Here is a 44,442-nt window from a genome sequence, read left to right on the forward strand (position 1 = left end):
ACTAACTCAAATTGATCACCTAGTATGGCTCGGTACTTTACTGACCAAAATAAAGCAAAAAAGCAGTGTGCCGTCAGTAGAAAGCCAATCCAAAAATTAACTAAATTAGCCCACTTACGTTTGTGCAAACCGAACCACGCAAGATTTCCAAATAATACCGTGAGTACTAAAATAACAGTGGGAATAATGTAGTGCTTACCAATAATAAAGGTCTGCAACACGGCCACAGCTCCTACACAGGATAGAAGCGCCATTAGCCAGTCAAAGGAGTTATGTAAGGCGAGTTTTTTCTGCATTGTTGTAATTTTCTCTATTTGGTTAGGCTAAGTCCTTAGCCTAACTCATTCTGGAAAGCCAACACAATGCTTTGCCAATAAAGCTGCATCGTACCAAGCAGCTCTTTCGGCCCAAAAGATATTATGGCTTGGCGTTATCGTGGGTTGGTCATCCAAAACGCCTGCAGGCACGATGAGTGCGTTGCCACTTTTATTCACAAAGGGCAAACCACAGCCGCATTGTGCACAAAACACCTTGCTAAAGCTGCGTTTGGGATCATCATAACGTGTGATATTTTCTTCGCCGCTAAACCATTGAATGTTATCAGGCTGAGTGAATAAGTGTGCGACATGAGCTGAGCCAGTTATTTTTTGACATTGTCGGCAGTGACATAAATAAAAACACTTAAACTCGTTCTTTAAACTGAATGTAACTGTGCCGCATAAACAGCTTCCAGCAAGAGTATTACTCATATAAACGCACCAACTTCCCCAAAGTGAACATGTGAGGCTAGCGCAATAGGAATCGGATGTCGATGCGGATTGTACCAAAGGGCTTTTAAACCTGCCGACAAGGCAGGATAAATATCATTTTCTAATGAGTCGCCAATCATGGTGACGTCAGATGCGGTTACATCGAGGTGCCTAAGAATTGCATGAAAATAATGAGTGTCGTTTTTGCCACAGCCTAAATTTTCATAGCAAAACACCTGATCAATATACGCATTTAAACCGGCTTTTTGTAGGGCTTGCCGAATTTGGTTTAGCCCGGAATCACGAGCGTTAGTCGCTAAGTGGCATCGACCTTGTTGAGACAGCCTCTCTACATAAGTTTTAGCACCGGCGATAACATCTAGGCGAGGCCAGTCACACATTGGCCCTGAATAATTGGGGTTATCCACCATAAGGGTATTACCCCAATCAAACAGATAGTGCTTTGTTGTCATGTTGCGTCGATGTATTAAGCGCGTACTTCACCTTCGCCCATTACAATAAACTTCTCTGTAGTAAGTGATTCCGCTCCCATTGGCCCATAAGCATGCAGCTTGCTGGTGGATATCCCAATTTCTGCGCCTAAACCTAATTGCCCACCATCAGAAAAACGAGAAGAGGCGTTCGTCATCACCACTGCTGAGTTAATACGTCGAATAAAAGTTTGAGCTTTGGAGTAGTCTTGCGTTGCGATAACTTCAGTATGGCCTGAACCATAATCCTCAATGTGCTCTATGGCTTGCTCAAAATCGTCTACTACCCGAATAGCAATTTCCATGGCCAAATATTCTGCATGCCAATCGTCTTCAGTGGCTGCGCTGGCACCTTCAAAATAGCCGAGGCTGCGTTCACAAGCATGCACTTTTACCCCATGTTGTGCCATTAAATTCGCGGCTTTAGGTAAGTAGCTCGCAGCAATGTCTTTGTGTACTAATAAGGTTTCTAATGAATTACACGCGCTGGTGCGCTGAGTTTTACCATTTTCCAATAAACTAAGCGCTTTGCTCTCATCTGCCGCATCGTCAACATACAAGTGGCATACGCCTTTAAAATGCTGAATAACAGGAATTCGACTGTTTTCACTGACAAATCGAATCAAGCCTTCACCACCTCGGGGGATTATTAAATCAACATATTGATTGAGGGTCATGAGTTCGTTCATCACTTTACGATCGGTATCAGGCACAACCACTACCGCAGCTGGATCTAAACCGTGTTTTTCTAGTGCTAGTTTAATAGACTCTGCGAGGGCTAAATTAGAATGTAATGCTTCTTTACCGCCTCGTAAAATTACCGCATTACCCGCTTTTAAACACAGCGCCGCGGCATCAATGGTTACATTAGGGCGTGATTCATAGATCATCGCAATGACGCCCAAAGGAATACGCATTTTACCCACTTGGATACCGCTGGGCATGCGTTGAATGTTCGAGATTGCCCCTACAGGATCGGCTTGTGCTGCGATTTCTAAAACGGCATTAGCAATGTCTTTAATACGCTCAGGAGACAGGCTTAGGCGGTCTAACATAGCACTGTCTAAACCGTTGGTTTTACCATCACGTAAATCAATGTCATTGGCGGCTAATATTTGAGACGTTTGTTCAATGAGTGAGTGAGCGATATCGGTCAATAAAGCATTTTTTTGGACTGCTGATAAATTAGCAACCTGACGAGCCGCTTTTTTTGCTAAAGCAGCTGAATGAGAAATAGAAAATGACATATTGTTTCCTTATTTATCGATCTTTTGTCCAACAAGATCATTATTTGAGGTGAGCAGCTGGTGGATTTCACCTTATATCAACACAAGGTCATCTCTATGAACGGCTGCTTCACCGACTGAGTACCCAAGCGTTGTTTCAATTAAACTGCTCTTGAGGCCTTTAATACTGGCCAGATCTGCGGCGTTATATAACACCAGACCTTTTGCTACTACCACTTGATTGCACTCGATATTGACGGCTTCACCCGCCACAAAATTGCCTGCAACGCCAATGATACCTGAAGGCAATAATGATGCTCCTTTGTTTATCAAAGCCTGCTTAGCGCCTTCATCAATGATGATACTACCCTTGGTCTTAAGGCTATGCTTGAGCCAGGCATCGCGAGCTCGCTCTCGACTTTGATTAGGTACAAATAAAGTACCTGGCAATTTGTTAGCGGCTAATTCGTCAAAAACAGCTGCGTTTCGGCCATTTACAATTAGGGTTTGAATACCACTTTTAACGCATTTTTCAGCAGCTTGAATCTTAGTACGCATCCCCCCCGTACCAACACTACTGCCTGCGCCACCAGCGATTTGATAAATTTCAGGCGTAATATCACGCACTTCTTTTATCAGTTTTGCTTGTGGATTACTTCGCGGATCAGCATCGTATAAACCATCAATATCTGAGCAAATAATCAAGGTATCAGCTTCAGCAACTAAAGCTGTATAAGCTGCTAGGTTATCATTATCGCCGACTTTTAGCTCGGCTGTTGCAACAGTATCGTTTTCATTAACTATGGGCAAAGCCTGATTTTTCAACAATTCGCGCAAAGTATTCTTAATATTCACATAACGAGTTCGATTGTGTAAATCGTCAGCAGTCAGCAAAATTTGTGCACAATCAAAGTCAAACATCGAGGCCCAATTGGCCATCATCTGCATTTGGCCGATAGCCGCCATCGCTTGTTTTTCAGCGATAGACGGCCGGTGTTTATGGGCGATTTTACCTCTTCCAGCTGCCACACTGCCTGAGGACACCAAAATCACTTCTTTACCCTTTTTCCGACTCTCGCTAATGAAACGCGCTATGGCGGCTAAATAAAGCGTGCTGCACTGATTATCTGGGGCAATGAGGCTACTACCAACTTTTATTACTGCACGTTTCCACTCAAAGGGGGGCATGATTGTCTCCAATAAAATTTATGCGCTGAGATTACGATAAACCGCCCATTAAACAAGGCCTAGTTGTTATAAGCTATGGTGGAAAATACTGACTCATTTAAACAAATTAAGACATATATCAGGAATAGAGATGCAATCAGTCTTAAAAATAGGGCTTTCGACCGAAAAACCATGCCACTGACAGCTATTTAAATTTATAGTAAGGTGATCGCTATCAGATTATGGCCGCGCCTCGTCTGAACAAAAATTATAACGACTTATCAGGGAACAACATGTTCAATAAATTCTTAAGAGTAACAGTGCTGTCGGTAATAACCGTTTCAGCCTTGGGTTCTTTTGCATCGCAAGCCGCTATCCAACAGACCAAGGGTGATTTTGAAGACAAATTTCGTCAGCTAGATGAAGTACTTCCCACGCCAAACGTCTATCGGAATGCAGCGGGTGAACCTGGCCATAAATACTGGCAACAACGTGTAGACTACAACATTAAAGTCACGTTAGACGAAGAAAAGCGCCGACTTGATGGGGTAGAAACCATTACTTACCACAACAATTCACCCGATACCTTGAAGTATTTGTGGTTGCAACTTGATCAAAATGTTTACCGTCCCGATTCTATGGCGTCAAAAACCAATACCTTTGGCGGTATCGGTAACCGAGGTCCTGCAACGCAATCAGCAAGTAACGATAAACCCGCTCAATTAAGCTTAGGGGCTATTCGACGTCAACATTTTATTGATGACCATGAATTGGGTTACAACATTAAATCAGTAAAAGACAAATCAGGAAAAAGTCTGCACTACGTGATTGTTGGCACTAACATGCGTGTTGATTTGCCCCAACCGTTAAGAACTGGCAAAGAGTTTGATTTTGTTATCGAATTTGGTTTTAACATCGTCGAAGAAGACGCGGTATCAGCTCGCGCGGGTTACGAGCATTTTCCTGATGACGAGCGAGAAGGCGGTAATGACATTTTTTTGTTAGCGCAATGGTATCCTCGTCTACACGCTTACACAGACTATGAAGCATGGACCAATAAAGAGTTTTTAGGGCGGGGCGAATTTACCTTAGAATTTGGTGATTTTGAGGTAGAGATGACCGTTCCAGCTGATCACATTGTCAGCTCAACAGGTACCTTAGAAAATGCTAGTAGCGTATTAACCTCAACACAACGTAAACGCTTAAAAGAAGCTGAAAAAGCAGATCGTATCGTTTTTGTGGTAACTGAAGAAGAAGCCTTAGAAAACGAGAAAGAAGGCACTGACAAGCAAAAAACGTGGAAGTTTAACGCGAAAAACGTTCGTGATTTTTCGTGGGCATCATCGCGTAAATTTATGTGGGATGCCAAAGGCTATGCGCAAGGAGGCTCTGATCAGCCTCTTGTAATGGCGATGTCTTTTTATCCAAAGGAAGGCGGCGATCTATGGAAAAAATATTCTACTGAATCCATCGTACATACCTTAGAGGTCTATTCACGCTTCTCTTTTGATTATCCTTATCCGGTTGCACAGTCAGTCAATGGCCCTGTGGGTGGTATGGAATATCCGATGATTACCTTTAATGGTCCACGTACTGAATTACAAAAAGATGGTTCACGTACGTATTCTCAGTCTGAAAAACGCTTTTTAATTGGCGTTGTTATTCATGAAGTTGGTCATATTTATTTTCCAATGACAGTTAACTCAGATGAACGCCAATGGACTTGGATGGATGAAGGAATTAACAGCTTTTTAGATGGTGTAGCGGGTCGCGAATGGGATCCTACCATTCCTTGGGGTGTTGAACCTCGCGATATCGTTGATTATATGAAAGGCAGTGTTCAAGTACCGATTATGACGCAATCAGACAGCGTATTAAGACTTGGCCCCAATGCCTACACCAAACCTGCCGCAGCGCTTAATATACTGCGTGAAACCATCCTAGGTCGTGAGTTGTTTGATTTTGCCTTTAAAGAATACGCTCAACGTTGGAAGTTTAAACGTCCAACGCCTTCAGATTTCTTCCGTACCATGGAAGAAGCCTCTGGTGTTGATTTAGATTGGTTTTGGCGTGGCTGGTTTTACACCACCGATCATGTTGATATTTCATTAGACAATGTTTACAAATTGCGTCTGGATACAAAAGATCCTGACATCGACTTTGCTCGTGAACGTCAACAAGAATTAGACAAACCTATGTCGTTAACCGACGAGCGCAATAAAGCTGAAGGTATTGAACTTTGGGTTGACCGTTTTGCCGATTTAAAAGATTTCTACGATGACAACGATCGGTTTACTGTGACTAACAAAGAGCGCAACAGCTATCAGAAATTTCTCAAGGACTTAAAACCATGGGAACGTGAAGCCTTTGAACGCGCAGTAAAAGAAGATAAAAATTACTACGTAATGGATTTTTCTAATCTTGGTGGTTTGGTTATGCCGATTATACTGGAGCTAACCTTTGCTGATGGAACAAAAGAAAATCAGTATATTCCAGCTGAAATTTGGCGTCGCTCGGCTAAATCAGTGAGCAAGTTAATTATTACGGATAAAGAAAAAGAATTGGTTAGTGTAACCGTTGACCCTCGCTGGGAAACCGCAGACGTGAACGTAAATAATAACCACTATCCTCGTCAAATTATACCTTCTCGTATCGAAGCGTATAAATCGAAGAAAAGCACCAGTAAAGTGGCTCGCGACATCATGCAAGACATTAAGACTGAGCTGAAAAAAGATGAGGAAAAAGACGAAGATCAATCTAAAGCAGAAGCAGTTGAGCAATAATAATTGTGAAAAATAAGTGCTTAGCGCTAATTTGGGGGACGCTGCTAGTTGCAGCGTCTTCTGTTTATGCGCATCAACAAAAAACCGCCATCAGTACAGTACTGTTTAATCCTAGAAGTAATAACATTGAAATCATGCATCGTTTTGACATTCATGATGCCGAACATGCAGTAAAAGAAATATTTGGCAAAGGTGCAGATATTCTTGACTCAAAAGAGACTCAGCAGCAGTTTAGCGACTATGTCAGTAAACGCTTCTATTTATTTAACAGTAAAAATACACCGCTCCCTTTAAAGTTGGTTGGCTTCGAAAAAGACGGAAAGTTTTTTTGGGTATACCAAGAAACCGAACAACCAACCCAACTCACTAACATGATTATTCGCAATGATGCGCTAAGAGATATCTGGCCACTGCAAGTTAACACCATTAATGTCGAAGGAAAGGGGGATATTCAAACCTTAACTTTTAGCGACTCGGTGGAACTTTTGAGTGTGGAATTTGGTGCTAAACAAGATCATTAAATGCGAATTTGATCTGAATCAAGATCGTAAAATGAGGAAACAATTACACTCTCCTTGAACTGTAAAAACTCATTTAAGGAGAGTTATCATGTTAGATCTTATTTTGCACGACCCCGTTGCTTGGGGCTCAATACTCGGTATTGGCATTGTTTGTTCTATGTGTTGTTACTATGCATATTTGTTTATTCACAACACTAAGTTAAATCGCTAGTCAGCTTTTGGTAGGACGTTATACGCTTGAGTCCCCCACAACGGAACCGTTGACAAGCTGTGTTTGAAACTGCCTGATGTTTCTTTGGTTGAATAAGACACATACATTAAAGTTTGTGATCTGGAATCAAAAACTCGACGAATTTTCATATTCTTAAAAAAGATACTCTTTGATTTTTTGAACACAATTTCGCCGCTGTCAGACAAGTCGATAGCTTTTATCATCTCAGCGGTAATTTCACCTGTTTGACGGCAAGAAATTGAACTATCTGAAGGGTCAGACAAGCTTAAATCAGCTTCAATACTAGCAATATGACAGGTAACGCCTGTTACAATTGGATCAACCATAATATCAAGCTTAATATCTTGGGTAGTAAATATACCTAAAGAGATATCACCTACCTCATTACTATCACACGCACTTAACAGACTCATAAAACCAAGCAGTATTAATTTTTTCATCATATATTCCCTCGATGTTCGCTTTGCATCGGCATAGGCTACCATACTAAAGCGATTTTATGTCCTTGCACACAATAAGATAAGGGTTTGGTAATTGATTAATATGGCTGCTCCATGGAGAAAGGCAATGTACCTAAGTATTGAACAGATTCAGGATTACCGATCATCTCATCATAGGGAGAGTCATGCCGCATTTCTGCCTTCACAACTGTGTAAGGTTCAAATACATCACGAATATGTTGTGAACTATGAAAACGCATAGGACTGGCGTTATCAAAAACCAAACCATTTTGCTCGGCAATCTGTAGTCTTACAAAATACAAATTCATCTCGTAAGACAGTACAGTTAATTTATCGATAACAGTAGTGTGTGGTACTAGTTCTGATAATTGAAATTTAGACTCTTGCATAGATAAACCAGACGTTTGATGGTAATTCATATACCTCATTTTACGCCAGAACGATCACTGCATTTGCGCTTCAGTTGACATCACATGTTGAGTACGCGTGTAAGTAAATTGCAGCCATGCCAACATAATCACACTGGTTAGCAAACTAAAAATGAGGCCCAACATTATCCAAAAGGGTAATACATATACAAAGAGCGCCGAAAGCAAAGACAAATGCTTAAGCCATTCCAACCAAGGTGCCCAAGCTCTATTTTCTAAAATCATTCCCACAGAAAAACTAGCAAACAACACCCAAAATACTATTCCAATCTGCTGATACGTGGCTAAGGAGTTGATATTCAATAGCAACAGTAATCCGATACACGTAGTTAAGCTATGTTGAACTAAACAATAGATCTTGCTTAACAGTGAAATACTAATATCAAATTTTTGAAATTGCTTTAAGTCAGTCTTAACAATAGGAAAGGCTTGGCTCACATCAGCAGGCCGCCAGCCAGTTCGACCAAACCATACTCGACACTTATCAGACAATTTTTTGGTGTGCCAACTGTCTCGACAAAGCTGTGCATAGACCTGCACATTAGCATACAAGGGATTCCAACTTTTTAACGAACCTCGGATACCAAAGATAACAGGATCCGTTGCCAACTCTTCTTGAAATGTACCAAATAGCCGATCCCACAGAATGAACACACCACCATAGTTTTTATCAATATACACAGCGTTTTGCGCGTGATGAACACGATGATTTGAAGGGCTAACAAATATCAACTCAAACCAACCTAGTTTCGGCACATGCCGCGTGTGAACCCAGAATTGATAAATAAGATTAAGTGCTCCGACAGAGATTAATAATAAGGGTTCGACTCCCAGAATGGCTAAAGGTAGATAAAAAACCCAACTCAAAAAACTGCTACTTGACTGCCTTAATGCCGTCGTCAGGTTATATTCTTCACTGGAGTGATGAACAACGTGGGCTGCCCATAACATGCTTATTTCGTGACCAAAACGATGGTTCCAGTAGTAACAAAAGTCGTATAGAACAAAAACCGAGAGCCAGATTATGAAGGTATCAGGGAGTGTCAGCAGTGCATAATTTTCATAAATTACTACATAAATTGTAAAGGGAACCATCGCTTTAACTATGTCCAACATGCGACTTAGTACACCGGCACTGAGGCTAACAATCGCATCGTTTATTCGGTAATAATGTGTTTGCCGTACTTTCTCTAATAGGAGCTCTACCCCTATCAGCAGAAAGAAAAACGGCACTGCATATAAAATATAATTCATTTCTACACCTAACTACGCTTATGACCAAATAGTCCATACTAGCAACTTAAGCAGTTTATGCTGACTAACAAAGAGCGTCCAGCGCAATGTTAACAATACGTTAACGATTATCGATGGTGTTTTTTAAAAGACTTGGAAATAATTGGAACCAAATCTAAGTGAACTTGCCATATCATTTTGTAGTGATTTTAAGTAGTCTAGATATTCAATTTTTCAACAATTGAACATGAAAGGAGACATCATGGAAACCGAAAATGGTAAATCATTAGTACCTCATTTTGCGATTGGGGCGATTGTAATAGTTGTCATTTTAGTTGTTATTTTTTGGCCTTCTGAGCCAGAGCCAGTGATTTCTGAAGTGACTCCTCCCGCCATGGTGCAAGCCGAGCCCGAACGTCAGATTGAAGAAACGCCTCAAATAGTGACAGTTGATGACGAACCAGTCGTGCAGGAAGATGAACCCGAGCCATTGCCCATCCCTGAGCCAAAACCATTGGATACAAGTGACGGCACGGTAAAAACAAAATTGCTGCAATTATCTGACTATGATTCATTGGCCCGCTTAATTGTTGACGACGCTTTATTAAAAAGATTTGTTGTTATGACCTATACCTTAGCGGATGAAACGATAGCGGCGAACAATCGGGTTTTAGTTCAACCAGACAAGCCATTCCGAACCTTTCAACAAGCTGATAAACAATGGATCGATCCCGCCAGTTACAAGCGCTACACCCCTTATGTTGACGCTCTCACTTCAATAGACAGTACTTCACTATTGGAGTTGTACGCTGAATACAAACCGGCATTAGATAGTATTTTTGCTGAGATTAGCGGTCCATCAGAGAATTTTAACGATAAATTGGCCGAGGCCATTAACGTGTTACTCGATACGCCTGAGGTGCCAGTACCTGTTGAAGTATACAATGACAGCGTGATGTTAAAATTTGCTGATCCTCAGTTAGAGGCCTTAACAGCACCGCAAAAACAATTGTTGCGTACCGGGCCAGAAAATATGCGCAGAATAAAAGCAAAATTGCGAGAAATTAAAGAGGCACTGTAAAAATGGCTGATTTTGACCTTGCAAAGTTGCAACATGAAATAGCCACTCAGGATGCCAAATTGCCACCTGTAGAAAAATGGGATCCTCCCTTTTGTGGTGATATTGACATGGAAGTTAAGCATGACGGAAGCTGGCATTACATGGGAACACCTATTTCTCGACCCGCCTTAGTCAAAATGTTTGCCAGTGTGATAAAACGAGAAAACGACAATTATTTTCTCGTTACACCGGTTGAAAAAGTAGGTATTAAAGTTATTGATAGCCCATTTTTGATCACTCAATGGCAACAACAAAGTGGCGACATCATTTTTACCACAAATCTTGAAGACAGCTTTGTACTCGGGTCAAGTCATCCAATAAAACTAATGTACGATAGAGTCAATAACGAGCTTTTACCTTATGCACTGGTGAGAAGAAATTTATGGGCCAGATTACATCAAAACGTCTTTTACCAACTTGCTCAGTTGGGTAAAGAAACCCTCATCGACAACGATGTCCATTTAGTCATTGAAAGCGGTGGACAATCCTTCAGTTTAGGGAAATGCACGTAGTCTGAACGCGAAGACATAAAAACAAAAACAGTTATTGATAATGATTCTCATTTGCGTTAGATTAAATTTAACCAAGGAGAACTATTATGACGACTCGCTTTTTATGCCCCAATCATCGCCACTGGCTGCAATCTAACCCGAAAGCTGCTATTGCACATTTGTCTGATACTCAAGATACTGGGCAGTGGTATCGAGAGCAGGGTTTGTGGTCACAAGCTCTACCTTACTTAGGCTGCGCTTTTGAAACCGCAGAAATAGTGCTAAATACATCAACTAAAAATCAAGCAACAGCAGTGATTACTTTTACTTCTTGCGCCGTTTTGTTAGGTGATACATGGCATAAATTAGGAGAACTTGGGCTGAGTCGGCAAGCTTTTCAGTCAGCCCAACAACGTTTAATTCCCGAGCTCAGCCTTTATCAGCAGCAGTCAGAGATACAGGCTTGTATTACAGATTGTATTCAGGCTTTAGCGAAAGGTATGGAAGTATCTTCATCGCGCTTTAATCTAAGTTATGAGGCTCGCATGCGCCACTAACGTGCATATGGGGGATTGATCATGTCTACGTTGAACAACGCTCAGCAACTTGAGCAAGATGATTTTCTAGATATTCAAATTAAGGTTGCAGTGTTAGCCAAATTGCTTCAACAGCAAAAGCTATGCGCCGAAGATTTGCATTGTCAGAATCATCAACACAAACACATTTTACTTAACCTACTGTTAGAAGCGGTGAAGGTTTAGATAAAAGGCCGCTTAGCGACCTTTTTGAATAACATAACGGTAAGGACTTTGCTTGATATCGGTGGCAATTAGCTGATGTTCCATAAAACGGCAAAAACTCGGAACATCGCGGGTAGTTGAGTGATCATCGGCAATCACTAACAGCGTTTGTCCGACTGACATTTCACGAATTTTTAAGCGAACCATCATTACCGGCTCTGGGCAACGCAAGCCGGTAGCATCAAGTTGAAAATCTGTATTAGAAAACCTAGTATTTACTTCAAGCATAAAACTTAAATACCGTAGGTTTGGCGGTACTGTTTAATGTTAATTAAATGCTCATCCAAATCGGGACGGTCGGCTAAATAGCTAATCAAATCATCCAAACTTATAATACTCACCACTTTGGTTGCAAAGTCGCGCTCCACCTCTTGAATAGCAGATAACTCGCCCTGACCTCGCTCCTGACGGTCAAGAGCAATCAATACACCGGCTAGTTGAGCATTGTTTGCAGCAATGAGTTGCATAGACTCCCTAATCGCCGTACCCGCAGTGATGACATCATCCACCAGCATGATTTTACCCACCAATGGACTCCCAACTAAATTGCCACCTTCACCGTGAGTTTTCGCCTCTTTTCGATTGAAGCAGTAAGGAACATCAACACCATGCTTATCCGCCAAGGCCACTGCCGTTGTGGTGGCAATCGGAATACCTTTATATGCAGGGCCAAATAGTACGTCATATTCAATCCCTGAGCGCTGTAGAGCCTGAGCATAAAACTGACCAAGCTTGGCTAAATCTCCACCGGTATTAAACAGGCCAGCATTAAAAAAATAGGGGCTGGTTCGCCCAGACTTCAAAATAAATTGACCAAATTTTAAGACACTTCGCGCTACGGCAAATTCAATAAAATCGCGCTGATAATCCTGCATACCAACTCCTACTTTTAGTTCTCGTTCACTCAGTTAAGTGCAGACTTTTGCTCATCAAATAATTCACGCAAGCCTTGTTTAGCCAGCTCCAACATTTCTTGAAGTTCATCAAAACTAAAAGGTTCTGCTTCAGCCGTACCTTGCACTTCAATGAGTTTACCTGTGTCTGTCATCACGATATTCATGTCGGTTTCAGCATCTGAATCTTCGATATACTCAAGATCAGCCACCGCGTTACCTTTGTAGATACCTACCGAAAGTGCTGCGATCATATGTTTAATTGGATTGGTTTTAATAATACCTTTGCTGCGCATCCAAGTTAGTGCATCAACTAACGCAACACACGCACCGGTGATTGAAGCCGTACGAGTTCCACCGTCAGCCTGAATAACATCACAATCAACCACGATGGTGTTTTCACCTAATAGCTTCAGATCTACTGCAGCACGCAAAGAACGAGCGATTAAACGTTGGATTTCAAGGGTACGGCCACCTTGTTTGCCGCGGGCCGCCTCGCGATCTGAGCGGGTATGTGTGGCTCTTGGTAACATACTATATTCTGCAGTGACCCATCCCTTTCCTTGGCCTTTCATAAAACGCGGTACCCCTTCGGTTACAGAGGCATTGCACAAAACTTTAGTATTGCCAAACTCAATTAAAACAGAGCCTTCAGCGTGACAGGTGTAATGACGAGTGATGGTTACGGGACGAATTTGACTTGCTGTTCTGCCACTTGGACGCATGTGGAACTCCATTTAGATAATTAAGCGAATTATACCCATAAAGCGTCTTGGGTGGGTGAAAAAATACAGCCTTGAGTATTATTTGCTGCTAAAGCAAACAACAAGGTTATAATGCCACCATCTAAGTTGTAGGGAATTATCATGATTTATAGTATGACCGCTTTCGCTCGCCGAGAGTGCAAAGCAAAGTGGGGCACTGCCGTATGGGAAATCCGCTCTGTTAATCAACGATTTTTAGAAACCTTTTTCAGATTACCTGAACAATTCAAAAGCATGGAACCGCTGCTCCGGGAACGTTTCAGAGCAAAGCTCCAGCGCGGTAAAATAGAGTGTTCGCTCCGCTTTATCGCCAATGATGCCGCCGTTGGTAAGCTGAGTATTAACGAAGATCTAGCCAAACAAATTATGCAAGCAGCAGAATGGGTGCAAAATCAAGGGCAAACAAGTGGGGTTAACCCTGTGGACGTGCTGAGATGGCCTGGTGTTATAGCTGCAGAAGAAACCGATATGGATGCTATTCAAGCCGAAATATTGGCTGAATTTGATCTTACCTTGCAAGACTTTATTGCAAGCCGTGCGACTGAAGGTAGCAATCTAAAAGCCCTTATTGAACAGCGTTTAGACAATATCAGCGCTGAAGTCGTTAAAGTGACAGCTCACATGCCCGAGGTCATTAAATGGCAACGAGAAAAGATACTAACACGCTTTGAAGAAGCAAAAATTGATCTAGACCCTAGCCGGATAGAACAAGAGATGATTATGCTCGCGCAAAAAGTGGACGTTGCTGAAGAGCTCGACCGCTTAAATTCACACATAGGTGAAACCCATAAAATACTGAAAAAGGGCGGGGCGGTAGGCCGTCGCTTGGATTTTATGATGCAAGAATTTAATCGAGAATCTAACACTCTGGGTTCGAAATCAATCAATAGCGATATCACCCAATCAGCAGTTGAATTAAAAGTATTAATCGAACAAATGCGCGAGCAGATCGCCAATATTGAATAATAAAGGTTTATGGCGCTTCTAATTTAGAAGCGCCTGAATCTCCTACCAAAACATTTCGCTGGCAATTAATACACCACCTCACTTGTCAAAGAATCTTACGATACAACAAGTACATTGAATGTTTTTTGTACACACCAACATCTAGTAATGAATTAAACGGCCGACAGGATTGCTATATCCAACTAGCCAGTAAGTTTTACTAAGAACAATGTCAAAATAATTTACATGCAGGTAGTTTAAAAAGGCAATGTAATACTAATATGTTGAAATATATCAATTTAATTTTTTGGATTGATTTATGCAGGACCTGTTTAGTTAGTCTAGTTTTTTAGCTGTGGGAATAATTTCCTTGATGTTTAAGGTGATAATATGTCTTGTTTAACACGAAATTTGCAAAACCAACTTTGTCGTTATTTACAAAAAAACAGCGCTGAGTTTTTTAATCAGGATCCCGAGGGGGTCAGGGTCGCTTTGGTGAGTAAGGGAGTATGCCCCTCCGATGTGACAACGGATCAAGTTAGACTCATTTTAAAACAGGCAGAGAGCCGTTAAATAAAATTTGCTTAATGACGCTAACACCGATTTAAAAACGTAGTTTAATAAGCATCTCAGTCAGATTTGGTTGCCATTGAAAAACCTTGAGATTAACTCGGTAGTTTATAACGGCAACATTTTCTTCAAGTAGCAAGTCGCGCTGAGTATCAGCATCAGAAGACCCCGAAGGAAAAGCAATTTGTCCGTTTGAGCGTAGAACTCGGTGCCAGTTTACTTTGAGATTTTTAGGTGCAAGTCCTAATGCTTTTCCTACCAAACGAGCGCTACCAGGTAAGCCTGCTAAATCAGCGATTTGCCCATAGGTCGCAACTGTACCAAAAGGAATACACTGCACCGTTAGCCATATTTTATTATATTTGCTGCTCGCGTTTACCATTTCGCCGCGTTACCTTCTGTCGATCAAGGGAAAAAACTTACTAATAACAATCAGTTAGATCAAACATTTTTTGCGATAATTTTTGGTATTTTGCGCTATTAATAACGCGGCGAATTAGGTAAGAAAAAATCTCTTATATTCTTTTTGAAATTAGCCTTGCTTATGGCATGCTTGAGCCATTATTTTGGATCCGCGTAGTTTTAACATAACTTTTCTGTGTTACACAAAAACAAGTTGTGGGTATAAACACTATAGCTAGACTGATGTTGGTGTTTTTTGACTTTTTTTCGCTTTTATTTTTTGGTTTTTTCGACTGTTTTTTTTAGTATTTTTACGGTTTGCCACGCTGGCAATCAATCTGTCCCCCACTTCAATTTATCTGAAATTGGGCAAACGGATATCAGTAATCGTTTACCTTTTTACAGTGTTAATTCTGAAAAACATTCAACACCCACATCACTACCAGAACTTAACAGATTACTCAGCCGATTAGAGCCACATAAAAAGACAAACGCTCTTGGGGATACTTATTTAACAGTATTTACATTAGTTAATGATGGCGACCAAACCGCTTGGTTCATTTACCCTTTTGGCTCAGTTGTTGAACACATAAACGTCTCTATTTTTAACCATTTCCCCTTCAATTCAAAGGCCCAAACAATCTCAACGGGGCAGCTTGAATTAAATTCACAAGATTTTCACTATGGCGTTCCTATTACCTTAGATAAGGGGCACAGCATAACCGTGCTCATGCTATTTAAAAGTGAGTATTTTTTTGCTCCTATCAAAATCCAAATCAGAGCTTTAAATGAATTGAGTCAACAATTTAATATTGAAAACGTCATCATGTTGCTGTGTTTGGGCGTGTGTATGGCATTAGCAGTTTATAATTTTTTCATATTCTTTGTGGTAAGACAGTATCAATATCTCAACTACGCGCTTGCAACCTTTTGTTTTGCTCTCGGCTGGGCGAGTATTTTTGGTCTACCTGAGCATCTTGGCTTAGGAGTTTCAACCGCATTGCTGATGTCTAGTTTTATACTGGGAGCTGTTTTCTATAGTTTATTTTTTATTCAGTTACTCAAAATGCACGAAACCTCTGCTAAAACGGCATTTATATTGAAGGCCGTGGCATTACTTTGTATTCCAACAGTATTTATTGCCGCCTACAATCCAGGAATCGGATTATATTTAGCCTCTGTATCGACCTCTGTTGTTATGTTTATAGGCTTATATGTAGGGGCAATAGCCTGGTACAGAGGATCAATAACAGCGTGTTACTTTACCTGTGCTTTATTGGCTGTTTTAGCGCCTAATGCCGTTGGTAACTTTATCAACCTAGGCTTATTACCTTCATACAACTTAAATATCTATTTAATGGGTTTAATAGGAAATAGTCTTGAAACCTTGCTGTTTGCTTTTGCTATATCGGTAAAGGTAAGAGAAGTGGCTATTCGAAATTTAGACTTAACACTAAACCTTGAAAAAACAGTTGAACAAAGGACAAACGAACTTAAACAACTGAATAAGGAACTTGAGCAAAGCAATATTGAATTAGTCGAGGCAAGTTTAGCCAAAGGACGTTTCTTGGCTTCAATGAGCCATGAGATACGTACCCCATTAACTTCAATCATTGGCTATTCAGATGGGATATTATTGGGCGATATTGATAAAGCCGAACAAGACAGGGTGATAAAGATTATTGGCGACAATGGCAGTCATTTACTCAGTGTTATCAATGATATTTTAGATCTCAGTAAAATTGAGGCTAATAAGTTAGACTTTGAATTTATTCCTACCTCGCTTTTTTCTATATTAGGACAAATAGAGTCGGTTGTAGGAACACGAGCTCGAGACAAAGGTTTAGCATTTCACATTGACTATCAGTTTCCACTTCCCTCGGAAATTCTGATCGATCCTACCCGGCTGAAGCAGATTTTATTTAATTTAACCAATAATGCGATTAAATTTACCGAGCATGGCTTCGTTGGTTTAACGGTAAAAACTGAAGAGCAAGCTTTAGTTATTATTATTAGTGATTCAGGGGAGGGTATAGCACCGTCACATTTAGATAAACTTTTTGAACCCTTTACCCAGGCTGATGTTTCGATTAATCGTCGTTTAGGTGGAACCGGCCTTGGTTTAAGTATATCTAAACGGCTGGCATTAGGCTTAGGGGGTGACATTCAGGTAAAAAGTGCACCTCGAAAAGGTTCTAGTTTTACCTTGTCGTTTACGCTACGTGAAACCCTAAATACCATATGGATTTCATCAGTAGGTGAAATTTGCCTCGCTAAGCCTGAGGGTAAGTCTGCTCCCGATAACTTACCTGACTTCAACGGCACACGTGTACTGTTAGCCGACGATCATGCTAATAATCGTGAGTTAATCACTATTATGTTAAAACGCATGAATATCAGTGTTGTGGATGTTGAAAATGGCGAACAAGTTCTAGAAGCACTTTTTTATCAAAAATTTGACCTTATTTTGTTAGATATCCATATGCCCAAAATGGACGGATTAGTTGCTCTTCAAAAAATCAAAGCATTGGGGAATATAACCCCAGTCGTAGCGTTAACTGCAAATAGTATGAATCATGAAGTTCAGTATTATTTGCGATTAGGTTTTAATGATCATTTAGCCAAGCCGATATCTAGAACGCAGTTTATCGACGTACTAAGTCGATATTTATCTATATCTAACTCAGTGCAACCTTTAATAAACCGCAATGACATGTTGGCGTTAACCCGAGATTATCAAAACGATTTAAGAATACAGTTAAGTAAGTTTGAGGCAGCTCGGAAAACAAAAGATATTAAAAAAATTCAGCTTTTGGCTCATAGAATAAGTGGTTCAGCCAGTTCTTTTGGCTTTGATTTACTCGGAAAAGAATACGCTGAATTGGAATATAGTGCTACACAAGAAGATGAGTTAGCTGTAACCCGAGAATTACCGAGAATTATGCGTTTAACTCGGCAATGTATTGATTTACCTTTAGTTGATATACCTCTTGGTATCACCAATCACAGTAACAGCATAGAGCAGCTCTTAAAGGCCTTAAGTCAATTGAGCAACGACATTGACAACTATCTCAGTCATTTTCAACTAAGCTTAACTGAGGGTGCTGTCAGCAGTACTTTAATAGCGATAACGGAACTAAAATTTAAACTCGATCAATGTGGTTTGTATGCCGCGAAAGTCACCTTAGAAGAGTTAGAAACTCTATTAAAAAATGACATTGTCGATAATGCGAAATCCACCTTACTCGTTATCGAACTAGATAATCAATTCAGAGCACTAAGGAACTTCCTTGTTTCAACAAGTGCTAAAAATAGGACGTAATACTTAGGGTGTACAGTCTTTTACCAAGGTGACCACATGGTCTTTAACCCTGTCGTTCTCATCAAACTCGATCGACAATCGTATACATTGAGGTCGCTGATTGTCTGGGAGAAGCTTTTCTACATTTGCATGTAGTTCATCACCAGTATAAGTCGCTTCTTTATCAAGCGCATAAACCCACTCAAACACTTTGGTTTTATCAGGCCCAACCAAAATCATAATTTCAGCCTGCTTGTCCCAATAGTTTATCCTCTCGATTGTATGTTGGTCTGTTTTGGTACAGGAAAAAACACTAAGAATGCCGCTAAATATAATCAAGGTAGGAAAAGAGAAATATTTTATCTTCATAAAAGTACGTCCTGTCTGTTATGGCCTAGCTATTACCTTAAAGTAAATATCACAAATTTACTCTTAATTTTAGATAAAATTTGTTCTTATTAGGTCATTAATCTTCGCAAACATGAGACATATTTGTTAATACCTAAGGGCAGAGAATTACCGTAAAAATTGTAAGTGAGCATTCGTTATGCTTGAAACAAAAAACCCGACATAAGTCGGGTTTCACATGAAACAATGTATGAGTAAGCTCAGTGACTTTAATTATTTACGTAGTTTTTGAATTAATCGTAACTGCGCGATTGCTTCAGCTAACTCAATAGCTGCCTCAGCATAATTAAAATCAGCACTTGGGTTAGCAATATGCTCTTCTGCACGTTTTTTAGCTTCGATAGCCGCTTGTTCGTCCAAGTCTTCAGCACGTATCGCGGTATCAGCTAATACAGTGATATGGCCAGGTTGAACTTCAAGCACACCACCAGCGATGTAGATCATTTCTTCTACACCGAATTGCTTTACTAAACGAACCATACCAGGTTTCAAGGTAGTTAATAAAGGTGCGTGGCCAGGATTTACTCCTAGTTCACCTTCACTACCAGTGACTTGAATAGACTCGACTAAGCCTGAAAAAATACTATCTTCAGCGCTTACTACATCTAGTTGTACTGTCATAGCGTCCATTAAACCTCCCGATCTGATTGAGTAAAAACGTATCTAAGGATACGTTTTACATCTTTTTCGCTTTTTCAGAGGCTTCTTCTATCGAACCTACCATGTAAAAAGCTTGTTCTGGAAGGTGATCATATGAACCTTCTAGAATGCCTTTAAAACCGTTGATAGTATCTTTCAAAGAGACATACTTACCAGGAGAACCAGTAAATACCTCGGCTACGAAGAAAGGTTGAGACAAGAACCGCTGAATTTTACGCGCTCTTGATACCGACAATCTGTCTTCTTCAGACAATTCATCCATTCCCAAAATCGCAATAATGTCTTTAAGCTCTTTATAGCGTTGTAATACTGACTGTACACCACGTGCTGTACTATAATGCTCTTGTCCAATAACAAGTGGATCAAGTTGACGTGAAGTAGAAGCCAAAGGGTCAACCGCTGGATAAATACCTAAAGAAGCGATATCACGCGACAATACTACAGTTGCATCTAAGTGAGCAAAGGTCGTAGCAGGTGATGGATCCGTTAAGTCATCCGCTGGTACATATACCGCCTGAACAGAGGTAATTGAACCTGTTTTGGTTGATGCGATACGCTCTTGAAGTACACCCATCTCTTCTGCAAGAGTAGGCTGATAACCTACCGCTGACGGCATACGACCTAACAATGCTGATACTTCTGTTCCAGCAAGGGTATAACGGTAGATGTTATCTACGAAGAACAATACATCACGGCCTTCATCACGGAATTTCTCAGCCATGGTTAAACCAGTTAATGCTACGCGCAAACGGTTGCCAGGAGGCTCATTCATTTGACCATAAACCAATGATACTTTGTCAAGTACGTTGGATTCGTTCATTTCATGATAGAAATCGTTACCTTCACGAGTACGCTCACCTACACCAGCAAATACAGAATAACCACTGTGTTCGATAGCGATGTTACGAATAAGCTCCATCATGTTTACGGTTTTACCCACACCGGCACCACCGAACAAGCCCACTTTACCACCCTTAGCGAACGGACAAACTAAGTCGATAACTTTGATGCCTGTTTCAAGTAGTTCAGTCGAGTTTGATTGCTCTTCATAAGTAGGCGCTGCTCGGTGAATAGACATACGCTCTTCTTCACCGATGGGACCTGCTTCATCAATAGGGTTACCTAATACGTCCATAATACGACCTAAGGTTGCTTTACCCACTGGAACCATAATTGATTCACCAGTGTTCACAACCGCAAGACCACGACGTAAACCATCAGTAGTACCCATGGCGATTGTTCTAACAACGCCACCACCTAGTTGTTGTTGCACTTCTAGGGTCAAACCTTGCAAATCACCTTCTGTGATACGCAATGCGTCATATATTTTTGGAACCGAATCCTGTGGAAATTCGATATCCACAACGGCGCCAATGATTTGGACGACCTTACCTTGACTCATGTTAATTCCTCTTAAATTCGTAAATCTTTGCCTACACCGCTGCCGCACCAGCAACAATTTCACTGATTTCTTGAGTGATTGCTGCTTGACGAGCTTTGTTATATATCAACTGCAAGTCTTCAATAATATCACCCGCATTATCTGTTGCAGCTTTCATAGCAACCATACGAGCGGCCTGCTCAGACGCAGAGTTTTCAACTACGCCCTGATATACTTGGGATTCTACGAAACGAACCAGTAATCTATCTAAAATAGGTTTTGGATCGGGCTCATAAATATAATCCCAACGATGTTGTAACGCTTTCTCATCTGATTTAGGCAAAGGCAACAATTGCTCAATCTGCGGCGCCTGGCTCATGGTATTTACAAATTTATTGAATACCAAAAACAAGCGATCGATTTTACCTTCGTTAAATGCCGACAACATGATTCGCACTAAGCCAATAATATCTTTGACTGTAGGAGCATCTCCAATACCAGATTCAGCAGCAACTACACTACCTCCAAATCGATTGAAAAAGGCACAAGCCTTAGAGCCTAGTGCTGCAAAATCTACCTGCACACCTTGATCACGCCATTTCTTTGCATCTTTAATAACCAATTTGAATTCATTGGTGTTTAATCCACCACACAATCCACGATCGGTTGAAATGACAATATAACCCACGCGTTTTACTTCGCGTTCTTCCAAGTAAGGATGGCGATATTCAAGGTTCGCATTGGCTAAGTGACCAATTACGCTGCGAATATTCTCAGCATAAGGACGACTTGAAGCCATCCGGTCTTGTGCCTTTTTCATTTTAGAAGCGGCAACCATTTCCATAGCGCTGGTGATCTTTTGCGTATTTTTAATACTGCCGATCTTACCTTTTATCTCTTTACCGCTGGCCATAGTTCTATCTCCGATTATTCAACTGAGTTGCTTCTGAGCTAGGCACAGAAGCAACAATTGACTACCACGTTTGCGTTGCTTTAAATTTAGTTAAAGCTTCACTTAATGTGGCTTCAATTTCACCATTGAAATTACCAGTTTTATTAAGATTTCCCATAAGCTCAGCATATTCACTGTTCATGTAAGAGTGTAAGGCAGCTTCAAAATCTAGGATTTTTCCTAGTTCGATATCCTTCAAATACCCTTTTTCAACAGCGAATAAAGAAACCCCCATATCACCCACCGAAAGTGGTGCGTATTGGTTTTGTTTCATTAATTCCATTACTCGCTCACCGTGTTCTAATTGAGCACGAGTAGCGTCATCAAGGTCAGAAGCGAACTGCGAGAAAGCTGCTAATTCACGATACTGAGCCAAGGCTAAACGTATACCGCCACCTAGTTTTTTGATGATTTTAGTTTGAGCTGCACCACCAACACGAGATACCGAAATACCTGCGTTAACTGCAGGACGAATGCCTGAGTTAAACAAGTCAGTTTCTAAGAAAATCTGACCGTCAGTGATAGATATTACGTTAGTGGGTACGAAAGCTGATACGTCACCGGCTTGTGTTTCAATAATAGGTAAGGCCGTTAAAGAACCAGTTTTACCTGTTACTTCACCTTTAGTGTAACGTTCTACGTATTTTTCATTAACACGTGCTGCACGCTCCAGTAAGCGAGAGTGTAAATAAAATACGTCACCAGGATACGCTTCACGACCTGGTGGACGACGTAATAGTAACGAGATCTGACGATAAGCAACTGCTTGCTTAGACAAATCATCATATACGATTAGCGCATCTTCACCACGATCGCGGAAGTATTCACCCATAGTACAACCAGAATAAGGCGCTAAGTATTGTAATGCGGCAGATTCTGAAGCAGATGCGGCAACAACAATAGTATGGGCTAGGGCACCATGCTCTTCTAATTTACGTACTACGTTAGCAATTGTTGACGCCTTTTGGCCTATTGCGACATAAATACATTTAACACCAGAATCTTTTTGATTGATGATGGCATCGATTGCTAAAGCAGTTTTACCTGTTTGGCGGTCACCGATAACTAACTCACGCTGACCACGACCAACAGGGATCATAGCATCAACAGATTTATAACCTGTCTGAATGGGTTGGTCTACAGATTGACGTTCGATAACGCCAGGTGCGATTTTTTCTACTGGTTCAAAACCATCTGCTTCAATCGCGCCTTTACCATCAATAGGGGCACCTAGTGTATTAACTACACGACCTAATAATTTAGGTCCTACAGGTACTTCTAATATGCGGCCTGAAGATTTAACTTTAGTGCCTTCTTGAAGATCCGCATAGGGACCCATAACTACCGCACCTACAGAATCTCTCTCTAGGTTTAATGCGATAGCGTAACGATTACCAGGAAGCTCAATCATTTCTCCTTGCATAACATCTGCAAGGCCATGAATACGGATGATACCGTCGGTTACACCAACAATGGTACCTTCATTACGAGCTTCACTTACTACTTGAAACTGATCAATTCGTTGTTTAATCAGTTCTGCAATTTCAGTGGAATTCAGTTGCATGCTCTTTCCCCGCTATGCTTGTAACGCGTCTGCGAGACGGTTTAATTTACTTCGTAGTGAACCATCAATAACTGTATCACCGGCTTTAATAATAGCACCGGCAATCAGTGTAGGATCCACGCTACAATTCAGCTTAACTTTACGTGCTAGACGTTTTTCTAATGCATTACCAATAGAAGTTTGTTGTGCTTTCAAAAGCTTTGTTGCTGACACAAGTTCAACATCAATTTCTTTATCTAGGTCAGCTTTGAGCTGATTAAACAATTCAAATATTTCTGGTAACGCATCTAGACGTCTGTTTTCAGCCAAAACTTGAATTAAGTTTTGACCCTGTTTGTCGAGTTGTTCGCCACATACGCCATTAAATATTTCAGCCAATTTCTGAGCAGCAACTGCACCGGTCAACAGACCCTTGATGCTTTCGTCTTTAGCTACTTCAGAGGCAAACATAAGCATGTCTTGCCAATGACTTACCGCCTTGTGTTCAACGGCATATTCAAACGCTGCTTGGGCATAAGGGCGAGCAATGGTAGTCAATTCAGACATAGCTCATGTACCCCTTATAGCTCAGCGACAAGTTTTTCAACTATGTCACTTTGTGCTGCTGCATCAATTTCACGCTCTAAGATTCGTTCTGCTCCGGCAATCGCTAACAAACCAACTTGCTTGCGCAAATCTTCTTTAACACGATTACGTTCCGCTTCTACCTCAGAGTATCCTTGCGCGATAATTTTTTCGCGTTCGGAGTGACCACGTTGCGTTTCTTCGTCAACAATTTGTGACCCACGCTTTTTGGCCTGCTCAATAATTTCAGCCGCTTGCACTTTGGCTTCTTTTAACTGTTCAGCCGCTTTATGCTGTGCTAGTTCGAGATCTTGTTCACCTCGTTCTGACGCAGCTAAGCCGTCTGCTATTTTTTGTTGGCGTTCTTCAATAGCGCCCATAATGGGAGGCCATACAAACTTCATGCAGAACCACACGAAGAATATAAATGCTATTAATTCGCCAAGTAGAGTGGCATTGATATTCAAAACCGCTCCTCCTCTATTCGTTAATGGGTAGTAAGGTGCTTATACAGCAAACTTGGCGCTTTCAACGAATAATAGGAAAAGGGCAATAGCCACACCGATCATCGCGATAGCGTCAATAAGACCCGCTACGATAAACATCTTTACTTGTAGGGTAGGAGCAAGTTCTGGTTGACGAGCAGCAGATTCAAGGAACTTGCCACCTAGTATACCAAATCCGATTGCCGGACCTAGTGCACATAGACCAATCAAAATGCCTACTGCGATATATAAATTACCTAAGATTTCCATAGATTTTCACCTTTGAGTTGAAGTTAAAGTTAAAGTTTAAAAAATAACACGTAAAAAAGTTTGTAAGGCGTCCGTGCCGACCCTCAAACAGCCAGTATTTGAGGTGACTCTTGTCATATAAATTAAATGGTAATTAGTGTTCTTCACTAGCAAGACTTAGATACACGATAGTCAACATCATGAATATAAAGGCTTGTAAAGGAATAACCAGTAAGTGGAACGCTGCCCAAATAAAGTGTAACGGCAATTGCCATAAACCAATGGTGCCTGCGATAAGAATAAATATAAGTTCGCCAGCATACAGGTTACCGAATAAACGCAAAGACAAAGACAAGGGTTTAGCAATTAGAGAAACAAGCTCTAGTATAAAGTTAAACCAATACAACCATGGTGTATTGAAAGGGTGGGCGTACAACTCTTTCATGAAGCCGCCAAAGCCTTTAATTTTTATTGAGTAAAAAATCATTAACGCGAATACGCCTAAAGACAGAGCAAATGTCATGTTAACGTCAGTGGTCGGTACTACTTTCATGTATACATGAGATTGACCAGAGGCAATTGTTTCCATCGACTCACCAGCAATTAGCGCTGCAGCAGTTGGTAGAAAATCAACCGGGATTAAGTCCATCAAGTTCATTAGCAAAACCCAAACAAAAATGGTTAACGCTAAAGGGGCTATTAATGCACTTTTGCCGTGGTAAGTACTCTTAACGGTGTTGTCAACAAATTCAACCACTAGCTCAACGCAAGCTTGCCATTTACTTGGCACCCCCGTTGTTGCTTTTTTTGCTACTGCGCGAAAGCTTAGTATAAATACAAATCCCAAAATCACAGACCAAGCCAGCGTGTCAATGTGAAAAGTCCAAAAACCTTCACCGACAGCAGCATTAGTCAAGTGATGCTGAATATAACCACTAATGGTTTGTTCGCCACTTGTTCCTGCCATTTTTCCATCCAAATTTTAAAGTTAAAAAACGGTACTTCGGTCTCGTTATCGCTCAACTACTCGTGTTTTTTTAACGCGACTTACTAAAATAATAATGGGCCATTGCCCTAATAATACGATGGTGAAGCTCACCATGAGAGCCATAAGATCGACATTTTGCCATCGATAAATAAAAACAAATAAAACAATGGTTAAGATAAATTTTATTTTGCTACCTTTGTTAAAACTCCGCACTACTAGTTTATTTTGTCTAGCACCGGCATATCTGAAGGCAAAGTATGCATAAATCATACTGGGTAAAATTACAGAAACAGCACCATAAGCTGCTGATAAACCGCTATTTTTACCACCATAAAAGGTAAAAAAAAGAGCTATAACTATGGCTAGAATACTTTGATAAATAATGACTTTTCTAGCAAGCTTCTGCCCTTCTAGGACCAAACTAACTGCCATTTGATCCCTCTTAACAAATAAACCTTAACAAAAAGCGCCAAAAGTATACTTTACTGGCGCCAATTTACAACATCTATACCTGTTTTGTTAGGGTGATTGGATAATTACTAAGCAACTTACAACTTAACTTAGCTTAAGGAAAACTTAAATTGAGTCACTTTTTATTTTATGTGGCTTAAAATACCATCAAGTTGATCTAAACTTGAGAAGTTAATCACCAGTTTACCCTTTCCTTTAGCATTATGAGCAATGCTCACTGGAGCCCCTAGGTTTTCTGATAAGCTAGTTTCTAAACGCTGAACATCAGGATCCGGTTTTGTCTGCTCTTTCGGTTTGACCGGTTCAAGAAGTCGCCTAACCAAATTTTCAGTATCTCTAACGGTCAATCCTTTACCAGACACAATTTGCGCAGCTTCATTTTGCTGTTCACCTTGCAAAGACAACAGCGCACGGGCATGGCCCATCTCAATATCACCATGTTCAAGCAATAACTTTACATCTTCATTTAAATTATTGAGTCGTAGTAAATTGGTTACCGTGGTTCGAGATTTTCCTACCGCAGTTGCCACTTCTTGATGAGTTAATTCAAATTCAACCATTAAACGGTCTAATGCTTGTGCTTCTTCCATCGCATTTAGGTCTTCTCGCTGTATATTTTCGATCAATGCGATAGCGACGGCAGCTTCATCAGGAACGTCTTTAATTAAACAAGGGATCACATCTAGACGTGCTATTTGTGATGCACGCCAGCGACGCTCTCCAGCGATAATTTCATACTTTTGCTCACTGATTTGCCGCACAACAATCGGTTGAATAACACCTTGTGAACGAATCGAGGCAGCTAAATCCTCTAAGGCGTCTGAAGACATATCCTTTCGGGGTTGATATTTTCCTGGCTGTAAAAATTCTACAGGGATCTTACGTAATTCACCTTCTTGTTCAGGGGCTTGATTATTAGATGATTGACTGGTTGCTAATAGCGCATCAAGGCCACGACCTAAACCTCGTTTTTTAACCGACATAGATTCCTCTATTCTATTTATTGACAACTTAGCAGCTAAATTAGCTTACCTTTGTTGATACATTTGCTTTACTACGACGAAGAATCTCTCCGGCTAAAGCTAAGTAGGCTTTAGCACCTGTTGATGATTTGTCATAGTACATGGCGGGAGTCCCAAAGCTAGGCGCTTCGGCCAATCTGACATTACGTGGAATAACAGTTCGATATACTTGTTCACCAAAATGTCGCTTAAGTTGCTCAGATACGTCATTGGCCAATCGATTACGAGGATCATACATGGTTCGCAGTACACCTTCGATTTTTAATTCGGGATTTACCACAGACGCCAACTTTTTAATGGTATCCATTAAGGCCGTAAGTCCCTCAAGCGCATAGTATTCACATTGCATTGGAACCAAAACAGAGTCTGCTGCCGCCATAGCATTAACCGTTAGTTGATTTAATGAGGGTGGGCAGTCAATAAAAATAAAGTCATAATAATTTTTAACGCAAGCCAATGCATTTCTTAATCGAACTTCTCGTGCAAAGACTTCCATCAATTTAATTTCAGCAGCGGTGATATCACTATTACCTGCGATTAAGTGATATTTACCAGAGGTTTCTTTAATTAACACTTCTTCGATGGGTTTTTCTTCAATCAGCAGCTCGTAACAGGTGTTTTCGACGGCATACTTATCAATACCGCTCCCCATGGTCGCATTGCCTTGAGGGTCTAAATCAATAAGCAAAACTTTGCGTTTAGTTGCAGCCATAGACGCGGCAACATTCACAGCGGTCGTGGTTTTACCAACCCCACCTTTTTGATTAGCAATTGCAATGATTTTACCCAAAATAGTTTTCCACTAACTTTTTAATTAACTACAACGTTGACTGATAAACTTAAAATAAAACCGATGAGATTATTTTTTTTGAATTTTTATAATATGCCGCTCGCCTACTAAATTCGGTACGCTTAATGCAATAATCTCCGTGATGTTAAAATCATCACCAATTTCTTTAAGCTCGTCCCTCGGTAATTGCCCTTTAAGAGCTAAAAATACACCTTGCGAATCTACCAGATGCTGACACCAGTGCAACATATCTTTTAATGAAGCGAAAGCTCTGCTGATTACACCTTGGATGTGTATAAGGGGTTGATAATCTTCTACTCGACTTTGAATTGGCTCAATATTATTTAACTTAAGTTCATAGGCAACCTGTTTCATAAAACGCACTCGTTTACCTAAGCTATCAAGTAACACAAAATATTTTTCAGGACACATAATGGCTAATGGAATACCAGGTAAACCTGGTCCTGTACCAACATCAATATAATTGTCTTCGGTCAAGAAGGGAGCAACCACAATAGAATCGACGATATGTTTGATTAACATTTGCTCAGGCTCTCGAACAGATGTGAGGTTATAAGCCTTATTCCATTTATGCATCAGCAATACATAAGCAACTAACTTTTCGACTTGTTCAACATTTGGCTGAATGTCGCTGTCTTTTAACACAGTATTGAGTTGTGCTATTAATTGTTCTTTTAACACTTCCATTAGGCTGAAATTCTACTTTTACTGTTTAAACTGCCAACAAGTAGGCCGTGTTTTTTCAAATACACAAGCAACAAAGAAACGGCTGCTGGGGTAACGCCAGATATACGTCCTGCTTTGCCGATGGTCTCTGGTCTAGCGTTTGTTAATTTTGCCACGACTTCGTTACTTAAACCTGATATTACTTTATAGTCAAAATCTAAGGGAATGAGGGTATCTTCATTTCGTAGCGTCTTAGCAATTTCTTCTTTTTGACGTTCGATATATCCCGCATATTTAATTTGAATTTCAACTTGTTCAGCGGCTTGAATATTGGCTATTTGTGGACCCAAAGATTCGATTTTCATTAAACGTTGATACGTCATTTCAGGACGTCGAATTAAATCTTCCAAGGTATTCTCACGAGTAACCGGGTTTTTCAATACTTGGTTTAATTCATTGACAGCTGGATGATGAGGGTGGATCCAAGTTGATCGCAAACGCTGGCTTTCTAATTCTATTGCTTCAAGTTTTTCATTAAATACTTGCCAGCGATGATCATCAACTAAACCTATTTTGCGACCTAACGCCGTCAAACGCATGTCAGCATTGTCTTCACGAAGCAATAAACGATATTCAGCACGGCTAGTGAACATTCGATAAGGCTCTTTGGTCCCCATGGTGGCCAGATCATCGATTAATACGCCCATGTAAGCTTCATCACGGCGTAAAGTGAACGAATCTTTATCCTGACTTGATAAAGCTGCGTTAGCACCGGCTACGAGGCCCTGAGCGCCTGCTTCTTCATAACCTGTTGTTCCATTGATTTGTCCCGCAAAAAATAAACCTTTGATAAACTTGGTCTCTAAACTCTGTTTCAGATCCCGTGGATCAAAGAAATCATATTCGATCGCATAACCTGGGCGAATGATGTGCGCATTTTCAAAACCTTTGATTGACCGAACCAAATTCATTTGAACATCAAAGGGGAGACTAGTCGAAATTCCATTTGGGTAAATTTCAATGCTATCCAAACCTTCTGGTTCAACAAATATTTGATGAGAATCTTTGTCTGCAAAACGGTGAATTTTATCTTCAATTGACGGACAGTACCGTGGGCCTATTCCCTCGATAACACCGGTATACATGGGAGAACGGTCAAGACCGCCACGAATTATTTCATGGGTGCGTTCGTTTGTATAAGTAATATAACAAGGCACTTGTCGTGGATGATCACTGGTTTTTCCTAAAAATGAAAAAACCGGGATAGGGTCATCGCCATGTTGTTCTTGCATAGCAGTAAAATCTAAAGTTCTTGCGTCTAATCTTGCAGGGGTGCCTGTTTTCAAACGATCAACCCGAAAGGGTAGAGCACGTAAACGATCTGCAAGTGCGATCGAAGGTGGATCACCTGCTCTACCTCCCTTGTAATTATTCATTCCAATATGAATTGTTCCACCAAGAAAGGTTCCCACGGTAAGCACTACAGACTTCGCCTTAAACTTAAGGCCCATCTGGGTAACAACGCCAACAACCTGATCATTTTCCACAATCAGATCATCACAAGACTGCTGAAACAAGGTTAGATTAGCTTGATTTTCTAACATGTGTCTGATGCTTTTTCGGTACAAAGCCCGATCTGCTTGAGCTCGAGTTGCTCTTACTGCAGGCCCTTTACTTGAATTTAAAGTACGAAATTGGATCCCAGCCTGATCCGTCGCCAGTGCCATTGCACCACCTAAAGCATCAATTTCTTTGACTAAATGCCCTTTGCCGATCCCACCAATTGCTGGATTACATGACATTTGTCCTAATGTTTCAATATTGTGGGTTAACAATAATGTACTGACACCCATGCGAGCAGATGCTAACGCAGCTTCAGTGCCTGCGTGGCCTCCACCTACAACGATGACGTCAAATTGTTGCTGATAAAACATGATATGCCTCTTGGTAATATTCACCCACTCAAAACGGGCGCGTATTCTATATGTAAAAAGTCTTTTTTGAAATGCTTAAAAAATATTCAAAGTAACGATCCGATCATCTTTAATCTTTATATGATCTATTTGATCTTTACTTATTACTACTACTATTAGTAAAGCGATTTTCTGTGGATAAGGCATTATATGTTATTAAAATCAATTACTTAATTAGCATGTAAGTGTGTGTGTAAAGCTTGATCAACGCGGTATACACTGGGTGTAACCAGTGGTTTTATCCACAATGAAGATTATAGGTAATTGTATTAAGTGTATATGTACTGCTTATTAAGGTGTTATACATAATTTTATACACATAATTTTATAAGCGGTGATCTAGCTGTGAGTAAACTGTGATCGTCTGATCAAATTTGCTGATGTAGTATTAAAAGTATGATCGCAGTTCACACGACTGTAAAGCCTTATGACAGCGAGGTTTGACTTAAAAAATTAAGGAGGGTGCATATAACTGAAGGGATCAGTGATCAGTATTAGCTAGCATACTAGCGTGTTAACAGTGATCACCGATCATTATCTTACTTGATTGGGTCTGTATCCACTGTAGGCTGGTTTAGATTCTACTTGAGTAGGTATTATCTCTTTTCGACGGCTGGGACCAGAAAACTTAACTTTGTAAGTATCATATTCTTTAATTGATTCGAAACAATAACTGCCTAAGGCTTGTTCTAATTCAGCTAAGTTATGGTTGGTAATTAATATGCAATTTTTGTGATTAGCAAGTCTTTGTCGTAACAAATTACCAAGCCAACTTTGCGCATTTTTTTTCAGCGTGGTTTCATTTACACAAACTTCATCGAGTATTAATAAGTCAACGTCCAAGAGTTCTTGGTTAATTTCTCGAAATTTTTGTGCAACATTATCTTGTGCATTGTAGTCGTATGAAAAAAAGCGCATTTCTAGGATGCTTGATAGCTGTCGATACAATACAGATATCTCGAACTTTTCTATGAGTTCGTGAGCAATGGCTCCTGCAGTATGAGATTTTCCACGGCCGTAGTCGCCATAAAATATCATCATATGCGAACCACTTCTTCGCCAATTAATGTCCTCATGAGCAGCAATAAAAGACTTGGCAATGCTAACGGCTTCAATAACGTCTTCACTGTCTTCAATTAGATTTGCAAAGGTCCAACTGGAGTTTAAATCTGAGCGTCCCTGAATAGACTGAATACGATGCTTTTTGCTTTCTTGTTGCATTAACCTAACATCTCGATTGGCTAACGCTTCGTACTCTGTCCGCAAAGATTGGTAGTCGGTATATTTATCAGGGATATACTGACGGCCTAATGCTTTACCTAATTGCTGAATTTTATTCTTGATATTATCCACAGAATTTACAATCCAAAATTTAATGGGTTAAAAGGGCATTTAGTTAGATTTTATATTGCTAGTTTTACTGTATTTTTCAACTAACTTCTTGGCATTGTCGTCGGCCACTATTCCAGCTTTCACTGGTACCAATTGCTGACCTACTTTATGCACATTTTTAGTCCCATGGGCTAAACGTTTTCGCTTTAAATTAAAAACAAACTTTTGCGTCCATTGAAATTGGCTGAAATGACTTTCAGGCCGACTTAGCCAATAGGAGATAAACTCGCCTAATTCTTCTTCAGAATAGCGATAATCAATGATACCCATTAACTTTGCTAAGTCAGCGAGTAAATTTTCATTTGGTTGCCAACCAGTATGCATGCTTTGCCATTCAATGTGCATTTTTGCATAATCATCTGGTGCTGTTAACATTAAAGGTAGCAACAGTACTTTGCCATTGAAGCTATGATTTAACTCTACTTCGCTTTTGAAGCTGACAAGGCCGACATTGAGTAATTCTTTTATTAAACTATTTATTTGCCGACCAAGGGTAAATTTTTCTTCTTTTGCATTCAGCAGTTTTATTAAATTTTTATAATTTAGAGCTTGAGTTATTCCGGTTTTATTATCTACAGAACCCTTCAAGCCCAATAAATATAGCACTCTGGCTTCATTACTGAGTGCTTGCTCTAAAGCACTTTGTTCAGCTTGGTTAATATTCATTGCGTAATTATAATGTGCATTAGGACAATGCTAGTGAAGGCAACATATTATTTAACCACTCAATAGCGACTTCTTCAGGAATGGGATGGGTTAAAACATCAATATGCAGTGCAGGAATAAGTAATTTGGCACCTGATTGAATTAATGTTTGTTCAAGCGTGTAAGCGCCATTGCAAAAAGTATCGTAACTACTATCGCCTAAACCAACCACCAAAAAGGAGAGCCCATTTAAATCTTGCTCACTGATTTGTGTAGCAAAATGCTGGATATTATCGGGTAAGTCACCAGCACCATGCGTAGAGGTACAAATTAACCAAATGCTGTCTTTAGCAATATCTGCATAATTTGGGACGAGATGGATGAGTGAACTGTGACTGTGGTCTTTTAATGTATCAGCCAAGGCATCAGCGACATATTCGCTAGCACCTAATACACTCCCTACAATGATGTCAAACCTTGCCATTATTTTGTCTTCTTACACTCTGTTTGGTTAATTGTACCTTGCTTGAAGTGCAGGCACTATGTTGGTGTAGATATAATTACTTGCCGATGCAAAAAGAAGAAAAAATCTTACCTAATAAATCATCTGAGCTAAATTCTCCGGTGATTTGATTAAGCTGATCTTGAGTTAAGCGCAATTCTTCTGCTAATAGTTCACCCGCTAGGTGTTCCTCAAGCTGCTGTTTTCCAAGGTACAAATGCTCTGCTGCTCGCTCAATGGCATCTAAGTGGCGACGTCGAGCGATAAACTGTCCTTCATTGTTGCTGTTAAAACCTATACAGGCTTTTAGGTGTCCTGTGAGTAACGAAATTCCATTACCATCATTTGCTGAAATCGATATGACCGGATACTCGCCTTCTTCGTTAATACCTACCGCTTCACCGGTTAAATCAATTTTATTACGAATGACAGTAAGTCCAATATTGCTAGGAATTTTTTGAAAAAATTCTGGCCAAATTAACTGTGGATGAGTGTGGAGGGTATCCGTACTATCGAGCATAAACAGAACACGATCTGCCTGTTCTATTTCAAGCCACGCCCTTTCAATGCCTATTTTTTCAACCTTATCAGGGCTATCACGTAAACCTGCGGTATCAATAATATGAAGGGGCATACCATCTATATGTATGTGTTCTTTAAGTACATCTCGAGTTGTGCCTGCGATATCTGTAACAATTGCTGCTTCACGGCCGGCGAGGGCATTAAGTAAACTAGATTTTCCAGCATTAGGCTTTCCAGCAATAACGACCCGCATGCCTTCTCGTAATAAGGTGCCTTGTTTCGTTTGCCGTCTTAATTGTTCGAATGAACTAATAATGGCAGATAAATCAGCCTGAATTTTGCCATCACTTAAAAAATCAATTTCTTCTTCAGGAAAATCAATAGCAGCTTCTACGTACATGCGTAAATGAATGACTTGTTCAACAAGTTGATGAATTTGTTGAGAAAATTGGCCTTGCAATGATCGTAATGCACCCTTTGCTGCTTGCTCAGAGCTGGCATCTATTAAATCGGCTATCGCTTCAGCTTGTGCCAAGTCCAGTTTGTCATTTAAGAAGGCTCTTTCGCTGAACTCACCTGGTCTAGCAATACGAATATTGCCTAATTTAAGGATTGCTTGTAATAACATATCCAGCACAACTTGACCGCCATGGCCTTGCAATTCAAGTACGTCTTCGCCAGTGAACGAATTAGGGGCTTTAAAAAACAAGGCTATGCCTTGATCGATGAGTTGACCATCCTGATCTTTGAAACTCAAATATTCGGCTTTTCTTGTTTCTGGCAGTTTACCCAATACATGTTGGGCTACTGATTTAGCAAGATGTCCTGATATTCTTAGTATCCCCACTCCTCCTCGTCCTGGGGCCGTCGCTTGGGCAACAATGGTCTCTGTATCGAAAGCTGTAGTTGAGTTAGGCACGACTTAAATCAATCTCTAAAGTTGGTAAATTGCACGGGTTGATCTAAGTCTGCACCCTTAGCTAAAGCCATCACCTGTTGAAGATCATCTCGTTTTTTACCTGTGACTCTAACTTGTTCACCTTGAATTGAAGCTTGAACCTTTATTTTCGCTTCTTTAATCAGTTTAATTATTTTCTTACTTGTTGCTTGCTCAATTCCCTGTTTAAAAGCGATGGCTTGTTTGTATATTTTACCAATGTGTTGCACGTCTTTTTCTTCAAAAGCGGCCGTATCTACACCCCTTTTTACACAGGTACCACGCAAAATATCCAACATTTGACGCAATTGAAAATCATTGTCAGCTACCATAGTTACGATACTTTCTTTAAGTTCGAAGCTAGCATCAACGCCTCTAAAATCGAAGCGTGTTGTAATTTCTCTGTTTGCATTATCAACCGCGTTTTTTAATTCAACGAGATCTATTTCTGAAACGATGTCAAAAGAGGGCATGCTTGGTCCTATTGATTAAAGATACAGTACGCTTATTGTAAGCAAAAAAAAGCCCGTTTTATATCTTATTAATCGATATGCAACGGGCCTGATAATATTTATCTATCTATTTCTTATTTAGTTTGTAAGCCTCGTTTTTCCATTGAGGCATAAATAAACTTAGCTTGAACTAAAGTAATGACGTTACTGATTAACCAGTACAGAACTAAACCTGCTGGGAAAATAAAGAAGAATAAGCTCATGGCTACGGGCATAAACTGCATTATTTTTTGTTGCATAGGGTCTGTCATTGTCATGGGCTGAAGTTTTTGCAATAAGTACATTGATATGCCCGTTAAAATTGGCAAAACAAAGTAGGGGTCTTTTGCACTTAAGTCAGTGATCCAAAAAATAAAGTCTGCGTGACGTAACTCTACACTTTCTAATAATACCCAGTACAAGGCTAAGAATATTGGCATTTGGAATAGTAGAGGTAAGCAACCGCCCATAGGATTTACTTTATCTTTTTTATACAGCTCCATCATGGCTTGCTGCATTTTCTGCCTGTCATCACCAAAGCGTTCTTTCAAGGCATCCATTTTAGGTTTAAGTGCACGCATTTTAGCCATTGATTCGTATTGCTTTTTAGTCAGCCAGTACATGCTGCCCTTAACAATAATGGTAATAATGATGATGGCGTAGCCCCAGTTACCGACAATGCTATGGATATATTGCAACAACCAGAAGAGCGGCTTAGAAATCATCCACAAAAAACCATAATCAACGGTTAAATCTAGACCGCGGGCAATGCCAGCTAAGGTATCTTGATCTTTTGGACCGAGGTATAGAATACTATTGATTTCAGCTGTTTGACCTGGCTCTATCGTTACGACTTGCCCAGTAAAACCAATAACGGCATTCGTATTTTGCCTAACAGCACTATAAAGAGAATTTGTTTCATCTTGCGGGGGTACCCAGGCTGACACAAAATAATGTTCAATCATGGCGGCCCAGCCAGCCTTGGTTGTTTCGTTTAGTTTTTTGTCTGCAATATCATCAAAACCGTATTTTTTATATCGGTCTTCTTCTGTTGAATACGCGCCGCCTCGGTAGGTAGGCATGAACATACTGCCTTCACCCTCTACCATGCTCTGCTTTAATTGGCCAAACTGTTGGACCTGTTTGCTAGCCGATGAATTGTTAGTAACAACATAACTTACATCTATTCGATGGCTATTTTTGGCAAAAGTAAAGGTTTTAACAACCGTCATACCATTAGGTGCAGTGTATGTAAGAGGTATTGATAAACTATCACCAGTTAAGGTGTAACTGTCTTGTTCAGCTGAGTAAACAGGACGACTTTTGCTATCTGTACCATCACGTCCGACTAAACCACTCTGCGCAACATATAAATGCTCACCACTTGGCCTAAGTAAGCTGTAGGATTCAGAAGAGCCTTGGGTCAGTGGGAAATCGGCTAAATTAGCAGAAATCACGTCTCCACCTTTGGTATCAATTTCAAGTAATAAGGTGTCGGTAGTCACTGAAATGACTTTTTCACTGATAGCCGTCGTATTTGCAACACCCATTTGTTCTGGTGAAGTTACTTGAGGAGCGTCACTGTTTGTGACTACTGCGCCGTTACCATCTGTTTGAACCGTAGAAGGGGTCGTTTGTTCAACAGGTTTTGGGCCGTAATCAATTTGCCACTGTTGCCACAATAGAAAGCTGACCATTGCTAGGCCAATTAACAAAAAGCTGCGTTGGGATTCCATAAAGTACTCTAATTAACTACTCATTGATATTTGTGACTTTTTAAAAACAAACCACGTCGAATTAAATTTAAAATTAACCTTCCTTTAATAAGGGCAGTTTATTATTTATCACTATTTTTTTTGGGCACGGGATCATACCCGCCATCATTCATAGGATGACATCTTGAAATTCTTTTCATGCTTAGCCAGATACCGTTAACCATTCCATGTTCATTTATTGCTTCAATAGCATAATGTGAACAACTAGGATGGAATCTACAATGAGGACCAAGCATTGGAGAAATTAAAAGCTGATAACCTTTAATTAACCCTATTGGTATTATGCGCAACGCTGTGCTAATTTTTTCCATAACTTATTCAGTAAAGAAAACAGCTCTTGATTAGATAGTTTATCTAATCCACTCTTACCTACCACCACTATATCAATACTTGGTAACGATTGTCTCTGCAGTCTGAAGCTTTCTCTAATAATCCGCTTAAGTCTATTTCTGTCATGCGCTAGCTTGACGCGTTTTTTGGATATAGTAATGCCTAAACGAGGTACTGCACTTTCATTTTTGCGAGCGAGTAAAGTAAGTTGGGGTGAAACAGAGGGAATAGCGTTGTTGAACACATATTCAAAGTGGGTGGGAGTAAGTAGTCTTAGCTCCCGAGAAAAATGATTTTCACCCACCTTGGATAATTAAATTAAGCAGATAAACGAGCACGGCCTTTAGCACGGCGATTAGCTATAACCTTGCGGCCATTTTTAGTCGCCATACGGGCACGAAAACCGTGTGAACGCTTACGCTTTAAGTTGCTTGGTTGAAAAGTTCTTTTCATGGCCTAGTCCTGATACATAAGGTTGATGTAAATTCGAACACACACAGTGTAGTGCTCAAAAATGACGCTGAATAATAGAGATCACTTATACCTTTGTCAATCAAACATTGAGTATTTAATGAGTTAATGAGGGCTTAACATTTTGAAGCTTTTGAAAAAACGTCATAAATGACTGAAAAAGCGATAATTATCCACAGACTAATACTAATTATTTAAGTAATTTTATATATGTTGCCGTTTTTTAATTTACAGCGGGTTTAAATTTGTTTTATTGATTCGTTAATTTTGGTCTGAAAAAAGCATAAAAAAGATATACTAAACAGAGTGTTATACCAAAGTGTTTTTATATTCTATTAAATTTTGAATTCTTTGTTGCGCTTGGTGTATGAATAGCGAGATAATTCACAGCTTATTAGTCGCCGATGCAATTAGCGCTTAAAAAACAAACGACAAGATTTTTTTCTTTTTTATCACGATATTCGTATCTCTTTTAAATAGTCCACGTATTTATTGGGCTGGGGTCTTTTTTTAGATGTCACTATGGAATCAATGCCTAGAAAGGCTGCAGCAAGATTTACCTATTCAACAATTCAGTATGTGGATAAGACCACTTCAAGCAGAGCACAAAGATTCTCATTTGACGCTGTTTGCACCAAACCGTTTTGTGCTTGATTGGGTTAGAGATAAATACTTTACTCAAATTAATTCTTTGTTTACTGAATTTTGTGGGGGTGATGCTCCACAGCTGCGTTTTGAGGTTAAGCGTAGTGACAGTGCTTTCACCCGAGGTACTAGTTCGGCATTTGTACGTAATGATGATATGGGCAATAAACCAAATAACGCTTATAACAATGTTCAAAGTAAAGAAATACAGCCAGCAGCAGTACAAGCCAATGTACATAAAAGTAATGTTAATCTAACTTATAAATTTGAAAATTTTGTAGAAGGTAAGTCTAACCAGTTAGCTAGAGCTGCGGCACAACAAGTAGCTGATAATCCCGGTGGTGCTTACAACCCATTATTTATTTATGGCGGCACAGGTTTAGGTAAAACACATTTATTACATGCTGTAGGTAATGGCATCATCGATAAAAAGAAAGATGCGACGGTTGTATACATGCATTCAGAGCGTTTTGTACAAGATATGGTTAAAGCATTGCAGAACAATGCGATAGAAGAATTTAAACGTTATTACCGTTCTGTTGATGCATTACTAATTGATGACATTCAATTTTTTGCGAATAAAGAGCGCTCTCAAGAAGAATTTTTCCATACTTTTAATGCCTTACTTGAAGGTAATCAGCAAATTATTTTAACCTCTGACCGATATCCTAAAGAAATAGTAGGTGTTGAAGACCGATTAAAGTCTCGGTTCGGTTGGGGATTAACCATCGCTATTGAGCCTCCAGAATTAGAAACTCGAGTGGCAATACTTAAAAGAAAAGCGGTCGAAAATAAAATATTTTTACCAGATGAAGTTGCCTTCTTTATTGCTAAACGTTTACGTTCAAATGTAAGAGAATTAGAAGGAGCCTTAAATCGTGTAATAGCAAACGCGAACTTTACAGGTAGACCAATTACTATTGATTTTGTAAGAGAAGCCTTACGCGATTTGTTAGCCTTACAAGAAAAATTAGTCACAATAGATAATATTCAGAAAACAGTTGCTGAGTATTACAAAATTAAAATGGCTGATATATTGTCTAAGCGCCGTAATAGAAGTGTGGCTCGGCCTAGACAGATGGCGATGGCCTTATCAAAAGAATTAACCAATCATAGTTTGCCTGAAATAGGTGATGCTTTTGGCGGAAGAGACCACACGACAGTCTTACATGCGTGTCGTAAAATAGTTCAGCTACGCGAAGAAAGTCATGATATAAAAGAAGACTATCAAAATCTAATTCGTACATTATCTTCATAAAAATTCACGAGTAATAAGATGAAATTTAGCATCAGCAGGGAAAACTTCTTACAGCCTCTACAACTGGTATCCGGTGCAGTAGAGCGTCGCCATACGTTACCTATATTATCAAATATACTAATTAAAGTTAGTGATAGTTCACTTTGGCTAACGGGCACGGATTTAGAGGTAGAGTTAATTTCAAATGTCACGTTAACAGGTGATTTTTCAGAGGGTGAAATAACTGTACCAGCTAAAAAGCTAGTCGATATATGCAAGGGTTTGTCTGACAATTGCGAGATTGAATTTATTGTAGAGGGCAACAAAGCACTAATTCGCTCTGGGCGAAGTAAATACAGCTTATCTACCCTTTCTGCTGCTGACTATCCGAATTTAGAAGATTGGCAAGGTGAGCTTGAGTTTGAGATCTCTCAAAGTTCTTTAAAACGCTTAATTGACAGTACTCATTTTTGTATGGCTCAACAGGATGTCCGTTATTATTTAAACGGTATGTCCTTGGAAACTGAAGGTACAGTTATTCGTACTGTGGCAACTGATGGTCATCGCCTCGCATTATGCCGTTTAGAATACACGAGCTCACCACTTCAAAATAGACAAGTAATCATTCCTCGCAAAGGTGTATTAGAAATTTCGCGACTTATCGAAGACAGTGATAAACGCGTTAAGGTTCAAGTTGGTTCAAATCACATTCGCATTTTCTCTACTGATTTTATATTCACCAGTAAGTTGGTTGACGGTCGTTTTCCTGATTACAGAAGGGTACTGCCTAAAGACGGTGATAAAAATATCGAAGCGAGCAAGGACGTTTTAAAACATGCTTTTTCCAGAGCTGCTATTTTGTCTAATGAAAAGTTTAAGGGTGTACGATTAAATCTGTCTAGTAGTGAACTTAAGATTACTGCCAATAACCCAGAGCAAGAAGAGGCTGAAGAAATTGTTGATGTTGATTACGACGGGGATAAGTTGGAAATAGGTTTCAATGTAGCTTATCTTATTGACGTAATGAATGGTTTAACTAATTGTAATCAGGTAAAAATTACCTTAGCAGATTCTAATAGCAGTGCTCTGATCGAAGATGCAAATGATGACTCTGCATTGTATGTCATTATGCCGATGAGGCTGTAATCTAAAAGTGATGGTAAGTAAAAGTTTATGAAGCTGGACTTAGTCCAGGTAAACAGCTTTCGTAATATAAACGAACTTTCTATTGTCCCTGCAGAAAAATTAAATGTATTTTTCGGTGCGAATGGTAGTGGTAAGTCTTCTGTTTTAGAAGCGATTCATTATCTTGGTTTTGCCCGTTCTTTTAGAACCAATACACATAAAAATGTTATTCAACAGGGCAGTGAGGGATTCACTGTCTTCGGTATAGTGAGTGCAAAGGAGAGCATTTATAAGCTCGGTCTGAGTAGAAAATTAGACAATTCTTGTACTGTTAGTATTGATGGTGCAAAAACAAAATCAGCTGTTGAATTAGTTAGTTTATTGCCTGTACAAATATTCACTCCACAAAGCTCAGAGCTAATTATCGGTTCTCCTAAACTGAGAAGAAAATATCTTGATTGGGTATTGTTTCACGTGGAACCTGGTTTTGCTAAAGAGTTTGCCATTTATCGCAGATGTCTTTTACAACTCAATGCCATATTAAAAGATAAGCGATACTCAGAGAGCCTTAATACTGAACAGGATTATTGGATTGAACAGTTATGCCTTGTAGGTGAAAGACTAAGTTCTTTGCGCACAGAGTTGATGTCAGGTGAATTTCTTTCTTTTATTCAGTATAATTTACGAGAATTTTTGCCCGAATTTATCTTTGATTTTTCTTACTATAAAGGCTGGGAGAAAGACTTAAGTCTAAAAGAATCAATTTACAAAAATAGAGAAAGAGACAAAAGAACTGGTTTCGTCAGTTCTGGTTTTCATAAAGCCGACATAAGAATAAAAATAAATAGTGTAGCCGCAAACGAAGTGTTATCTCGCGGTCAATTGAGAATGTTAGTAGCGGCCATGCAGATAGCCCAGGCTCAGTATCTGTTCTCAAAAAACGAGAAGTCAGTTGTTTTTTTGCTAGATGATGTGGGTGCCGAATTAGACACAGATAAACAACAGCTATTTATTAATAGCTTAATTAATACTGGTTCTCAGTTGTTTGTTACTGCAATAGATAAAAATCAATTGGGCTATTTAGCTCAATACAGAGATAAAAAATTGTTTCACGTGGAACATGGCCAAGTGATAGAGGAGATTTAATCAAATGGCGCAAGAAAATGTTTATGATTCATCAAGTATAAAAGTTTTAAAAGGACTTGATGCAGTTAGAAAAAGACCAGGTATGTATATCGGCGATACAGATGATGGAACTGGTCTGCATCATATGGTATTCGAGGTTGTAGATAACTCAATTGATGAAGCGCTTGCCGGACATTGTAAAAACATAAATGTCAAAATCCATACCGATGGCTCCGTTTCAGTTAGAGATGATGGTAGGGGCATACCCACAGAAATGCATGAAGAAGAAGGTGTTTCTGCTGCGGAAGTTATCATGACAGTGTTACATGCTGGCGGTAAGTTTGATGATAACTCTTATAAAGTTTCTGGGGGTCTACACGGTGTAGGAGTTTCAGTTGTAAACGCTCTTTCAAAGAAATTGATGTTACAAATTCGTCGCGCGGGCAAATTGCATGAACAAGAATATCAACATGGTATCCCGCAAAAACCATTAACTATAATTGGTGACTCACAAAGCAACGGAACGAGTGTTAGGTTTTGGCCGAGTGAAAATACCTTTACTAACGTTCTATTTCATTACGATATATTGGCAAAAAGATTAAGAGAGCTATCTTTCTTAAATTCAGGCATTTGTATTATTTTAGAAGATGAACGCGATGGTAAAAAAGACAAATTTGAATATGAAGGCGGTATACGAGCCTTTGTTGAATACTTAAATCAGAACAAAACACCCATTCATCAAAAAGTATTTCATTTTAACTCTGAAAGAGATGATGGCATAACCGTTGAAGTTGCCATGCAATGGAATGATAGCTTCCAAGAAAATGTATTTTGTTTTACCAATAACATTCCTCAACGTGATGGTGGTAGCCATTTAGCAGGATTTAGAGGTGCGTTAACGAGAACTCTAAATACCTACATGGAAAAAGAAGCTATTGCGAAAAAAGCAAAAACAACGACAACTGGCGATGATGCTAGAGAAGGTTTAACTGCAGTAGTTTCGGTTAAAGTCCCTGATCCTAAATTTTCTTCGCAGACCAAAGATAAATTAGTATCTTCTGAAGTCAGGCCTGCTGTAGAAACAGTTATGGGTGAAAAACTTCAAGAATTTCTTTTAGAAAATCCTACTGAAAGTAAAATTATAGTGGGTAAAATAATTGACGCAGCACGGGCTAGGGAAGCCGCGCGTAAAGCAAGAGAGATGACTCGCAGAAAAGGTGCCTTAGACTTAGCTGGTCTACCCGGAAAGCTAGCTGACTGCCAAGAAAAAGATCCTGCTTTGTCTGAATTATATATCGTGGAAGGTGACTCAGCCGGTGGATCGGCTAAACAAGGGCGCAACCGTAAGAACCAAGCTATATTGCCATTAAAAGGTAAAATTCTTAACGTTGAAAAAGCTCGTTTTGATAAAATGTTGTCTTCTCAAGAAGTAGCAACATTAATTACTGCATTAGGTTGTGGTATAGGTCGAGACGAATATAACCCCGATAAACTACGTTATCATAAAATTATCATAATGACGGATGCCGATGTTGATGGTTCGCATATAAGAACCTTGTTACTGACTTTCTTTTATCGTCAAATGCCTGAGCTAATTGAGCGCGGATATATCTATATCGCACAACCTCCTTTATATAAGGCTAAAAAAGGTAAACAAGAGCAGTATTTGAAAGATGATGAATCACTAACTAAGTATTTGACTTCAATTGCACTCGACGATGCTTCTATTCATGTTAATGATCACGCGCCATCTATTACTGGTGTCGCTTTAGAAAAATTAGTCGCTCAATATCAAACAGCAGTCATCATGATTACACGGATGAGCCGATTAATTCCTAAAGTAATTCTCAATAAATTAGTTTACAGCGGTGTATTAGATATTGAAGATCTATCGAACCAAAGTAAATTAACGACTTTTGCTGAAGAATTTGTAAGTAGCTTAACCTCAGATGAAATAGATGGTGCTACGTATTCTTTTGAAATTAGACATAACAGTGAAAGAAATAATTATTACCTCACCATCATCATTCGTTTACATGGTATTGATACAGAGTACGTGCTTGACCAGGAATTTGTAGACTCTACAGAATACAAACGTATTAAGGAGTTAAACATATCGATAAATGGGCTCATTGAAGAGGGCGGTTATGTTAAGCGCGGTGAAAAAACCAAATCAATAAGTTCATTTGTTGATGCGATAGACTGGTTAATGGCTGAGTCTAAGCGTGGCCAATATATTCAACGCTATAAAGGACTGGGAGAGATGAATCCAAGTCAGTTGTGGGAAACCACAATGGATCCTATGAATCGTCGTATGTTACAAGTTACTGTTGAAGATGCCATAGGCGCCGACCTCTTGTTTACCACTTTAATGGGAGATCATGTTGAACCTAGAAGAGCATTTATTGAAGAAAATGCTCTAAAGGTAGCTAACTTAGACGTATAGTTTTAGTTCTCTATTTAAATTGGTTAAA

49 protein-coding genes are annotated in these 44,442 nt (G+C 39.8%); 14 read left to right on the forward strand and 35 right to left on the reverse strand.

Going from position 1 to position 44,442, the window contains the following annotated elements:
* From NWQ57_RS11625 to proB, 5 genes are all read right to left on the reverse strand, one after another.
* Positions 1-296: hypothetical protein (locus NWQ57_RS11625; protein ID WP_306022316.1), on the reverse strand; the 296-nt coding region annotated here is incomplete at its 3' end.
* 45 nt (positions 297-341) lie between these two features.
* Positions 342-749, reverse strand: a complete 408-nt coding sequence (locus NWQ57_RS11630) for a GFA family protein (protein ID WP_306022317.1) — start codon at positions 747-749, stop codon at positions 342-344.
* Positions 746-1,222 (reverse strand): HAD family hydrolase, encoded by a 477-nt coding sequence (locus NWQ57_RS11635; protein WP_306022318.1) that lies wholly within the window; start codon positions 1,220-1,222, stop codon positions 746-748. Before NWQ57_RS11635 ends, NWQ57_RS11630 begins: the two co-directional genes overlap by 4 nt.
* A 14-nt stretch (positions 1,223-1,236) precedes the next feature.
* Complete coding sequence (locus tag NWQ57_RS11640; RefSeq protein WP_306022319.1) at positions 1,237-2,487, reverse strand: glutamate-5-semialdehyde dehydrogenase; 1,251 nt, start codon at positions 2,485-2,487, stop codon at positions 1,237-1,239.
* Positions 2,488-2,559: 72 nt separating this feature from the next.
* Entirely contained in the window at positions 2,560-3,654 is a 1,095-nt protein-coding gene (proB, locus tag NWQ57_RS11645) for a glutamate 5-kinase (RefSeq protein ID WP_306022320.1), read from the reverse strand.
* Between the two features lie 272 nt (positions 3,655-3,926).
* Here proB and NWQ57_RS11650 point away from each other — a divergent pair, with 272 nt between their 5' ends.
* From NWQ57_RS11650 to NWQ57_RS11660, 3 genes are all read left to right on the forward strand, one after another.
* Entirely contained in the window at positions 3,927-6,416 is a 2,490-nt protein-coding gene (locus NWQ57_RS11650; RefSeq protein WP_306022321.1) for a M1 family metallopeptidase, read from the forward strand.
* Positions 6,417-6,421: 5 nt separating this feature from the next.
* On the forward strand, positions 6,422-6,937 hold the full coding sequence (locus NWQ57_RS11655; RefSeq protein ID WP_372340915.1) for a DUF6702 family protein: 516 nt from the start codon (positions 6,422-6,424) through the stop codon (positions 6,935-6,937).
* A gap of 88 nt (positions 6,938-7,025) precedes the next feature.
* Positions 7,026-7,148, forward strand: a complete 123-nt coding sequence (locus NWQ57_RS11660; RefSeq protein ID WP_306022322.1) for a hypothetical protein — start codon at positions 7,026-7,028, stop codon at positions 7,146-7,148.
* Here NWQ57_RS11660 and NWQ57_RS11665 read toward each other — a convergent pair.
* From NWQ57_RS11665 to NWQ57_RS11675, 3 genes are all read right to left on the reverse strand, one after another.
* Positions 7,145-7,609: a CreA family protein gene (locus tag NWQ57_RS11665; RefSeq protein WP_372340916.1), complete on the reverse strand. Its 465-nt coding sequence runs from the start codon at positions 7,607-7,609 to the stop codon at positions 7,145-7,147. The genes NWQ57_RS11660 and NWQ57_RS11665 overlap by 4 nt on opposite strands.
* A gap of 98 nt (positions 7,610-7,707) precedes the next feature.
* Positions 7,708-8,049 carry a DUF6482 family protein gene (locus tag NWQ57_RS11670; RefSeq protein WP_306022324.1) on the reverse strand — a complete coding sequence of 114 codons (342 nt, stop codon included), beginning with the start codon at positions 8,047-8,049 and terminating at the stop codon, positions 7,708-7,710.
* A gap of 24 nt (positions 8,050-8,073) precedes the next feature.
* Positions 8,074-9,312 carry a sterol desaturase family protein gene (locus NWQ57_RS11675; RefSeq protein ID WP_306022325.1) on the reverse strand — a complete coding sequence of 413 codons (1,239 nt, stop codon included), beginning with the start codon at positions 9,310-9,312 and terminating at the stop codon, positions 8,074-8,076.
* Between the two features lie 241 nt (positions 9,313-9,553).
* Between NWQ57_RS11675 and NWQ57_RS11680 the strand changes: the two genes are divergently transcribed.
* From NWQ57_RS11680 to NWQ57_RS11695, 4 genes are all read left to right on the forward strand, one after another.
* Positions 9,554-10,372, forward strand: a complete 819-nt coding sequence (locus tag NWQ57_RS11680; protein ID WP_306022326.1) for a DUF3014 domain-containing protein — start codon at positions 9,554-9,556, stop codon at positions 10,370-10,372.
* 2 nt (positions 10,373-10,374) lie between these two features.
* Entirely contained in the window at positions 10,375-10,923 is a 549-nt protein-coding gene (locus NWQ57_RS11685) for a DUF1285 domain-containing protein (protein WP_306022327.1), read from the forward strand.
* 86 nt (positions 10,924-11,009) lie between these two features.
* A complete protein-coding gene (locus NWQ57_RS11690; RefSeq protein WP_306022328.1) occupies positions 11,010-11,459 on the forward strand; it encodes a hypothetical protein in 450 nt (149 codons plus the stop codon).
* A gap of 21 nt (positions 11,460-11,480) precedes the next feature.
* Positions 11,481-11,663 carry a hypothetical protein gene (locus NWQ57_RS11695; protein ID WP_306022329.1) on the forward strand — a complete coding sequence of 61 codons (183 nt, stop codon included), beginning with the start codon at positions 11,481-11,483 and terminating at the stop codon, positions 11,661-11,663.
* Between the two features lie 12 nt (positions 11,664-11,675).
* Here the strand turns inward: NWQ57_RS11695 and tusA are convergent, their stop codons facing one another.
* From tusA to rph, 3 genes are read right to left on the reverse strand one after another with little or no spacing between them, the layout of a single operon-like run.
* A complete protein-coding gene (tusA, locus tag NWQ57_RS11700; RefSeq protein ID WP_306022330.1) occupies positions 11,676-11,930 on the reverse strand; it encodes a sulfurtransferase TusA in 255 nt (84 codons plus the stop codon).
* 5 nt (positions 11,931-11,935) lie between these two features.
* Positions 11,936-12,577: an orotate phosphoribosyltransferase gene (gene pyrE, locus NWQ57_RS11705; RefSeq protein ID WP_306022331.1), complete on the reverse strand. Its 642-nt coding sequence runs from the start codon at positions 12,575-12,577 to the stop codon at positions 11,936-11,938.
* Positions 12,578-12,606: 29 nt separating this feature from the next.
* Entirely contained in the window at positions 12,607-13,320 is a 714-nt protein-coding gene (gene rph / locus NWQ57_RS11710) for a ribonuclease PH (protein ID WP_306022332.1), read from the reverse strand.
* Between the two features lie 141 nt (positions 13,321-13,461).
* Here rph and NWQ57_RS11715 point away from each other — a divergent pair, with 141 nt between their 5' ends.
* On the forward strand, positions 13,462-14,325 hold the full coding sequence (locus NWQ57_RS11715) for a YicC/YloC family endoribonuclease (protein WP_306022333.1): 864 nt from the start codon (positions 13,462-13,464) through the stop codon (positions 14,323-14,325).
* 369 nt (positions 14,326-14,694) lie between these two features.
* The gene (locus NWQ57_RS11720) at positions 14,695-14,877 is read left to right on the forward strand and encodes a hypothetical protein (RefSeq protein ID WP_306022334.1); all 183 of its coding nucleotides are present in this window, start codon (positions 14,695-14,697) and stop codon (positions 14,875-14,877) included.
* A 31-nt stretch (positions 14,878-14,908) separates the two neighbouring features.
* On the opposite strand, the gene NWQ57_RS11725 is transcribed toward NWQ57_RS11720, so the two are convergent.
* On the reverse strand, positions 14,909-15,256 hold the full coding sequence (locus tag NWQ57_RS11725; RefSeq protein ID WP_306022335.1) for an MGMT family protein: 348 nt from the start codon (positions 15,254-15,256) through the stop codon (positions 14,909-14,911).
* Positions 15,257-15,532: 276 nt separating this feature from the next.
* Between NWQ57_RS11725 and NWQ57_RS11730 the strand changes: the two genes are divergently transcribed.
* Positions 15,533-18,598 carry an ATP-binding protein gene (locus tag NWQ57_RS11730; RefSeq protein WP_306022336.1) on the forward strand — a complete coding sequence of 1,022 codons (3,066 nt, stop codon included), beginning with the start codon at positions 15,533-15,535 and terminating at the stop codon, positions 18,596-18,598.
* Positions 18,599-18,601: 3 nt separating this feature from the next.
* Here the strand turns inward: NWQ57_RS11730 and NWQ57_RS11735 are convergent, their stop codons facing one another.
* The 23 genes from NWQ57_RS11735 to rpmH all read right to left on the reverse strand — a co-directional run bounded on the left by NWQ57_RS11735 (position 18,602) and on the right by rpmH (position 37,818).
* Positions 18,602-18,946, reverse strand: a complete 345-nt coding sequence (locus tag NWQ57_RS11735) for a hypothetical protein (protein ID WP_306022337.1) — start codon at positions 18,944-18,946, stop codon at positions 18,602-18,604.
* Between the two features lie 252 nt (positions 18,947-19,198).
* Positions 19,199-19,615, reverse strand: a complete 417-nt coding sequence (locus NWQ57_RS11740) for a F0F1 ATP synthase subunit epsilon (protein WP_306022338.1) — start codon at positions 19,613-19,615, stop codon at positions 19,199-19,201.
* Between the two features lie 46 nt (positions 19,616-19,661).
* On the reverse strand, positions 19,662-21,047 hold the full coding sequence (atpD, locus tag NWQ57_RS11745) for a F0F1 ATP synthase subunit beta (RefSeq protein WP_306022339.1): 1,386 nt from the start codon (positions 21,045-21,047) through the stop codon (positions 19,662-19,664).
* A gap of 31 nt (positions 21,048-21,078) precedes the next feature.
* Complete coding sequence (gene atpG, locus NWQ57_RS11750) at positions 21,079-21,939, reverse strand: F0F1 ATP synthase subunit gamma (protein ID WP_306022340.1); 861 nt, start codon at positions 21,937-21,939, stop codon at positions 21,079-21,081.
* A gap of 61 nt (positions 21,940-22,000) precedes the next feature.
* Entirely contained in the window at positions 22,001-23,542 is a 1,542-nt protein-coding gene (gene atpA / locus NWQ57_RS11755) for a F0F1 ATP synthase subunit alpha (RefSeq protein WP_306022341.1), read from the reverse strand.
* Positions 23,543-23,554: 12 nt separating this feature from the next.
* Positions 23,555-24,088 (reverse strand): F0F1 ATP synthase subunit delta, encoded by a 534-nt coding sequence (gene atpH / locus NWQ57_RS11760; protein WP_306022342.1) that lies wholly within the window; start codon positions 24,086-24,088, stop codon positions 23,555-23,557.
* A 14-nt stretch (positions 24,089-24,102) separates the two neighbouring features.
* Complete coding sequence (gene atpF, locus NWQ57_RS11765) at positions 24,103-24,573, reverse strand: F0F1 ATP synthase subunit B (RefSeq protein ID WP_306022343.1); 471 nt, start codon at positions 24,571-24,573, stop codon at positions 24,103-24,105.
* Positions 24,574-24,612: 39 nt separating this feature from the next.
* Positions 24,613-24,861, reverse strand: a complete 249-nt coding sequence (gene atpE, locus NWQ57_RS11770; protein ID WP_008842484.1) for a F0F1 ATP synthase subunit C — start codon at positions 24,859-24,861, stop codon at positions 24,613-24,615.
* A gap of 133 nt (positions 24,862-24,994) precedes the next feature.
* Positions 24,995-25,807: a F0F1 ATP synthase subunit A gene (gene atpB / locus NWQ57_RS11775; protein WP_306022344.1), complete on the reverse strand. Its 813-nt coding sequence runs from the start codon at positions 25,805-25,807 to the stop codon at positions 24,995-24,997.
* Positions 25,808-25,852: 45 nt separating this feature from the next.
* Complete coding sequence (locus NWQ57_RS11780) at positions 25,853-26,260, reverse strand: ATP synthase subunit I (protein ID WP_306022345.1); 408 nt, start codon at positions 26,258-26,260, stop codon at positions 25,853-25,855.
* A gap of 161 nt (positions 26,261-26,421) precedes the next feature.
* The gene (locus tag NWQ57_RS11785; RefSeq protein WP_306022346.1) at positions 26,422-27,282 is read right to left on the reverse strand and encodes a ParB/RepB/Spo0J family partition protein; all 861 of its coding nucleotides are present in this window, start codon (positions 27,280-27,282) and stop codon (positions 26,422-26,424) included.
* 40 nt (positions 27,283-27,322) lie between these two features.
* Positions 27,323-28,111, reverse strand: a complete 789-nt coding sequence (locus NWQ57_RS11790) for a ParA family protein (RefSeq protein ID WP_306022347.1) — start codon at positions 28,109-28,111, stop codon at positions 27,323-27,325.
* Positions 28,112-28,180: 69 nt separating this feature from the next.
* Complete coding sequence (gene rsmG / locus NWQ57_RS11795; protein ID WP_306022348.1) at positions 28,181-28,819, reverse strand: 16S rRNA (guanine(527)-N(7))-methyltransferase RsmG; 639 nt, start codon at positions 28,817-28,819, stop codon at positions 28,181-28,183.
* Positions 28,819-30,732, reverse strand: coding sequence for a tRNA uridine-5-carboxymethylaminomethyl(34) synthesis enzyme MnmG (mnmG, locus tag NWQ57_RS11800; protein ID WP_306022349.1), 1,914 nt, complete (start codon positions 30,730-30,732; stop codon positions 28,819-28,821). The genes rsmG and mnmG overlap by 1 nt, the downstream gene beginning before the upstream one ends.
* Before the next feature lie 573 nt (positions 30,733-31,305).
* Entirely contained in the window at positions 31,306-32,124 is an 819-nt protein-coding gene (locus NWQ57_RS11805) for an ATP-binding protein (protein WP_306022350.1), read from the reverse strand.
* Positions 32,125-32,163: 39 nt separating this feature from the next.
* Positions 32,164-32,829, reverse strand: a complete 666-nt coding sequence (locus NWQ57_RS11810) for a DnaT-like ssDNA-binding domain-containing protein (RefSeq protein ID WP_306022351.1) — start codon at positions 32,827-32,829, stop codon at positions 32,164-32,166.
* Between the two features lie 19 nt (positions 32,830-32,848).
* Complete coding sequence (mioC, locus tag NWQ57_RS11815; protein ID WP_306022352.1) at positions 32,849-33,292, reverse strand: FMN-binding protein MioC; 444 nt, start codon at positions 33,290-33,292, stop codon at positions 32,849-32,851.
* A 76-nt stretch (positions 33,293-33,368) separates the two neighbouring features.
* A complete protein-coding gene (mnmE, locus tag NWQ57_RS11820; protein ID WP_306022353.1) occupies positions 33,369-34,751 on the reverse strand; it encodes a tRNA uridine-5-carboxymethylaminomethyl(34) synthesis GTPase MnmE in 1,383 nt (460 codons plus the stop codon).
* An 8-nt stretch (positions 34,752-34,759) separates the two neighbouring features.
* On the reverse strand, positions 34,760-35,242 hold the full coding sequence (locus NWQ57_RS11825) for a YajQ family cyclic di-GMP-binding protein (protein WP_306022354.1): 483 nt from the start codon (positions 35,240-35,242) through the stop codon (positions 34,760-34,762).
* Between the two features lie 113 nt (positions 35,243-35,355).
* Positions 35,356-36,996, reverse strand: a complete 1,641-nt coding sequence (gene yidC / locus NWQ57_RS11830; protein ID WP_306022355.1) for a membrane protein insertase YidC — start codon at positions 36,994-36,996, stop codon at positions 35,356-35,358.
* 101 nt (positions 36,997-37,097) lie between these two features.
* Positions 37,098-37,346, reverse strand: coding sequence for a membrane protein insertion efficiency factor YidD (gene yidD, locus NWQ57_RS11835; protein ID WP_306022356.1), 249 nt, complete (start codon positions 37,344-37,346; stop codon positions 37,098-37,100).
* On the reverse strand, positions 37,316-37,669 hold the full coding sequence (gene rnpA / locus NWQ57_RS11840) for a ribonuclease P protein component (RefSeq protein ID WP_306022357.1): 354 nt from the start codon (positions 37,667-37,669) through the stop codon (positions 37,316-37,318). The genes yidD and rnpA overlap by 31 nt, the downstream gene beginning before the upstream one ends.
* Positions 37,670-37,683: 14 nt before the next feature.
* Positions 37,684-37,818, reverse strand: a complete 135-nt coding sequence (gene rpmH / locus NWQ57_RS11845) for a 50S ribosomal protein L34 (RefSeq protein WP_007615483.1) — start codon at positions 37,816-37,818, stop codon at positions 37,684-37,686.
* Positions 37,819-38,413: 595 nt separating this feature from the next.
* Between rpmH and dnaA the strand changes: the two genes are divergently transcribed.
* From dnaA to gyrB, 4 genes are read left to right on the forward strand one after another with little or no spacing between them, the layout of a single operon-like run.
* On the forward strand, positions 38,414-39,739 hold the full coding sequence (gene dnaA, locus NWQ57_RS11850) for a chromosomal replication initiator protein DnaA (protein WP_372340917.1): 1,326 nt from the start codon (positions 38,414-38,416) through the stop codon (positions 39,737-39,739).
* Positions 39,740-39,757: 18 nt separating this feature from the next.
* Positions 39,758-40,864 carry a DNA polymerase III subunit beta gene (dnaN, locus tag NWQ57_RS11855; RefSeq protein ID WP_306022359.1) on the forward strand — a complete coding sequence of 369 codons (1,107 nt, stop codon included), beginning with the start codon at positions 39,758-39,760 and terminating at the stop codon, positions 40,862-40,864.
* A gap of 27 nt (positions 40,865-40,891) precedes the next feature.
* Positions 40,892-41,989, forward strand: a complete 1,098-nt coding sequence (recF, locus tag NWQ57_RS11860; RefSeq protein WP_306022360.1) for a DNA replication/repair protein RecF — start codon at positions 40,892-40,894, stop codon at positions 41,987-41,989.
* A 4-nt stretch (positions 41,990-41,993) separates the two neighbouring features.
* Positions 41,994-44,414 carry a DNA topoisomerase (ATP-hydrolyzing) subunit B gene (gyrB, locus tag NWQ57_RS11865; protein ID WP_306022361.1) on the forward strand — a complete coding sequence of 807 codons (2,421 nt, stop codon included), beginning with the start codon at positions 41,994-41,996 and terminating at the stop codon, positions 44,412-44,414.
* Positions 44,415-44,442 lie beyond the last annotated feature (28 nt).

It is taken from the genome of Paraglaciecola sp. (assembly GCF_030730205.1).
Classification (GTDB): Bacteria; Pseudomonadota; Gammaproteobacteria; order Enterobacterales; family Alteromonadaceae; genus Paraglaciecola.

Bases quoted from the DNA above. Each gene is read 5' to 3' on its own strand.
- NWQ57_RS11685 (WP_306022327.1), top strand. From the start codon at position 10,375: ATGGCTGATTTTGACCTTGCAAAGTTGCAACATGAAATAGCCACTCAG.
- recF (WP_306022360.1), top strand. From the start codon at position 40,892: ATGAAGCTGGACTTAGTCCAGGTAAACAGCTTTCGTAATATAAACGAA.
- pyrE (WP_306022331.1), bottom strand. From the start codon at position 12,577: ATGCAGGATTATCAGCGCGATTTTATTGAATTTGCCGTAGCGCGAAGT.
- NWQ57_RS11740 (WP_306022338.1), bottom strand. From the start codon at position 19,615: ATGGACGCTATGACAGTACAACTAGATGTAGTAAGCGCTGAAGATAGT.
- rph (WP_306022332.1), bottom strand. From the start codon at position 13,320: ATGCGTCCAAGTGGCAGAACAGCAAGTCAAATTCGTCCCGTAACCATC.
- NWQ57_RS11825 (WP_306022354.1), bottom strand. From the start codon at position 35,242: ATGCCCTCTTTTGACATCGTTTCAGAAATAGATCTCGTTGAATTAAAA.
- yidC (WP_306022355.1), bottom strand. From the start codon at position 36,996: ATGGAATCCCAACGCAGCTTTTTGTTAATTGGCCTAGCAATGGTCAGC.
- atpB (WP_306022344.1), bottom strand. From the start codon at position 25,807: ATGGCAGGAACAAGTGGCGAACAAACCATTAGTGGTTATATTCAGCAT.
- NWQ57_RS11785 (WP_306022346.1), bottom strand. From the start codon at position 27,282: ATGTCGGTTAAAAAACGAGGTTTAGGTCGTGGCCTTGATGCGCTATTA.
- atpG (WP_306022340.1), bottom strand. From the start codon at position 21,939: ATGGCCAGCGGTAAAGAGATAAAAGGTAAGATCGGCAGTATTAAAAAT.
- tusA (WP_306022330.1), bottom strand. From the start codon at position 11,930: ATGCTTGAAGTAAATACTAGGTTTTCTAATACAGATTTTCAACTTGAT.
- NWQ57_RS11735 (WP_306022337.1), bottom strand. From the start codon at position 18,946: ATGAAGATAAAATATTTCTCTTTTCCTACCTTGATTATATTTAGCGGC.
- mioC (WP_306022352.1), bottom strand. From the start codon at position 33,292: ATGGCAAGGTTTGACATCATTGTAGGGAGTGTATTAGGTGCTAGCGAA.
- mnmG (WP_306022349.1), bottom strand. From the start codon at position 30,732: ATGTTTTATCAGCAACAATTTGACGTCATCGTTGTAGGTGGAGGCCAC.
- atpE (WP_008842484.1), bottom strand. From the start codon at position 24,861: ATGGAAATCTTAGGTAATTTATATATCGCAGTAGGCATTTTGATTGGT.
- NWQ57_RS11675 (WP_306022325.1), bottom strand. From the start codon at position 9,312: ATGAATTATATTTTATATGCAGTGCCGTTTTTCTTTCTGCTGATAGGG.
- NWQ57_RS11640 (WP_306022319.1), bottom strand. From the start codon at position 2,487: ATGTCATTTTCTATTTCTCATTCAGCTGCTTTAGCAAAAAAAGCGGCT.
- NWQ57_RS11635 (WP_306022318.1), bottom strand. From the start codon at position 1,222: ATGACAACAAAGCACTATCTGTTTGATTGGGGTAATACCCTTATGGTG.
- NWQ57_RS11630 (WP_306022317.1), bottom strand. From the start codon at position 749: ATGAGTAATACTCTTGCTGGAAGCTGTTTATGCGGCACAGTTACATTC.
- NWQ57_RS11725 (WP_306022335.1), bottom strand. From the start codon at position 15,256: ATGGTAAACGCGAGCAGCAAATATAATAAAATATGGCTAACGGTGCAG.
- NWQ57_RS11715 (WP_306022333.1), top strand. From the start codon at position 13,462: ATGATTTATAGTATGACCGCTTTCGCTCGCCGAGAGTGCAAAGCAAAG.
- NWQ57_RS11665 (WP_372340916.1), bottom strand. From the start codon at position 7,609: ATGAAAAAATTAATACTGCTTGGTTTTATGAGTCTGTTAAGTGCGTGT.
- NWQ57_RS11670 (WP_306022324.1), bottom strand. From the start codon at position 8,049: ATGAATTACCATCAAACGTCTGGTTTATCTATGCAAGAGTCTAAATTT.
- dnaN (WP_306022359.1), top strand. From the start codon at position 39,758: ATGAAATTTAGCATCAGCAGGGAAAACTTCTTACAGCCTCTACAACTG.
- dnaA (WP_372340917.1), top strand. From the start codon at position 38,414: ATGTGGATAAGACCACTTCAAGCAGAGCACAAAGATTCTCATTTGACG.
- gyrB (WP_306022361.1), top strand. From the start codon at position 41,994: ATGGCGCAAGAAAATGTTTATGATTCATCAAGTATAAAAGTTTTAAAA.
- yidD (WP_306022356.1), bottom strand. From the start codon at position 37,346: ATGGAAAAAATTAGCACAGCGTTGCGCATAATACCAATAGGGTTAATT.
- atpH (WP_306022342.1), bottom strand. From the start codon at position 24,088: ATGTCTGAATTGACTACCATTGCTCGCCCTTATGCCCAAGCAGCGTTT.
- atpA (WP_306022341.1), bottom strand. From the start codon at position 23,542: ATGCAACTGAATTCCACTGAAATTGCAGAACTGATTAAACAACGAATT.
- NWQ57_RS11810 (WP_306022351.1), bottom strand. From the start codon at position 32,829: ATGAATATTAACCAAGCTGAACAAAGTGCTTTAGAGCAAGCACTCAGT.
- NWQ57_RS11660 (WP_306022322.1), top strand. From the start codon at position 7,026: ATGTTAGATCTTATTTTGCACGACCCCGTTGCTTGGGGCTCAATACTC.
- NWQ57_RS11690 (WP_306022328.1), top strand. From the start codon at position 11,010: ATGACGACTCGCTTTTTATGCCCCAATCATCGCCACTGGCTGCAATCT.
- NWQ57_RS11695 (WP_306022329.1), top strand. From the start codon at position 11,481: ATGTCTACGTTGAACAACGCTCAGCAACTTGAGCAAGATGATTTTCTA.
- rpmH (WP_007615483.1), bottom strand. From the start codon at position 37,818: ATGAAAAGAACTTTTCAACCAAGCAACTTAAAGCGTAAGCGTTCACAC.
- NWQ57_RS11720 (WP_306022334.1), top strand. From the start codon at position 14,695: ATGTCTTGTTTAACACGAAATTTGCAAAACCAACTTTGTCGTTATTTA.
- NWQ57_RS11680 (WP_306022326.1), top strand. From the start codon at position 9,554: ATGGAAACCGAAAATGGTAAATCATTAGTACCTCATTTTGCGATTGGG.
- rsmG (WP_306022348.1), bottom strand. From the start codon at position 28,819: ATGGAAGTGTTAAAAGAACAATTAATAGCACAACTCAATACTGTGTTA.
- proB (WP_306022320.1), bottom strand. From the start codon at position 3,654: ATGCCCCCCTTTGAGTGGAAACGTGCAGTAATAAAAGTTGGTAGTAGC.
- atpD (WP_306022339.1), bottom strand. From the start codon at position 21,047: ATGAGTCAAGGTAAGGTCGTCCAAATCATTGGCGCCGTTGTGGATATC.
- NWQ57_RS11780 (WP_306022345.1), bottom strand. From the start codon at position 26,260: ATGGCAGTTAGTTTGGTCCTAGAAGGGCAGAAGCTTGCTAGAAAAGTC.
- NWQ57_RS11650 (WP_306022321.1), top strand. From the start codon at position 3,927: ATGTTCAATAAATTCTTAAGAGTAACAGTGCTGTCGGTAATAACCGTT.